The following is a 57,501-nucleotide window of genomic DNA, read 5'->3' as shown; positions in this document are numbered from 1 at the left end:
TCGCGGCGACTTCGCGGGCGAACGGCTCGCCCTGGGTGCGCGCCTGGCTGTGCAGCACCGCCCAGCCGTCCGGGTGCTCGGCGGTGTGCGTGAAGAACGCGCGTAGCCCGGCCCAGAGTTGCTGGTCCGCGGGCCCGTCGGGGATCACACCGTCCCGCACCGCCGCGACGAGCGCGGCGGCCTCGCGCCGGATGCACGCCGTGAAGAGGTCTTCCTTGGAGTTCAGGTACAGATAGACCAGCGGCTTGGACACCCCCGCGAGCTCCGCTATCTCGTCCATCGACGCGGCCCGGTAGCCGCGCTGCCCGAACGTCCGCACCGCCGCGTCCAGCATCTGCTGCTCCCGCACAGCACGCGGCATCCGCTTGCCCTTCGCAGCACCCACGCCAGGCCGCCCTCCCCGAAATCACGTCTTACCCAGCGGTAAGCCTACGGCCCCCGACAACCCCGCGCCCGGCCCCGGCCCCGGCACCGGGACCCGGACCCCGGCAACCGGCAACCGGCAACCGGCAACCGGCAACCGGCAACCGGCACGACAGACGGTTAACACGTTCGTATGCTCGTCGGTGACTCCGTGATGATGCCGCGTGTTGGACCGGGCGAGCACGTGGGAACGGTGCGTTCCCTCCGCCTCAGCCCTCAAGGAGCATGCTGTGAACGGACGTTGGGCACGCAGGCTGTGTCGCGAGACCCTGGTCACGACCACGGCGGCCGTGGCCGTCGCCCTGACGGCCCCCGGCACGGCACAGGCCGATGAAACCCACCGTGACTCGCACAATGGTCCCGTGGTCGCGTTGATCAACACGGGCCAGATCGACGACCCGATGGAGGACGTGCTCGAGCACACCCTCAACTTCGGAGACGGCTACACGTGGGACTGACGCCGCCCCCGAACTGACCCCGGCCTGACCGAGCCGGGGAAAACACGGACGTGCCCCGCACCGAAGGGCGGTGCGGGGCACGTCCGGCGTACGAGACGACCGAGGCGTCAGGCAGCCACGGGCACTGCCTCGGGCTCCCGCTCCGCGTCCGCGTCCGCGTCCGGCTCGTCGATCGGGGACGCGGAGGCCGAGTCGTACGCCTCCTTGTCCAGGATGTTCTCGCGGGCCGCGACGATCACCGGGATCAGCGCCTGACCGGCCACGTTGGTGGCGGTCCGCATCATGTCCAGGATCGGGTCGATGGCGAGGAGCAGGCCGACGCCCTCCATCGGCAGGCCGAGGGTGGAGAGGGTCAGGGTCAGCATGACCGTGGCCCCGGTCAGACCGGCCGTGGCCGCCGAGCCGATCACCGAGACGAAGGCGATCAGGACGTACTCACGGATGCCCATCGGCACGTCGAAGATCTGCGCGACGAAGATCGCGGCGATCGCCGGGTAGATCGCGGCGCAGCCGTCCATCTTGGTCGTGGCGCCGAACGGCACCGCGAAGGACGTGTACTCCTTCGGCACACCGAGGCGCTCGGTGACCTTCTGGGTCAGCGGCATGGTGCCGACCGAGGAGCGGGAGACGAAGGCCAGCTGGATCGCGGGCCAGGCGCCCTTGAAGAACTGCACCGGGTTGACCTTGGCGACGAGCGCGAGCAGCAGCGGGTAGACGCCGAACATCACCAGGGCGCAGCCGATGTAGATGTCCGCGGTGAACGTGGCGTACTTGCTGATCAGGTTCCAGCCGTAGTCGGCGATGGCGAAGCCGATGAGGCCGACGGTGCCGATCGGGGAGAGCTTGATGACCCACCACAGGGCCTTCTGGAGCAGCTTCAGGACCGACTCACTGAGCGTGAGGATCGGCTTGGCGGCGTCCCCGATCTTCAGGACGGCGATACCGGCGACGGCGGCCATGAAGACGATCTGCAGGACGTTGAGCTGCGTGAACGGCGTGATGACATCGGTCGGGATGATGCCGGTCAGGAAGTCGATCCAGGAGCCCGCCTCGTCCGGCTTCGCGCCGTCCTTGGGGGTCAGGCCGGTGCCCGCGCCGGGGTTCGTGAGCAGGCCGATGGCGAGGCCGATGACCACCGCGATCAGCGAGGTGATCATGAACCAGAGCAGGGTGCGGGTCGCCAGGCGCGCGGCGTTGTTGACCTTACGCAGATTGGTGATCGACACCAGGATGGCGAAGAAGACGAGCGGCGCGACCGCCAGCTTCAGGAGCTGGACGAAGGTCTGGCCGACCTTGTCGAGGGTGGTGACCAGCCAGGACACGTCCTGGCTGCGGGCCAGCCAGCCGAGCAGGACACCGAGCACCAGACCGGCGAGGATCTGGGCCCAGAAGGGGATCTTGGGGATTCGGGATATCGGAGAACCAGCTGGCTTTCCGGTGGTGGTGGACGCGGTATTCGCGGACACGGACACACTCCAGTGAAGACGCGCGGGGTTGGACTTACGCGGATGGCGCACAGGACTTGCGTGGAGCGGCGGCCGCGGGAAACGGCGCGGCACCGCTGCATTGTGATGTCGCTCTTCAGAGGCGGCAACAGGCCGCGGACATGCAGCGGCAGAGATCGACGTGCAGGCGCGCGACGAGCGGGACGCTCGTGGCGTGTGAGGGCGCGGCTGCTGTCTTCATGCGAAGTACGTTAACACTACAACTTTGAGGACATCAAAGGGCTTCTTTGGGTTCGAAATCCGGCCCCACCCGGGCTCGCTGCCTTCAATTGCCAGGCGCCCCGGGGCCTTTGAGCGATTGCTCCGGCCCCGGGGCGCCCGGGAGGTGTGATGAGGCTTACACGTGTCTTACGTGTGCGCCGTTCGTATGCGTCTTACGGGTTACGGATGTCGTACGCGGTCTACGCGCCGTCCTCCATGCCGCGGTTGGCCGCCAGCTTGTCCTTGGCGTTGCCCTTGACGCGGTCGATCTTGGGCGCGATCTGCGCGGACATCTCGTCCCGCTGCTTGCGCAGGAGCACGAAGCTGAGCGGCGCGGAGACGACGATGGCGAGGACGAGCACCCACAGAAGGTTGGACTCCCCGAGGCCACGGGGCAGCACGCCCACGTAGACCAGGCCCCAGATCGCGAGGAAGCAGCCGACGAAGATGCCCAGGCGCATCAGGGTGTAGCGGATGGTGGCGCTCGGCTTCGGTGCCACGCGGCTCGCCTCTTCTCTCAGCTCGTACGTCCGGACTCCGTCCGGTCCAGCCCGACCAGTGAAACACGTCCGGATATGGGGGCGGCCCGCAGGGCCTCATTGAGGGGTGGTGGCCGGGCGACGGGTGGGCCAGTTCAGGGGGAGCCACATCGTGACGTCGTCACGGAAGTCATCGGCTCCCGCGCGGATCGCGCCGGGGACCCGGCCGACCTCCTTGTAGCCGCAGGCGGCGTAGAACCGGTCGGCGCCGGTGCCGCCGCGGCAGGTGAGCCGTATGCCCTCGATGCCGTCGAAGCCGCGGGCCGCGTCGGCGGCGGCCGCCATCAGGTCACGGCCGTAGCCCTTGCCCTGGTGACGGGGGTGCACCATCACCGTGTAGATCCAGATCCAGTGCCCCATCAGGCGGTGCGTGTTGTACGTGAGGAAGGCGGTCGCGGCGACGGCACCCTGATCGTCGTACCCGACCAGGAGCCGCGTCCGGCCCTCGGCCATCGCCACCAGGTGCCGGACCAGTTCGGGGCGTATGTCCTCGGGCGCCACGGGCGGTACGAAGCCCACGGCGCCGCCCGCATTGGAGACATCGGCCCACAGCGCGAGCACGCCGTCGCGCAGGGAGGCATCGACCGGCGGGTCGAGCCGGAAGTCGAGAGTCATGGAACGGCCGCCTCAGAACCGCATCGGCTGCGGGGCCTCCCGGCGCTCCGGGTCCGGGCCCTCGTACTCGCGGATGATCTCGTAGCGGGTGTTCCGCTCGACCGGGCGGAAGCCGGCGTCCCGGATGAGGTCGAGGAGGTCCTCGCGGGTGAGCTTGTTCGGCGTGCCGTAGTTGTCGGCGTCGTGCGTGATCTTGTACTCGACGACCGAGCCGTCCATGTCGTCCGCCCCGTGCTGCAGGGCGAGTTGGGCGGTCTGCACGCCGTGCATCACCCAGAAGACCTTGACGTGCGGCACGTTGTCGAAGAGCAGCCGCGAGACGGCGAAGGTCTTCAGGGCCTCGGCGCCGGTGGCCATCTGGGTGCGGGCCTGGAGCGTGTTCCGGACCTTGCCGTCCTTCATGTCCACGAAGTCGTGCTGGTAGCGCAGCGGGATGAAGACCTGGAAACCGCCGGTCTCGTCCTGGAGTTCACGCAGCCGGAGCACATGGTCGACGCGGTGCCGGGGCTCCTCGATGTGGCCGTACAGCATCGTGCACGGGGTCTTGAGGCCCTTCTCGTGCGCGAGGCGGTGGATCCGCGACCAGTCCTCCCAGTGGGTGCGGTGGTCGACGATGTGCTGCCGGACCTCCCAGTCGAAGATCTCGGCGCCGCCGCCGGTCAGGGACTCGAGCCCCGCGTCGATCAGCTCGTCGAGGATCTCGGAGGCGGGCAGGCCGGAGATCGTCTCGAAGTGGTGGATCTCGGTGGCCGTGAACGCCTTCAGTGAGACGTCCGGCAGCGCCTTCTTCAGCTCGCTGAGCGAGCGCGGGTAGTACCGCCAGGGCAGGTTGGGGTGCAGGCCGTTGACGATGTGCAGCTCGGTGAGGTTCTCGCCGCGCATCTCCTCGGCAAGGCGCACGGCCTCCTCGATGCGCATCGTGTACGCGTCCTTCTCGCCCGGCTTGCGCTGGAACGAGCAGTACGCGCACGACGCGGTGCACACATTCGTCATGTTGAGGTGCCGGTTGACGTTGAAGTGCACCACGTCGCCGTTCTTGCGGGTACGCACCTCGTGGGCGAGGCCGCCGAGCCAGGCGAGGTCGTCCGAGGCGTAGAGGGCGATCCCGTCCTCGCGGGTCAGCCGCTCACCGGCCAGAACCTTCTGCTCAAGGTCACGCTTGAGTCCCGCGTCCATCCTCAACCTCTCCCGGCAGCCCTGCAGACAACTCCGGCCAACGGTACGCCTAGACCTCTTCCGGCAGTTCGCCGACCCGGTTCTCCCACTTCGTGGAGAGCACGATGGTGGTACGCGTACGCGAGACGCCCTTCGTACCGCTGAGCCGGCGGATGATCTTCTCCAGGCCGTCCACGTCACCGACGCGGACCTTGAGCATGTACGAGTCGTCGCCCGCGATGAACCAGCAGTCCTCGATCTCGGTGAGCTCCTTGAGTCGCTGCGCCACATCCTCGTGGTCCGTGGCGTCGGAGAGCGAGATGCCGACCAGGGCGGTGACGCCGAGGCCGAGCGAGGCGGCGTCAACCGTCGCGCGGTAGCCGGTGATGACCCCGGCCGCCTCCAGGCGGTTGATGCGATCGGTGACGGAGGGCCCGGAGAGTCCGACGAGCCTGCCGAGTTCGGCGTACGAGGCCCTGCCGTTCTCTCTCAGGGCCTGAATGAGCTGCCTGTCCACCGCGTCCATAGGTCTGGCGCCTTCCATTATTCAGCGATGTCGTGAGTTTACGTGTGAAAACTAAGGCACACAGGTCGTCCCTCCTGTGATGCCATTAACGGATCAACGAAAATCTTCAGGCAGCTCCGTCGCGAGAGGCGCCCCCGAGCTCTCCCTCCCACCGGCGGTAGAGCCGGTGCGGCACCGACGCCGCGTCGAGCACCCGCCCGGCGACGAAGTCCACCAGATCCTGGATGTGCGTCGCCCCCGCGTAGAACGCGGGCGAGGCGGGCAGTACGGTCGCGCCCGCCTCGTCGAGCGTCACGAGGTGCTTCAGCGTCTGGCCGTTCAGCGGGGTCTCACGCACCGCGACCACGAGCCGCCGCCCCTCCTTGAGCGTCACGCTCGCCGCCCGCTGGAGCAGATCCTTCGAGAGCCCGAGCGCCACTCCGGCCACACAGGCCGTCGACGCCGGGACGATCAGCATCCCCTTCGTGGCGTACGAGCCGGACGACGGCCCCGCCGCGAGGTCACCCGCGCCCCAGTGACGTACCCCCGAAAGATCCGGTACGGCGAAGGTGTCCGGCTTGCCGTCGGCGCCGCGGGCCAGCCACTGGGCGAGGTCGTCCTGCCAGTGCGCGTCCCGGAACGCGATGCCCGTCTCGTCGAGCAGGGTGAGCCGCGAGGCCCGGCTGACCACGAGGTCGACGCTCTCGCCCGCGGCGAGCAGGGCGCGCAGCAGGGCGGCGGCGTACGGCGTCCCGGACGCGCCGGACACCCCGACGACCCAGGGTCGGCGCACTGTGTGTTCGGGTACTGGCTGCACGCGTACGAGCCTAGCCGCAGGCCGCCTCCCGGACCGCGCGGGGCTTTTTCCCCGGTTCCGCCCCTTCCCGGCTGATCTCTCAGCCCGTCCGGCGTTTGAGGACGCGGGGGTCCGGGGGCAAGGCCCCCGGTTACGGGAAGGGGCGGGACCGGGGACTAAACCGACAGCCCCCGCACCAGCAGATCGAGCAGCGCGCACACGAAGAGCGAGATGCCGATGAAACCGTTCGTCTGGAAGAAGGCGCGGTTGAGGCGCGTCAGGTCATGCGGGCGGACGATCGTGTGCTCGTAGAGGAACGCCGCTGCCACGACCACCAGGCCGAACCAGAAGAACGCCCCCGCGCCCGTCGCCACCGCGTACCAGACCAGCAGTCCCGTCGTCACCGCGTGACAGCCCCGCGCCCCCCGGATCGCCGCCGGAATCCCGAACCGGGCCGGTACCGACATCACCCCGACCTCGCGGTCCGTCTCCACGTCCTGGCACGCGTAGATCAGATCGAAGCCACCGATCCAGATGCCGACCGCGAGCCCCAGGATCACCGCGTCCCAGTGCCAAGAACCCGTGATCGCGAGCCACGCCCCCACCGGCCCCATCGCCTGCGCGAGCCCGAGAATCGCCTGCGGAAAGTTCGTGAACCGCTTGCCGTACGGATAGACCACCATCGGGATCACCGCGATGGGCGCGAGCGCCAGGCACAGCGGGTTGAGCAGGGCCGCGGCACCGAGGAAGACCACGAGCGCGATCAGCGCACCGGTCCACGCCGACCGCACCGACACCGCACCCGTGACCAGCTCGCGCTGCGCGGTGCGCGGATTACGGGCGTCGATCTCGCGGTCGATGATCCGGTTCGCGGCCATCGCGAAGGTGCGCAGGCCCACCATGGCGATAGTGACGAGGAGCAGCCGCCCCCAGTGGATGTTCTTGTCCCACTGGTACATCGCGGTCAGCGCGGCGATGTACGCGAAGGGCAGCGCGAACACCGAGTGCTCGATCATGACCAGGCGCAGGAACGCCTTCGTACGGCCGGGCTGCGGCTGCTGCGGCAGTGCCGCGGATGCGCTGGTCACGAGAGCCCGTACTCCTTCCAGCGGCGGTCGACGAGCGCCGCCGTCGCCGGGTCGGACTCGACCATGTGCGGCCAGCCGCCGTCCCGGGTGTAGCCCTCCTCGGGCCACTTCGCGGTGGCGTCGATGCCCGCCTTGCCACCCCAGAACTGCTGGTACGAGGCGTGGTCGAGGTGGTCGACCGGACCTTCGGCCACGGTCAGATCGCGGGCGTAGTCGACATTGCCGAGGGCGCGCCAGGAGACCTCGTGCAGGTTGTGCACGTCGCAGTCCGCGTCCACAACGACGATCAGCTTGGTCAGCGACATCATGTGCGCGCCCCAGATCGCGTGCATCACCTTCTGCGCGTGCTTGGGGTACTTCTTCTCGATGGAGACGATCGCGCAGTTGTGGAAGCCGCCGGACTCGGGCAGGTGGTAGTCCACGATGTCCGGGACGATGACCTTGAGGAGGGGGAGGAAGAAGCGTTCCGTGGCGCGGCCGAGCGGCCCGTCCTCGGTCGGCGGGCGGCCCACCACGATCGACTGGAGCAGCGGCCGCTTCCGCATCGTCACGCAGTCGATCCGCAGGGCGGGGAAAGGCTCCTGCGGCGTGTAGAAGCCGGTGTGGTCGCCGAACGGGCCCTCCGGCAGCATCTCGCCGGGCTCCAGCCAGCCTTCCAGGACCACCTCGGCGTGCGCGGGGACCTGGAGCGGCACCGTCTTGCAGTCGACCATCTCGACGCGCTTGCCCTGGATGAACCCGGCCAGCATGTACTCGTCCATGTCGCCGGGGAGCGGCGCGGTCGAGGCGTACGTGACGGCCGGGGGGCAGCCGAAGGCGATCGCGATGGGCAGCTTCTCGCCGCGGCGGGCGGCCACCTGGTAGTGGTTGCGGCTGTCCTTGTGGATCTGCCAGTGCACGCCGATGGTGCGCCGGTCGTGGCGCTGGAGCCGGTAGAGGCCCAGGTTCCGGATGCCGGTCTCGGGGTGCTTGGTGTGGGTGAGGCCCAGGTTGAAGAAGGAGCCGCCGTCCTCGGGCCAGGTGAACAGCGCGGGCAGCGCGTGCAGGTCGACGTCCTCGCCGGCGAGGACGACCTCCTGCACGGGCGCGTTGTCGGACTTCACCTTCTTCGGCGGTACGTGGGTCATCGCGCCGAGCTTCCCGAACGCCTCGCGGATGCCGACGAACCCCTGCGGCAGCTCGGGCTTGAGCAGCCCGCCGATCTTCTCGCTGATCTCGCCGTACGACTTGAGACCGAGCGCCTTCAGCAGGCGGCGGTCGGTGCCGTACACGTTCATCGCGAGGGGCAGGTCCGAGCCGCGTACGTTCTCGAAGAGGAGAGCCGGGCCGCCCGACTTCTGTACCCGGTCGACGATCTCACCGACCTCCAGGTGTGGGTCGACCTCGGCCTTGATGCGCTTGAGATCGCCCTCGCGCTCCAGCGCCCGGAGCAGGGAGCGAAGATCGTCGTAAGCCATGCGGTCCAGTATCGGCTACTCGCTACGCTGGATACGTCACGGGGGCCGCTGACGCGGCCCCGCTTTCCACACTCAGGGGGACCGTTTCATGCGGGTGCTGCTGATCCTGGTGCCACTGGCACTCAGCATTTACGCGTTCATCGACTGCATCACCACGGACGAGCAGGATGTGCGGTACATCCCCAAGCCGCTCTGGGCGATCCTCGTGCTGCTCTTCCCGCTCGTCGGCTCGATCTCGTGGCTGATCGTGGGCAAGGAGCGCGCGGTGCGGGGCCCGGCGGGGGCGGCCCGTCGCGGCGGCTGGGTGGCGCCGGACGACAACCCCGAGTTCCTCAACTCCCTTCGGGAGAACGAGAAGCAGGGCAAGCAGGACGACCCGGACGACGAGGCGTTGCTCAAGCAGTGGGAAGAGGACCTCAAGCGCCGCGAGGAGGAACTGAAGCGGCGCGACGGCGAGGGCGGTTCCGGTTCAGGCGGTCCGGAGGACAAGGCCTAAGGCGCGTACAACTCCCGTAGCTCCCGCCAGCGTTCACGCGTCCAGGTCGACCAGTCCTTGGGGCTGCCGTCCAACGCGTCCGCCAAGAGCTCGAAGTGGTCGTGCCAGCCCGCCAGGCAGTCGAGACGGAGCGTTTCGTCTCCTTCGAGTGTGTTGGTGAAGCGGAGCGTCGTGAACGTGAAGCCGTCGTGCTCCAGGTGGAAGCGCATCCGGCCGAGCACCGGGCGCACGGTGTACTCGACGACCCGCTCCACATCCCAGGCCGTCACCCGGCCCTCGTGCACCTCCGCCGCGTCCTGCTGGTTCAGCCAGCGCAGCGTCACGGCCCCGCCAAGCCGGGGCTCCAGGACGTCGGCGGCCGCGAGCCAGCCGACGAGCCCGTCCCGCGTGGCCACCGCGTGCCAGACCTGGTCCACGGGGTGCGGCAGGTGCAGCACGAAGTGCAGATGCAGGACGCCGTCCTCGGTGCGGCTCGCCCCCCGCTCGATCGTCGCACTCATAACACCAGCGTGGCCCGGTGCCGAGGGATATGCACCCCTGACGGCACCGGGCCACCGCTACGAACCGCCCGTGATCAGACCCCGGCGTACGAGTGCTTGCCGGTGATGAAGATGTTGACGCCGTAGTAGTTCCACAGCCAGGTCGCGAAGGCGAAAAGCGCCAGGTAGGCGGCCTTGCGGCCCTTCCAGCCGGCGGTCGCGCGGGCGTGCAGGTAGCAGGCGTACACGATCCACGTGATGAACGACCAGACCTCCTTGGGGTCCCAGCCCCAGTAGCGGCCCCAGGCGTCGCCCGCCCAGATCGCGCCCGCGATGATCGTGAACGTCCACAGCGGGAAGACCGCGGCGTTGACGCGGTACGAGAACTTGTCCAGGGAGGCGGCGGAGGGCAGCCGGGACAGGACGGAGGAGGCGAAGGTGCCGGGCTTGAGGCCGCGGTCGAGCTTCGACTCGTACGCGTCCCGGAACAGGTAGAGCACCGTGCCGACCGCGCCCATGTAGAAGACCGCGCCGCAGAAGATCGCGGTGGAGACGTGGATCCACAGCCAGTACGAGTCGAGGGCCGGGACCAGCTGATCGCTGTCGGTGTAGAGCCACTTCGTGGCGATGCCCAGGTCGAGCAGGACCGTGGTGACCAGGACGAGGCCGAGCCAGCGGACGTTCTTCTTCAGCGCGAGGAGCAGCAGGTACGCGCCGACCGCCACCGTGGAGAAGGTGATCGAGAACTCGTACATATTGCCCCAGGGGGCGCGCATCACCGACAGCGCGCGGGCCACCACACCGCCCGCCTCGACCAGGAAGCCGAGGACCGTGAGCGATACGGCGATCCGGCCGTAGAGGTCGCCCTTCTCGGTGCCGCCGTGCGCCCCGGGCCCGTCCGGGACGTCACGGCTTCCGGCGACGGAGCGCGTGACGACCTTGGGGCGGTCGAGGACGGCGGTGCCGCCGCCCGCCTGCTTCACGGTGACGGCGGGGGCGGTCTTGGTGGCGCCGGACTTGGCGGACGCCCCGGTGAGCTGGGCGGCGGTGCGGCCGACCTTGGAGCGGCTGCCGAAGACCCATTCGGCGATGTGCGCGAGGAACGCCAGCGTGTAGACGGCCATCGACGAATAGATCAGCACGTTGCTGATGTTCGCCAGGTTCTCGTTGGTGGCGGCGGCGGCGAGATTCACTTCTCAGCCCCTTCGGCAGGTACTGCTTCGGATGATGCGGCGGAACCCTGGGGTTCCCGGGATTCCTGAGCTTCGTGGGTGTCGGCGTCCGGCTCGGGTTCCGGGGCCGTGGGCGCCTGGTCGTGCAGCGTGCCCGCCAGGTCGGCCAGTTCCTCCGGGAGCCGGGCGGACTCGCTGCGGCCGAGGCCCGCGAGTTCGACGACGGTCACGCCGTCCGGGCCCGCGGCGGCCCGGACCCAGACGCGGCGCCGCTGAACGAAGAGCGAGCCCACGAGCCCGACGAGGGCGGCGACCGCACCGGCGAGCGCCCAGCCGTTGCCGGGCTGCTGGGAGATCTGGAAGGTGGCCCACTCCTTGAGGTCCTTCTCGAAGGTGATGGACCCGGCGCCGCCCGGGAGCTTCATGGTCTCGCCCGGAAGCAGCCGCTGCTTGAACAGCTCGCCGTTCTTGTCCTTGAACTCCTTCAGCGCCTTGGTGTTCAGCTGGTACACGTTCTGCGGCAGGCCGGAGTCCACGCCGAGGCTGCCGTGGTACGCGGAGAGCGCGAGCACCGGGAAGTCGGGCGCGGGGAACTGGGAGAACATCTGGCCCTTGCCGGCGCCCGCGAACGTCGGCACGAAGAAGGCGTTGAAGCCGAGCTGCTCCTTCTTGCCGTCCTTGTTGCGGTAGCCGTCGGCGACCTTGATCGCGCCGGTCGAGGTGATGTTGGAGTCGATCGGCAGCATCGGCACGGCGCCGTGGTAGACGACCTCGCCCTTGGGGCCCTTGACGGTGACGACCGGGGCGTAGCCGTGGCCGATCAGATAGACCTTGGAGCCATCGACCTCGAGGGGCTTGTTGACCTCGATGACGGTCTTCTTCTCCGTGCCGTCGGCGCCCTCGGAGTACGTGACGTGTGCCTTGTACGTGCGCGGCGTGCCCTTCTGCGGGCCGCTCTCCTCGTACGTGTCCTCGAACTTGTCGAGCTCGAAGCTGAACGGCACCAGGCTCTCGGTGTCGAAGAGATTGCCGGACTTGAAGTCGTCGTACTGCGTGAGGGTGTTGGCGAAACCGTCGCCCTCGGTGATCAGCTTGCCGCCCTCGGACTTGAGGAGCGTCCCGGCGGCGAAGGCCACCAGCATCACGATCAGGGCGACATGGAAGAGCAGGTTCCCGGCCTCGCGCAGATAGCCCTTCTCGGCGGCGACCGCGTCCCCGGTGGCCTCCACCCGGAACCGTCGCTTCTTCAGTAGCGCCTGGGCGGCCTCGCGTACGTCCTCGGGGGCGGCCTCGGTGCGCCAGGTCGCGTACGCGGGAAGGCGGGTCAGGCGGCGCGGGGCGCCCGGCGGGCGGCCGCGCAGCTGGCCGACGAACTGCCAGGTGCGCGGCACGATGCAGCCGATGAGCGAGATGAAAAGCAGGATGTAGATCGCCGAGAACCACACCGAGCTGTAGACGTCGAACAGCTGGAGCTTCTCGTAGATCGGCGTGAGCCCGGTGTGCGCCTTCTTGAAGTCCTGCACCTTCAGCTCGTCCACGCTGTTCTGCGGGATCAGCGAGCCGGGGATGGCGGCGAGCGAGAGCAGGAAGAGCAGGAGCAGGGCGATCCGCATCGAGGTCAGCTGGCGCCAGAACCAGCGCGCCCAGCCGATCACGCCGAGCGCCGGAAGCTGCGGCCCGGCCGACGCGTCGGACCGGTCGGCGGCGGCCTCCTCCTGCGGGGCGGTGGAGAGCTGGGACGTGGCCGCGCCCAGGTCCCGGTCGTTGTCGATCTCTGCCTTGCTCACGATCAGATCCCCACGGTGAAGCCGGAAGTCCAAACCTGCATCTGGGAGACGATGTGGTCCCAGACACCGGTGACGAGCAGCAGACCGGTGACGACGAGCATCGCACCGCCGATCCGCATGACCCAGACGTAGTGCCGCTTGACCCAGGCGAAAGCGCCGAGGGCCCGGCGGAACGCGACGGCCGCCAGAATGAACGGCAGCCCGAGACCGATGCAGTAAGCGACGGTCAGTATCGCGCCGCGGCCCGCGCTGGCCTCGCTGACGGAGAGAGCGGTAACAGCGCCCAAGGTCGGGCCGATGCACGGCGTCCAGCCGATGCCGAAGAGCACGCCCAGCATGGGCGCGCCGAGCAGCCCGGTCGTCGGGCGCTTATGGAAGCGGAATTCGCGCTGGCTCAGGAACGGCAGGGCGCCCATGAAGAAGAGCCCGAGCACGATGGTCAGCGCGCCGAGCACCTTCGAGATGATCTCCCGGTGCTCCTGCAGCGTCGAACCGAAGCCGCCGAACAGCGCCCCGCCGGACACGAAGACCGCGGTGAAGCCGAGCACGAAGAGCCCGGCCCCGGCGGCCATCCGGCCCCGCTTGGCCTCGGCGAGGTCGCTGCCGCTGACTCCGGTGACGTACGACAGATAGCCGGGCACGAGCGGCAGGACGCAAGGTGAGAAGAAGGACACGAGACCGGCGAACAGCGCGATCGGCAGGGCGAGTACGAGGGCGCCGCTGATCACCGTCTCGGTGGGATCCCCGAGGGCCAGGACGAGAGGGGGCACGCGAATCACTTCTCCGCGATCAGCGGGTCGATCATCTTGTGCAGTTGCTTGTCGTTGACGGCCTGCAGGGCGCGGGCGGCGATCTTGCCGTCACGGTCGATGACCACAGTAGAAGGGATGGCCTGCGGACTCAGGCTCCCCTTCGGGAAGCGCAGGATCAGCTTGCCCGACGGGTCGTAGAGGCTCGGATACGTAATGCCGTGGTCCTCTTCGAACTTGATCGCCGGGCCCTTGCTGGTGTCCCGGGTGTTGATCCCGAGGAACTCCACGCCCTTGGATCTGGTCTCCTCGTAGACCTTCTGCAGATACGGCGCCTCGACCCGGCAGGGCCCGCACCAGGAGCCCCACACGTTGACGACGACGACCTTGCCCTTGTAGTCGGCGAGGGAGATCTTCTTGCCGTGCAGGGTCTCGCCCTCCAGCTTCGGGGCGTCCTGCCGTTCGCCCTTCGCTGCGGTGGCGACGCCTTCCTTGCCGGCGACGAAGTTGGTGTTACCGCCCCCGCCCTGGGTGCCGCCGTTGCCGCACGCGCTCAGGACGAGCGCGGCGACGGCGGCTCCCGCGGCGATCCGGGCACGTCGGAGGGCAGGACGGCGAAGACTCATGTGAAAAGTTTCGCATGACCGATTCGAGGATCTTGCGCGCCCCCCGGGGCATACGGAACTGCCTGTTCAGGCGGCATCTTTCGGGCCGTTCAGGCGGCGCTCCGCAGGTTCTTCCAGCCGCCCACGGGCTGCTGCCCGACCTCCAGCCCCTGAAGCGCGGCCAGCACCTCGGGCTTCTGCACATCGAGCCAGTCGACGAACTGCCGGAAGGAGACGAGCCGCACGTCGCGCTTGCCCGCGACCTGCTTGAGGGTCGCCTCGACGGCATCCATATAGATCCCGCCGTTCCACTCCTCGAAGTGGTTCCCGATGAAGAACGGCGCCCGGTTCGTCTCGTACGCCCGCTGGAACCCGGCGAGGTAGGACTCCGTGGCCTGCTTGCGCCAGCCCGGATAGTTGTGGGCGGGAGCCTTGGTGCTGTTCTTCGACTGGTTGGCCAGGATGTTGTAGTCCATCGACAGGACCTCGAAGCGGTGGCCGGGGAACGGCATGGCCTGCAACGGCAGATCCCAGATGCCCCGCTTCTTCACCGGCCAGCGCTGGCGGCCGCCGGGCGAGGAGGCGTCGTAGCGCCAGCCGAGCTCGCGGGCGGTGGGCAGCAGGTTCTCCTGGCCGAGCAGGCAGGGGGTGCGGCCGCCGACGAGTTCCTTGTCGTAGTCGAACGGCAGCGGCGGCAGATCCTTGAAGCCGGTGTGGGTGCGCCACTTGGTGACGAACGTCTTGGCCTGATCGATCTCGCTGCGCCACTGCTGCGGGGTCCAGTTGGCGACGGAGCCCGAACCGGCGCAGAAGTGGCCGTTGAAGTGGGTGCCTATCTCGTGGCCGTCGAGCCAGGCCTGGCGGACGTACTTGAGGGTCTCCTTGATGTGGCCATCGGTGAGATAGCCGATATCGGAGGCGCCGACGGTGTTGTTCGGCGGCCGGTAGAGGCGCTTCTTCGACTCGGGCAGCAGATAGAGGCCGGAGAGGAAGAACGTCATGTGCGCGTCGTGCTCGCGGGCGAGCTTCAGAAAGCGCGGGAAGAGCCCATTGCCGACCTCACCGGCGCCGTCCCAGGAGAACACCACGAACTGCGGCGGCGTTTCGCCCGGCTCCAGCGGTACCGGGCGCCCCGGCTGCCGCGGCTGCTTTCCCGTGTACGCAGTGGAACCGTCACCTATGGGACGCCCCTCTTCCGGGGTGTCCTTGCCCTTGGCGCTGCCGGGCGAGTCGGCATCGGCGTGCCCGGCGCACCCGGCAAGCCCCGCGGCGGCGGCGCCAAGTCCCAGGCCCAGCAGGCCCCTTCGGCTGAATTCGCGCATTGTGTCCCCATTCCTCGCACTTGCCCCCGTACAGGCAGAGGCGTCCCGACCGCCCCGAAAGAGGGCGGGGCGAATGGGGAGGTTCCGGAAACCAGCCATTTTTCTTCGGGTGTGACAAGGCTGAGACATGCACTACGGAGAAGGGCCGGACACCCTGCTGGGTGCCCGGCCCTTCTCCGTAGTGCGGGATTTCGCAGTCGGTCTGCGCGGTTACGGGGGTTACGCCCCGAACGCCTTGTCCTTGCCCTTGACCGCCTTGGCCCCGGCAAGGAGATGCGCGGGAACCAGGTCGCGGGCGGGCTCGGTGTACCCCACCGAGACGATCTTGTCGCCGCGGTAGGTGAAGGTCGTCAGGGACGCGAGCGTGCACTGCCGCTTGCGCGGGTCGTGCCAGAGGCGGCGCTTCTCCACGAAGCTGCGCACGATCCAGATGGGCAACTGGTGCGAGACGAGCACCGCTTCGTGCCCGCGCGCCGCGTCCTTCGCGGCGTCGATCGCGCTCATCATCCGTACGACCTGCTCGACGTACGGCTCGCCCCAGGACGGCTTGAACGGGTTGACGAGGTGCTTCCAGTTCTGCGGGTGCTTCAGGGCGCCGTCGCCGACGCCGAAGGTCTTGCCCTGGAAGACATTGCCCGCCTCGATGAGGCGTTCGTCACTGGCCACGTCCAGGCCGTGCGCCTTCGCGATCGGGGTCGCGGTCTCCTGCGCCCGCTCCAGGGGCGAGGCGCCGACATGCGTGACGTCCCGGTCCGCGAGGTGCTCGGCGACCCGGTCGGCCATCTGCCGCCCGAGCTCGGAGAGGTGATAACCGGCCAGCCGGCCGTACAGAATCCCCTCCGGGTTGTGCACCTCGCCGTGGCGCATCAGGTGGACGACGGTCAGCTCGGCGCTCATGCGGTGGCCTCCGTGGCCTGAGCGGCGGCGCGGGCGGCGGCGGGCAGGGCGGCGGCGATGCGGTCGAGGGCGCGCTCGTCATGCGTGGTCGACAGGAACCAGGACTCGAAGGCGGACGGCGGCAGATACACGCCGTCGGCCAGCATCGAGTGGAAGAACGCATTGAAGCGGAACGCCTCCTGCGCCTTGGCGTCGTCGTAGTTCCGCACCTCGTCGGCGGTGAAGAAGACGGAGAACATATTGCTCGCCGCCTGCACCTGATGCGCCACGCCCTCCTTGCTCAGGGCCTCGGTGACGAGCTCGCGAAGCCGCGCCGAGGTCCGGTCCAGCGTCGCGTACGCCGCGTCGTCGAGCAGCCGCAGCTGGGCGAGGCCCGCGGCGGTCGCGACCGGGTTCCCGGAGAGCGTGCCCGCCTGGTAGACCGGCCCGGCGGGCGCAAGGTGCGCCATCACATCGGCACGGCCACCGAAGGCGGCGGCCGGGAAGCCGCCGCCCATGACCTTGCCGAAGGTCAGCAGGTCCGGCTCGACGCCGTCGACGCCGTACCAGCCCGCCTTGCTCGTACGGAAGCCGGTCATGACCTCGTCCGAGATGTACAGCGCGCCGTTCTCCCGGCAGAGCTCCTTCAGTCCGGCGTTGAAGCCGTCCCTGGGCGGTACGACGCCCATGTTCCCCGGCGACGCCTCGGTGATGACGCAGGCGATCTCGCCCGGGTGCGCGGCGAAGGCGGCCCGGACCGCCTCGAGGTCGTTGTACGGAAGGACGACCGTGTCCCCGGCCTGGGCGCCGGTGACACCCGGGGTGTCCGGCAGCGCGAACGTGGCGACGCCGGAGCCCGCGGCGGCGAGCAGCGCGTCCACGTGCCCGTGGTAGCACCCGGCGAACTTGATGACCTTCGCGCGACCGGTGAAGCCGCGGGCGAGCCGGATCGCGGACATCGTCGCCTCGGTGCCGGAGGACACCAGGCGCACCTGCTCGACCGGCGCCACGCGCGCGACGATCTCCTCGCCGAGCGCGACCTCACCCTCCCCCGGCGTGCCGAACGACATCCCGCGCCCGACCGCCTCCTGCACGGCGGCGACGACCTCGGGGTGCGCGTGCCCGAGGATCATCGGTCCCCAGGAGCACACGAGGTCGACGTACTCGCGACCGTCGGCATCGGTCAGGTACGGACCCGTACCGGACACCATGAAGCGGGGCGTACCGCCCACGGCGCGGAAGGCGCGCACCGGGGAGTTCACACCGCCGGGCGTCACGCGGGCGGCGCGGTCGAAAAGCGTCTGCGAAACGGGGGCTTCGTATGAGTACGGCACTTTGGTCCTGATCTGGATTCGAGGTACGGCAGGGCGACAGGTCCGACGCGAAGGGTTCCGCCCGCCGCACTGGCCGAACGAAGGGTCTCCGCATCATCACAACTGGGCGTCAGCCCCCTCGCGTCTGCGAAACTGGGGCGTCATAGGGAAAGCTCACACAAGCCATGGTGTCAGAGCCCTCGGACATCCTGTGGACAGGTGTTTCGGCGCACGCCCTGCGCGCGTGTGTTCTGCGCACGTGTTCCGGCGTACGTTTCGGCGTGCGGCCATGGGGGAGGTCACAGACACGATGATCGGGTTGCGCGGCGGGGGCCGTGTTGCCTAAAAAGCAGTCGGGTGGAGATATGCATCGCGGTGGCGGACTGGGCGAGGGGACCGGCGGCCCCGGTCCACGGCGTGCCCGTCGGGGGAAGCACCGACGCGAAGCGGACGAGACGGCCCATGCCGCGGAGGCGGAGCAGGCCACGGACCGGACGGCACAGCCGGAACAGCCGGACAGCCCGGAGAACATGACGGGGAGCAGGAGTGGCCGGGTGGGGGTGACCTACAAATACTTCGGCGCTCCGGACGGGGCCACCGCTGCCCGCGTGCCCATCTCGATGCGGCCGGAGGAGCTGGGCGGCGATGAGCTCGGCATGGGCGGCATGTTCACGAAGATCAAGCCGGAGACCATGGCCGCGATGGTCCTCACCGGCATCGAAGGCATACCTCTGCACAAGGTGCCCCCGCTGGAACTCGTCGTCCTCCACCCCGACTACGCCGTAGTCAGACTCCCGATGACCGTCGTCGACCCCCTCCGCGGCATCGGCGAGGAAGCCGTCGGCGCGGCCGCGTTCATCTGGTCCACGGTCCCGGACCGCGGCGGCCCCCGCGACGCGTTCAACGTGTACCAACTCCTGCACGAATGGCAGGACTTCTCCCATCGACTGCATGAGGCCGGACATCAGGCTTATTGCCTGGTTTGGCCCTGAACGGGCTTTACAGGCGGCGGAGTTCCCTTTTGCGCGCGCTGATGCGGGCGCGCACCGAGTGGGGCGTCAGGGCGAGTTGGCGGCAGCCCTCGCACCATGCTTCGGGGTGGTGGGCGGCGCGGGACGCTTCGGCTGCGTCACTGTAGGAGCGCGGGTCGGTCTGGTGGGTGAGGCACTCCACCTCGTAGCGCTTCGACTGGTCGGCGTGCGCGGCCTCTTCGGGTTCCAGGGTCGCCAGGGTGTCCCGCATACGGACCCGTACATGGGGGTCGTGGCGCGTGAACACCCGCCCCATAGCGTCCAGTTCGCGCATCGCGCGCTCCGCTTCGGCCTGCGCCGCGCGGTGCGCCGCCAGGGTGTCCGGGTTGGGTTCGAGGGCGTGCGCGGCCCTGGCGCGGGCCCGGTCGAGGGCCGCCTCCACATGAAGGGCGCGCACCTTGGCCGAGACGCGCAGCCGCCGACGACGGGCGCGCTTCTGGTCCACCGTTGTGCCGCTACTCATGAGGTGCACGCTCCTTCGGCTCCCGAGCGAAGTCCCCAGGTCCCGCGAGACGACTGTAAGCCGGATGGCGGATGGGTGCCTGTTCGGCGCGAGACGGGACGGTTCGGTTCGGTGGCGGGTGCGGGTACGGGCGCCGCGCTGGGGCGCGCGAGACGGGACGTTTCGTTCGCACGAGACGGGACGTTTCGTTCGCAAGACAAGGCAAGACGAGACGGACCGTCCGCCCGTCCGTCCGATACAGATAGGTTCGCGCGCAATCACCCCTCCAATTTGTGCTACTTTCTTGGAGCCGCACGTAAGACCCCCTCTGGGAGGCGTGCGCCTTCATGACCGCGCGACGCGAGGAGGTGTTCGGGATGAGTCCCGAAGGAAGTCCTCGCCGCACGCTGCGCGTTGGCTGACCGACCCGGCTCACTGACCCGGTTCGCCGACTGAACCCGGTTCTCGGTCACGTCGCACCTTTCGCGGCCTTCCCACGCCGGTCCCAACCGCGCTGTTCCAGCGGCACTTCCCGGTAATTCACCGCGGTCCGCCGCGTCTTTCCCGGCGGCTTTCCCGCACTCCGCCTCACGGCACCGCCATGCCCGGAGCCGGTCGGCGGAGTCGTACCCCCGTACCCGTACGCAGGGTGCCCGCGCGCGATCAAGCATGCCCGGAAACGCCCGCGTACTCCCGAAAAGGGACATCCAGAAGGAGAACTTTGCCATGAGCATGCTCAGCCCTCCGACCCACGAGACCCACGAGAAGCTCGCACCGCCGGGCCGCACCCCGCACCCGCGCCGCCGCGAGCTCAAGGCCGCCGAGCTGGAGGCGCGTACCCGGCTGGTCGGCGAGCGTCTGGCCGCGCTCAGCGCCAGGCCCGTCGAGGACCTGCTGTGGGAGTTCGAGGCCAACCGGCACGGCCTCGGCCACGCCGATGTGCTGGACCGCCAGGGCCGCTACGGGCTCAACGTCGTCGCCCAGGAGCGCGCCCCGCGCTGGTACGCGCAGCTCGCCCGGGCCTTCTGGAACCCGTTCATCGGGGTCCTGGTCTTCCTCGCCGCGATCATGTTCTGGCAGGACCCGGCCGACCCGGGCGTGCTCATCCTGTCCACGATGGTGGTCATCGGCGGCCTGCTCCGGTTCTGGCAGGAGTACCGCTCCGGCCGGGCGGCGGATGCCCTGAAGCAGCTGGTCACCACCACCTGCGCGGTGCAGCGGCGGGCCGGGCGGCATGCCGAGCCGACCGTCTTCGAGGTGCCGATGGACCAGGTGGTCCCCGGCGACGTGGTGAAGCTGGCCGCCGGTGACCTGGTCCCCGCCGACCTGCGGCTGCTCACCGCCAAGGACCTCATGGTCGGTCAGGCCGCCCTGTCCGGCGAGTCGCTGCCGGTGGCCAAGGCCGACACCCGTACCGACGACCGCGGCCAGTCCGCGACCACCGACCCGGTCGAGGCCGACAACCTCTGCCTGATGGGGACTTCGGTCACCTCGGGCACCGCGACCGGCGTCGTGGTCGCCACCGGCGCCGACACCTACTTCGGATCCATGGCGGGCTCGCTCGTCGGCGAGCGGCCGCAGACCAACTTCGACAACGGGGTACGGAAGGTCAGCTTCCTGCTCATCCGCTTCATGCTCGTGATGGTGCCGGTCGTGTTCGCGATCAACGGCCTCACCAAAGGCGACTGGAGCGAGGCGTTCCTCTTCGCCGTCGCGGTGGCCGTCGGTCTGACCCCCGAGATGCTGCCGATGGTCGTCTCGGCGAACCTGGCGCGCGGCGCGGTCGCCATGTCCCGGCAGAAGGTGGTCGTCAAGCGGCTGAACGCGATCCAGAACCTGGGCGCGATGGACGTCCTGTGCACCGACAAGACCGGCACCCTGACCGAGGACCGGATCGTCCTCGACCGCCATCTGGACGTGCACGGCCACGAGAACGGCGAGGTACTGGAGTACGGCTACCTCAACGCCCACTTCCAGACCGGTCTGAAGAACCTGATGGACCAGGCGGTCATCGACCGGATGCACGAGGCCGAGGAGTTTGTCGTCGACGCACGGTTCTCGATGGTCGACGAGATCCCCTTCGACTTCGCGCGACGACGGATGTCCGTGGTGCTCGACCGCATCGGCCTGGCGAGCGCGGACGGCCGCCGCGAGCACGTGATGATCACCAAGGGCGCCGTCGAGGAAGTGCTCGCCCTGTGCACGCATCTGGTGGACGGCGGCGAACGCGTCGAGCTCACCGAGCGGTTGAAGGGGTACGTCGCGCGCGTGGCGGAGGAGAACAACCGGCAGGGCCTCCGGGTCCTCGCCGTCGCCACTCGCACGATGCCGGAGCCGCGCGACACGTACACCGTCGCCGACGAGGCCGAGCTGACCCTGATCGGCTTCCTCGCCTTCCTCGACCCGCCGAAGGCCGACGCGACCGCCGCGCTGCGCGGCCTCGCCGACAACGGCATCGACGTCAAGGTGATCACCGGCGACAACGAACTCGTCGCCGAGCGGGTCTGCGCGGATGTCGGCCTTCCGACACAGGCCCCAGCGGTCGGGCGGGTCGTCACCGGGCCCGAGATCGACCTGCTCGGCGACCGCGAGCTGCGCGAACTCGCCGTCCGCAGCACGGTGTTCGCCAAGGTCAACCCGGTGCAGAAGGCGCGTATCGTGCGCGCCCTGCAGGCCGACGGGCACACGGTCGGCTTCCTCGGGGACGGCATCAACGACGCCGCCGCGCTGCACGACGCCGATGTGGGCATCTCCGTGGACACGGCCGTCGACATCGCCAAGGAGTCCGCCGACATCATCCTGCTCGAGAAGGACCTGACGGTCCTCGAGCGGGGTGTGATCCAGGGCCGTACGACCTTCGGCAACACCATCAAGTACATCAAGATGACGGCCTCTTCGAACTTCGGGAACGTCTTCTCGGTCCTCGTGGCCTCGGCGTTCCTGCCGTTCCAGCCGATGTTGGCGATCATGCTCCTGGTGCAGAACCTGGTGTACGACATCGCGCAGCTGGCCACGCCGTGGGACCGGATGGACCCGGAGTACCTGCGCAAGCCCCGTAACTGGGACGCCAAGGGGATCGGCCGGTTCATGGTGACGATCGGTCCGATCAGCTCGATCTTCGACATCACCACGTTCCTTCTTCTGTGGTACGTGTTCGGGGCCGACTCCGAGGCGCACGCGGCGCTGTTCCAGTCCGGCTGGTTCGTAGAAGGGCTGCTGTCCCAGACCCTGATCGTCCACATGATCCGGACCCGGAAGATCCCGTTCATCCAGTCGCGGGCGGCCTGGCCGGTGATGGTGATGACGGTCGCGGCGGTGCTCACCGGCCTGGCGCTGCCGTTCTCGCCGCTGGCGTCGAGCCTGGGCTTCGTGCCGCTGCCGCTGGGCTACTTCCCGTGGCTGGTGGCGACGCTGCTCGCGTACTGCGCGCTCACGCAGCTGGTGAAGACCTGGTACATCCGCAGGTTCCACACCTGGCTGTGAGGTCCCGGTGACCACGGCTCCCTCCTGGGTCCGATGCCTGGTCGGCCCTCGGCACGCGCGCGTGGCGATGGCAGACTGGCAGGTCGACGCCCGGGAGGGAGCCCGTACGTGCCGAAGATCCGCCGACTCGACCGTTTCCAGCGGCTGCGCCGCATGGTCGGCACCGCCCGGCCCCAGCGCACCGTGGACCTGAGCCACCCGGCCCGCTCCCCGCTCGGCACGGCGGTCGTGAACTGCGTCGTCTACCAGGACGGCAAGCGGCGCTCCGACGGCGGGCCGGGGGCGGGCGACGCGCGGGCGCCGCACATATCGCCGGGGGCCGCGGCGGCCACGGCGCTCCGGCAGGTGCGCGAGGACGGCGCGGGCTTCGTCTGGATCGGCCTGCACGAGCCGAGCTCGGACGAACTCGCCGAGCTGGCCGAGCCGTTCGGGCTGCACCCGCTGGCCGTCGAGGACGCCGTACAGGCGCACCAGCGGCCCAAGGTGGAGCCGTACGACGGCACGCTCTTCGCCGTCTTCAAGACCGTCTGCTACGTGGAGCACGACGAGCTGACGGCCACCAGTGAGGTGGTGGACACCGGCGAGATCATGGTGTTCACCGGCCGGGACTTCGTCATCACGGTCCGGCACGGCCGGCACGGCTCCCTCGGCCCGGTCCGCGAGGCCCTGGAGGCCGACCCGGAGCAGCTCGCCAAGGGGCCGTCGGCGGTGCTGCACGCGATCGCGGACCACGTCGTGGACGAGTATCTCTCAGTCACCGACGCGCTCCAGGATGACGTCGACGACGTCGAGTCGGACGTCTTCATGCCGGAGGCCGGGAGCCGGGCCGACGCCGGACGCATCTATCAACTGAAACGCGAACTACTGGAGTTGAAGCGGGCGACGACCCCGCTCAACCGGCCCCTACAGAACCTGGCACATCGCCGCACCGACCTGATCGACCCCGCGATACAGCACTACTTCCGTGATGTCGCCGACCATCTGGCCACCACCAGCGAGCAGATCGCGTCGTTCGACAGCCTGCTCGACTCGATACTTCAGGCCCATCTGGCGCAGGTGTCGGTGGTCCAGAACGAGGACATGCGGAAGATCACGGCGTGGGCGGCGGTGATCGCCGTACCGACCATGGTGTGCGGCATCTACGGCATGAACTTCGACTTCATGCCCGAGACGAAGTGGCGGTTCGGCTACTTCCTGGTCCTGGGGCTCACGGCGGTGGCGTGCTTCCTCGTGCACCGGACGTTCCGGCGCCGGGGCTGGCTCTAGGCCTGTCGGCCAGGGCGGTCGGCCAGGGCGGTCGGAGCCGGGTCCAGAACCACTCCCCCACTCCCTCCGCTACGGCTCCGGTGCCGTGAGGTAGCGCTGCACCGTGGGCGCCAGCCAGGCGATCAGTTCCTCTCGGGTCAGTTCGACGGCGGGCGGCAACCGGAGAATGTACCGGACCATGGCCATCCCCAGGATCTGTGAGGCGGCGAGCGCGGCGCGGCGCCGGGCGTCGGCGCCCTCCGGGGCGAACCGGGCGGCGAGCGGGCCGAGTTGCTGCCGGAAGATCTCCTGCATGCGCTCGGCGCCCGCGGCGTTGGTGACTCCCACACGCAGCAGTGCCGTCAGGGTCTCGTCCTGTTCCCAGCGGTCGACGAAGTGGGTGACCAGCGCGGCGCCCACGTGCTGGTCGGACACGAACTCCACCTGGATCTCGGGCAGCCGCAGGTCGATCTCGGCCGCGGCCGCGAACAGCCCCTCCTTGTTGCCGTAGTAACGCATCACCATCGACGGGTCGATGCCCGCGTCCCGGGCGATCGCCCGGATCGTGGCGCGCTCGTACCCGTCCGCCGCGAAGCGCTCGCGGGCGGCGCCGAGGATCGCGGCGCGGGTGGCGTCGGAGCGACGCGGCGCGGCCGACTCCCTGGCGGCGCTTTCGGTGCTGCCGCCCCTGGCCTCGGCCTCGCTCTTTCCCGACCTCTGCGACGTATCAGCCATGGCCCGAGCGTATGCCAACACTCGTGGGCCAACAACTGTTGACATGCTGCGCGGCCTCACTCTAATCTTGCCAACAAGCGTTGACCAACAAGCGTTGGCATCGAGGGATGCTTCGAGGAGGCCGCCGTGACCGGCAAGCCGAGCACCACCGCCAAGACGACCGAGGCCAGGACGACCGAGGGCGCGGCCGCCGACGCGCGCCGCCGGGTGATCGTGGTCGGCGCGGGCCCCACCGGGCTGCTGCTCGCAGGGGACCTCGCCGCCGCCGGGATCCCGGTCACGCTCCTCGAGAAGCGCCCGGCGGGCCTCAGCAACCTGACTCGCGCCTTCGGCGTGCACGCCCGCACGCTCGAACAACTCGACGCCCGCGGTCTGGCCGACGAACTCGTCAAGACCGGTCGGCAGGTCACCACCCTCGGCCTGTTCGGCCGGCTCCGCGTCGACCTCAGCGACCTGCGCTCCCGCTTCCCCTTCGTCCTCATCACCCCGCAGTACGAGGTGGAGAAGCTGCTGCACCGCCGCGCCACGGAGCACGGCGTCACCTTCATGCACGGCGCGCGGGTCACGGGCCTGGACCAGGACGACACCGGGGTGGAGGTCCGGGTGGAGTACGAGGACGGCGCCGAGGAGACGCACCGCGCGGCCTATGTGGTGGGCGCCGACGGCGTGCACAGCACGGTCCGCGAGGCGATCGGTCAGCCCTTCCCCGGTCGCCCGGTGATCAACTCCATCGTGCTCGCCGACGTCAGGTTGGCCGACGAGCCGGACACGATCGTGGCGCTCACCGGCACGGACCGGGCGTTCGGCTTCTTCATCCCCTTCGGGGACGGTTACTGGCGGGTGGGCGGCTGGGACCGCACCCGCGCCGACGTCCCGGATTCAGCCCCCGTCACCCTCGACGAGCTGCGCACCATCGCCCGGCAGGCCTTCGGCTCCGACTACGGGATGCACGACGAACGCTGGATCTCCCGCTTCCACAGCGACGAACGCCAGGTCCGCTCCTACCGCGTGGGTCGGGTCCTGCTCGCCGGGGACGCCGCGCACACCCACAGCCCGGCCGGTGGCCAGGGCATGAACACCGGCCTGCAGGACGCGGCCAACCTCGGCTGGAAGCTGGCCGCCGTCCTCAACGACCGCTCGCCCGCAGCCCTGTTGGACACCTACCAGGACGAGCGGCACCCGGTAGGGCGGGCCGTGGTGCGCAGCAGCGGCGCCATCATCCGGCTCGCCCAGGTACGCAACGGCCCGCAGCACGCCCTGCGTTCACTAGTCACCTCCGTCCTGAATCACTTCCGCCCACTGCGGAACAAGGTCATCGGCCAGATCACCGGCATCGGGTACGCATACGGCGCACCGCGCGGCGCCCACCGGCTCGTGGGGCGGCGCGTTCCCGACGTGGCCCTGACGCAGAGCCCACACGGCAGCCGCCTCTACGAGGCCCTGCGCGCGGGCAAGTTCGTCCTGATCACACCCCGGGACCTGGACCTGGACCGGCACCTGACCCAGACCCAGCGCAATGCCCCCGCCGACAGCTTCATCACCACCCACTGGTCCAGCGACCGCCGCACCTCCCTCCTGATCCGCCCCGACGGCTACGCGGCCTGGGCCGCGGAGAACGCCGACACTGCGGCGATACGGCGAGCACTGGCGGAGTGGACGGGGACGAAGGGCTGACGCGGCCGCGGCGGTCTGGGGTGGCCGCGGAGGGCTGACGTGGCCGCAGCGGGCTGGGGTGGTTCGGCAGGCTGGGGTGGCCCGGAGGGCTCGGGCGACGCGGCGGGCTGGGGCGGCGCGGAAGAATCGGGCCACACGGCCAACTGAGGCGACCCGGATAGCTCGGGCCACGCGAGGACCTCGGGCAGCGCGGCAGGCTGGGGTGACCTGGATGGCTCGCGCAACGCGGCAGGCTGGGACCACGCGGCGAGCTCGGGCGGCCCGGAGGACTCGGGCCACACGGCCAGCTGAGACGCCCCGGATAGCTCGGGCCACGCTAAGACCTCGACCTCGGGCAACGCGCCGAGCTGAGGCGGCGCGGCAGGCTCGGGCGGCCCGGATGGCTCGGGCACGCGGCGAACTGGGGCGGCGCGGCGAGCCGAGGCGGCGCTGAGGACTCGAGCCACACGGCCAAATCGAGGTGGCCCGGAAGGCCAGGGAAGCGGAAGGCCGGGCAGCGGAAGGTCTGGGGCGGGACAGCGGGGACTGGCGCCGCCGCCCCGTTCCCCGTGTTTCGGGGCACTCGTGCCAAGCTCTTGGCCATGTTCGTGACCCGGTCCGCCGCACTGTTCGTCCTCGCCGCGCTCCTGGAGATCGGCGGTGCCTGGCTGGTCTGGCAGGGCGTGCGGGAGCAGCGCGGGTACCTCTGGATGGGCGCGGGGGTGCTGGCCCTCGGGGCATACGGCTTTGTCGCGACGCTTCAGCCTGACCCTCACTTCGGCCGCATCCTGGCGGCGTACGGCGGGGTCTTCGTGGCGGGCTCGCTCGCCTGGGGCATGGTCGCGGACGGCTACCGGCCGGACCGCTGGGATGTCATCGGCGCGCTGATCTGCCTGGTCGGCATGGCGGTGATCATGTACGCCCCACGCAGCCGCTGACGGCCTGTCCCGCCTGCTCTCCTACTCCGCCTGCTCTCCTGCTCTCCTCCGCCGCCTAGCCCTTACTCCGCCTGCTCCCTACTCCCCTACCGGCTCCGCCGCTGACGCCCCGCCTGCCCGCCTCCCCGGTACGGCAGCACCCCCCGGGCCCTGCGTCCCCGCTCCCCGCTGCCCAACCCGTCCCACCCCGCCCCGCCTATCCTTGGCGAGGCAGGACCGTCGCACAGTCGTACGTACGCACGCACCAGGAGCCCGCATGACCGCTACGCCCGCTGCCGCCTCCCGTATTGCCGTCGTGACCGGCGCGAGCAGCGGTATCGGCGCCGCCACCGCTCGGCAGCTGGCGGCCGCGGGGTACCGGGTGGTGCTGACCGCACGTCGCAAGGACCGCATCGAGGCCGTCGCCGAGGAGATCAACGCCGCGGGGCACCAGGCCACGGCGTACGCCTTGGATGTGACGGACCGCGCGGCGGTCGACGAGTTCGCCACCGCCTTCCCCACGCTCGGCGTCCTGGTGAACAACGCGGGCGGCGCACTCGGGGCCGACCCCGTGGCCACCGGCGACCCGGCCGACTGGCGCCAGATGTACGAGACCAACGTCATCGGCACCCTGAACCTCACCCAGGCCCTGCTCCCCGCCCTGACCGCGAGCGGGGACGGCACGGTCGTCGTGGTCTCCTCCACCGCGGCCCACGCCACCTACGAGGGCGGCGCCGGTTATGTCGCCGCCAAGAACGGGGCCCGGGTCCTCAGCGAGACGCTCCGTCTGGAGATCGTCGGGCAGCCGGTGCGAGTCATCGAGATCGCGCCCGGCATGGTGAAGACGGAGGAGTTCGCCACCACCCGCTTCCGCGGGGACGCGGAGAAGGCAGCCAAGGTCTACGAGGGCGTCGCGGAGCCGCTGAACGCCGACGATGTCGCGGACACCGTCACCTGGGCGGTCACCCGCCCCAGCCATGTCAACATCGACCTGCTCGTCGTGCGACCGCGCGCACAGGCGTCCAACACCAAGGTCCACCGGGAGCGGTCATGACACCCCCGGGCCCCGAGAGCGGCGGCACCGAAGTGGCGGAGGACCACGCCTCCGCCAACAGCCCCTCGCCCAGCGAGCCCTCCCCCAGCCAGGCCTCCCCCAGCACGCCCTCCGCCAGCCAGGCTTCGCCCAGCCAGGCCTCCGCCGAGCAGCGGCATCTCGCGCAGGAAACGAAGAACGAGCGGATGGTCTGGTGGTACCTGGCCTACTTCCTCTTCGGCATCCACATCGTCGCGTTCGTCATGATCTACGCGGTCACCCACGCGAAGTGACCGCACAGGAAGTGACCGCACGGCGAAGGGAGTTCAGCCCTTCACGCACACCACCTGCTTGAGCTTCGCCACGATCTCGACCAGGTCGCGCTGCTGATCCATGACCTGCTCGATCGGCTTGTACGCCCCGGGGATCTCGTCCACGACACCGGAGTCCTTGCGGCACTCCACGCCCCGGGTCTGCTCCTCCAGGTCCCGCGCCGAGTAGCGCCGCTTCGCGGCGTTCCGGCTCATGCGGCGGCCCGCGCCGTGCGAGGCCGAGTTGAAGGACGCCTCGTTGCCCAGTCCCCGCACGATGTACGAGCCGGTGCCCATCGAACCCGGGATGATCCCGTAGTCCCCGCCTCCGGCCCGGATCGCGCCCTTCCGCGTGACGAGCAGGTCCATGCCCTCGTACCGCTCCTCCGCCACGTAGTTGTGGTGGCAGGAGACGACCTGTTCGAAGGTGGGCTTCGCCTTCTTGAACTCCTTGCGGATCACGTCCTGGAGCAGCCCCATCATGATCGCGCGGTTGTACTTCGCGTACTCCTGCGCCCAGAAGAGGTCGTGCCGGTACGCCGCCATCTGCGGGGTGTCCGCGACGAAGACCGCCAGGTCGCGGTCGATCAGGCCCTGGTTGTGCGGCAGCTTCTGGGCCTCGCCGATGTGGTACTCGGCGAGCTCCTTGCCGATGTTCCGGGACCCGGAGTGCAGCATCAGCCAGACCGAACCCTCCTCGTCGAGACAGACCTCGATGAAGTGGTTACCGCCGCCGAGCGAACCCATCTGCTTGACGGCCCGTTCCTCACGGAATTTGACCGCGTCCGCGACCCCGTCGAAGCGCGCCCAGAAGTCGTTCCAACGCGCCGTCGGGAAGCCGTGCAGGCGGCCCGGAGAGGTCGGGTCGACCGCGTGGTCGTGCATGGCACGGCCCACCGGAATCGCCTGCTCGATCTTCGACCGCAGCCGCGACAGGTCCCCCGGCAGGTCCCCCGCCTTGAGCGAGGTCTTGACCGCGGACATGCCACAGCCGATGTCCACACCGACCGCCGCGGGGCAGACCGCCCCGCGCATGGCGATCACGGAGCCGACCGTGGCGCCCTTGCCGTAGTGCACATCGGGCATCACGGCCAGGCCCTTGATCCAGGGCAGCGTGGCGACATTCTGCAGCTGACGGAGGGCGACATCCTCGACCGAGGCCGGATCCGCCCACATCCGGATCGGTACCTTCGCGCCCGGCACTTCTACGTACGACATGACAACCCCGTTCCCCCGATGACTGAGTGTCCCTATATCGACCATAGGCTCCGGAAGGCTCCGGACAAGAACGGCCGTAACGGACTAAATACCAAAGGCGCAAAAACGGAGCGAAAGCCCGCAAAAGGGAGAGCGGACCAGCATGCACGTCTGCGCTTGCGATACACATTGTGTTCACCGGTAGCCCGGACGCGGCAACCGCATTTCGACCCGAAGGCCCACCGAAGGGAGCCGCGACCGTGCAGCGCAAGGGGTACATCGTGGGCACCGCCGCGCTCCTCGGAGCCCTGCTCACCGGCCTCACCGGCTGCACCAGCAGCCCCGGGCTCGGCGAGGCGCCCGAGGACTCCAAGCCCGGCGACATCGCCGGCGGCGAAGAGGCACCCGGCAGGTACCGCACGCTCCCCGACGCCTGCCGCGCCGTCGACCACAGCACCCTCGACAGCATGCTGCCCGGCCTCCGGGACCTCGGCCCGGATCAGCGGGACGAGGCGTACGCGGGCACGGCCGAGGTCACGTACGACACGGACCGGCGCGTGGGCTGCAACTGGAAGGTCGTGTCGGGCTCGGCCACCCACCATCTGCGGGTCGACTTCGAGCGCGTGGTGTCGTACGACGGCGACGTGAGCGACGACGCACGCGCCCAGGAGGTCTACGACCGCACGCTCACCAAGGCGGACCTCCCGGACCCGGACGAGAACGAGAACGAGGGTACGGAGACGCCCTCGCCCGAGGAGTCCGAGAGCTCGGGCGCCGACGGGAAGCAGGACAAGGACGCGACCGAGGGCAGCGGCAAGGCCACGAACAAGGCCACCGACAAGGGCGAATCCGACGAAAAGCCCCAAAGCGGCGGCCAGCGCCCCGCGAACGGCGACGCCCTCAAGAACAACGGCGACGCCACCGCCGAGCCCGGCGCCGACGCCGACGCCTCCGCCTCCGAGCTCAGCTCCGGAGCCCCCGGCAACCCCAACGCCCTCGACATCCCGGCCGCCCTCCAGCCCCGCGTCCTCGCCGAACTCGGCGACGAGGCGTTCCTCAACGACGAGCTGGCCGCGGCCGGATCGGCCTCCCGACACCGCACCGTGACTGTGGTGTTCCGCACGTCGAACGTCATCGTGACCATCGAGTACGACGAGCAGCCGGACCGCCGCGCCGAGGTGCCCGACAGCAAGGAATTGCAGGACAAGGCCCGTGCGCTGGCGGCTGCGCTCGCCGAGCGGTTCACCGAGTAACACCCCTGCGGCCCCGCTCCCGGGGCCGGTTGCGCCTTTACGTATTCCCCACAGCTCGCGCACGTTCGTCGTACGGTGGCCCCGACCGCACGACCGATGAGCGAAGGAACCATGCACCGAAAAGGACCGCGACTCACCCGCATACTCGCCGCCTGTGCGGCCGTACCCGTGATCCTCACGGCAGCGGCCTGCTCGTCCGACTCGGGTTCGGGCGATGGCGCCGACGCCGGCAAGAGCGACTCCGGCTCGAAGTCCTCCGCCTCGCCGAGCGGCAAGAGCAGCGCGGCGGCCGTGCAGCCCGCGGCGTTCAAGACGCTGCCGGAGCCGTGCAAGGCGCTGTCCGGCAAGACCGTCGAGGACCTGGTGTCCGATGTCGACGACAAGAACGGCACCTCGCAGAAGTCCGACGACATCGCGTCCCGCGGCTCCTGCTACTGGAAGGGCCTGGACAGCAACGGCACCAAGGGCTCGCAGTTCCGCTGGCTGAACATCTCGCTGCTGCGCTACGACTCCAACGCGACGCTGGGCAGCGGCGAGAAGCTCGCCAAGGAGCAGATGGCGAAGCGGGTCGCCGAGGCCAAGGCCATGGACGGCGCGAAGAACGTCAAGACGGAGCCCCTGAAGGGCGTGGGCGACGAGGCGACGCTCGTCCGCTACGACCAGAAGAAGAAGGAAGGCGACTTCAAGAACCAGCGCGTGGTCGCCCGGGTCGAGAACGCGGTCGTCGTGCTCGACTACAACGGCGCGGGCCTGGCCGGTGCCGGGGACCCGGACGCCAAGGACATGGCGAAGGACGCGGAGAAGGCCGCCAAGGAGGCGGTGACCGCGGTCACCGAGGCGAACGAGTCCAAGGCGTCGAGCGGCGCGACGCAGGGCAAGGACGAGGAGAAGTCCACGGACTCGGACAAGGCGTCCGGCTCGGACTCGGACTCGACCTCGGACAAGTCCGACAGCAAGAAGAAGCAGTGACGTACTGAAGTACTGACGGACGTACGGACGTACGGACGTACTGAAGTAAGGACGTCAACTGCCGTCGTAGGCAGCGCACTTCACCGGACCCGGCCGCTCCGTCGCGGCCGGGTCCTGCCGTATCTCCCCCTACCGGTCTCCCCCTACCGGCCGCAGCTCGGCGCACCCTGATGCCAGGGGCGTCGTTAGGCTGGCCATGAAGATCATTACGCGCGCCGCGCTTGCCGCCGCCACTCTCGTCCTGACCGCTGCTGTCCCAGCCTCGGCAGACGGGGACCATGACGGGACTCACCAGGCTGGACAGAAGGACTCGCCCGGCCCTCTGGCCGACTCCGAAAGGAACAGCAACCCCTCGACGTTCATGGAAGAGGGTCCGGCCAGCGAGCTCCCGCAAGGGATCCTTCCGCGCCTTATGGGCCGGGTGCTCTAGCGGCACCTGAGTGAAGCCGAGCCGGGTAAAGGCGGGGACTGCCGCGTCCCCGTCTCCGTCTCCGTCTCCGTCTCCGTCTCCGTCTCCGTCTCCGTCTCCGTCTCCGACCAGGGTCTGGACGTACCGCCCCCCGTGCCCCCGCACGCATGTGCCAGGCTGTCGCTCGCAATTACCGAGCAGGGAGGGGTTCGCGGTGGCCGCGATGCAGCTGACACGCACACACCGGATACTCATCGGGGTGGTCGTCGCCGGTGCCGTCGTCATCGCCGCAATCGGCTTCGCCGGTTCGTACACGGCCGTGCGCGAACTCGCCGAGAAGAAGGGCTTCGGGGAGTTCTCCTACTTCTTCCCGATCGGCATCGACGCGGGTATCTGCGTCCTCCTCGCTCTCGACCTGCTCCTGACCTGGATCCGGATCCCCTTCCCGCTGCTGCGCCAGACCGCGTGGCTACTCACCGCCGCCACCATCGCCTTCAACGGCGCCGCGGCCTGGCCCGATCCGCTCGGCGTCGGCATGCACGCGGTCATCCCGGTCCTTTTCGTCGTCGCCGTCGAGGCCGCCCGGCACGCCATCGGCCGAATCGCGGACATCACGGCCGACAAGCACATGGAGGGCGTACGCCTCACGCGCTGGATGCTCTCGCCCGTCCCCACCTTCCTGCTCTGGCGCCGCATGAAGCTGTGGGAACTCCGCTCGTACGAGCAGGTCATCAAGCTCGAGCAGGAACGCCTCGTCTACCAGGCCCGCCTACGCTCCCGCTTCGGCCGCGGCTGGCGCCGCAAGGCCCCGGTCGAGTCCCTGATGCCGCTGCGCCTGGCCCGCTACGGCGTCCCCCTCGCCCAGACCGCACCGGAGGGCCTGGCCGCCGCGGGCATCGAACCGGCTCTGCTACCCCCGGCCCCGGCCCCGAAGCCGAACCCGGACCACGCCGAGCAGATACAACGCCAGGAGCACCCGCAACTGGCCCTGGCCGCCGAGCCACAACCCGAACACGATCACCCCGATCAGCATGCGGACCCCGAGGGCAACCCCTGGTTCGCGGCAGAGCCCGACCCACAGACGTACGAAGGCGACTACGACCCCACATACCAGCCGCCCTCCGACGACTCCGGCCAGGCAGACCGCGCCTTCCCCATACCAGCAGGCCCCGGCCGCACCCGCCCGCTGGCCTTCCCAGGACCGCGGTCGCCCGAGACACCCGAGGAAGCGCCCCAAGCGCCCCAAGCGCCCCAAGCGCCCATCGCCAACGAGATCCCTGAAGTGCCCACCGAAGACACAGCCACGCTCCCCGACGACGTCTCCCGCGAGGAGGCGTACTTCTCGGCGTTCCACAAGTACGTCAGCGAACACGGCGACTTCCCCAACGCCCGCCAATTCAGCCTCTACCTGATGGACCTCTACGGCGTCACCGGCCAGTCCGGCGGCCCCCTCACCGAGGGCACCCTCCGCCCCTACCTCCGCAACTTCCGCGACCGCTACCAGCAGGACCTGGACGCCGACGCGGAACACATCGCGTAGCGCAACGACAGCTCAGACCGTCACCGCACATCACCGCGCGTCACCACGTACGAGCTTGAGCAGCAAGCCGGTATCGGCAAGATCCGACAGAACGTGTGCGGCGCCCGCGTTCCTCAGCCGGTTTCCAGGCTGTGTAGCTTCGCTTTCTCGCGGAAGATCACTGGCTCTGTGATTCCGTCCGGTACAGCAGCCCTCGCCGGGGTGCCGCGCGCGCTGCTCGTCAGAACCGTGCGGCGAAAGCGGACCGGGGATTTTCAATGATCTGACCGGAGCTTCGTGAAGGATTGTGCCTCGCACCGGTATGCCCCTGGCTGCCTCGTCCGTGGGGTCCTGGCTTCGTCGGGTGTTGTCCTGGGCGGGCCCGTACCAGGAAGATCGTCGGTCATGCGTATCGACGAACTCAATGCTCCTGAACGTCAGTTGTGGAACTCCTTCGCCCAGGGCGTTGCCGTCGATGTCCGCGACGATTCGTCAGCGGCGGAACCCGCAGTACGGGCCGAGGTCATTGCGGCGCTGCTGCTGGGTGCCGACACCGATGCCGCCCCGGCCGACCTCCCGGCACTGCGCCTGACCGGTGCCCGCATCACCGGCATGCTGGATCTGCGATTCGCCGAGATTGCCGTGCCGGTCGTCCTGGACGAGTGCCGCTTCGACGAAATGCCCTTGCTCGGGGGCACCAGGATCCGTGAGCTGGTCCTCACCGGATGCGCCCTGCCAGGTCTCGCCGCCGACACGGCCCAGATCGACGGCCGGCTCGTCCTGTCCCGCTGCCACCTGGCCGGACCCCTCGTACTCACCCGCGCTCAGATCCACAGCGACCTGGACCTCCGCGACACCGTGATCACCGCGCCCGGGGCCAAGGCGATATCGGCAGTCCGCCTCATCGCGGGCGGCGACGTGCTGTGCACCAACCTGGCCGTCCAGGGAGCATTCCGCCTCTCCGGCGCCACCATCTCCGGCGAGTTCGACTTGGAGAGCGCCTCCTTGAGCAACCCGGGCGGCCACGCCCTGGACGCCTACCACGTCCAGATCACCGAGGATTTCACCTTCCACCCGGGTTTCAGCGCCGAGGGGCGGATCATCCTCTCCGGTGCCACGGTCGCGGCGGCGATCGGCTTCTGCGGCGCCCGGTTGAGCAACGCCGGCGACGTCGCGCTGGAGGCCATCGACGTCAGCGTCGCCCGCAACTTCGACCTCGGCCAGGGCCTCACCGTCGACGGCGGCATCAAACTCGACGGCAGCCGCATCGGTACGCAGCTCAGCTTCCGCCACGCCACGCTGACGAACCCCGGAGGCATTGCCCTGTCCCTGCGGCTGGCCCAAGCGCGCGAGACCGATCTGCGCGCCCGGCAGCCGATCGACGGCACCGTCGATGCAAGTAACGCCCAGCTGGGCACCCTGTACGACACCCCGGACACCTGGCCCGCCGACCTCCGGCTGGCCGAGACCACCTACGACGCCCTCGCTTTCCCGCTGCCAGCCGCCGAACGGCTCGACTGGCTCCGGCGCAGCACCGCGGGCTACCTCCCGCAGCCGTACGAGCAGCTCGCAACCGCCTACCGACGGCTTGGACACGAGGACGAAGCACGCACGGTGCTCCTCGCCAAGCAACGCCATCGCCGTGCCATGCTCCCCCTGCATACCCGCGTCTGGGGCTACGTCCAGGACGCAACCGTCGGCTACGGCTACCGGCCACTCCGCGCCGGCCTCTGGCTCATGGCTCTACTCGCCTGCGGCGCACTCTTCTTCGGAGCGCATCCCCCCGCGCCCCTCGAAGCGGAGAAGGCACCACCATTCAACGCCGTCTTCTACACGCTCGACCTGCTCGTCCCGATCACCGCCTTCGGACAGGACTCCGCCTTCGCACCACAAGGCACTGGGCAATGGCTCGCCTACGGGCTGACCGCTGCCGGGTGGATCCTGGCCACGACCGTCGCCGCCGGCATCTCACGGGCGATCAGCCGCCAATAGCGAACCAATGAGCCCGGCCCGCCCCTGGGCGCCGTACGTACGCGAGTTCCGCGTCCGCTACCAGACGGCCCCGGACGCGGAAGCCGAAGCGGAAGCCGAAGCGGAACCCATCACGTAATCAGTAGCAGCGAGCGACCCTCAGGCTCAGGCCCCAAGCAGCTTCCGCACCCGCTCCGCCCCCACGGCAAGCAGCAGCGTGGGCAGACGCGGCCCGGTGTCCCGCCCCACCAGGAGCTGGTAGAGCAGCGCGAAGAACGAGCGCTGGGCCTTCTTGATCTCCGGCGGGAGTTCCTTCGGGCCCGCGTCGGCGGAGAAGCCCGCCTGGACCTTCGGGACGCCGTAGACCAGGTGCGTCAGGCCGTCCAGGGACCAGTGCTCGTCGAGCCCGTCGAGCAGCAGCCGGATCGACTCGCGGGCGGCGTCGTCGAGCGAGCCGAGCAGCTCGGTGTCCGGCTCCGCGCGCACGATGGTGCGCTGGTCGGCCGGGACCTGGGTGTTGATCCAGGCCTCGGCGCGGTCGAGCCGCGGCCGGACCGCGTCGAGGTCGGACAGCGGGTCGGCCGGGTCGAGCTCGGAGAGGATCCGCAGTGTCTGGTCCTCGGCACCGGCCGTGATGTCCGCGACCGAGGCGAGCGTGCGGTACGGCAGCGGGCGCGGGGTGCGCGGCAGCTCACCGGCGGCGGTGCGCACGGCCCGGGTGTGGGCCGCGGCGTCCGCCGGAAGCACGGAACCGTCGGCGACCTTGGCCTCCAGCTTGTCCCACTCGTCGTAGAGCCGCTGGATCTCCTGGTCGAAGGCGATCTTGAAGGCCTGGTTGGGCTTGCGCCGGGCGTAGAGCCAGCGCAGCAGCTGCGGCTCCATGATCTGCAGCGCGTCGGCCGGGGTCGGCACGCCGCCCTTCGAGGACGACATCTTGGCCATGCCGGAGATGCCCACGAAGGCGTACATCGGGCCGATCGGCTGCTTGCCGCCGAAGATCCCCACGATCTGGCCGCCGACCTGGAACGACGAGCCCGGGGATGAATGGTCCACGCCGGACGGCTCGAAGATCACGCCCTCGTACGCCCAGCGCATCGGCCAGTCGACCTTCCAGACCAGCTTGCCGCGGTCGTACTCGGTCAGCTTCACCGTCTCGCTGTGCCCGCACTGGCAGACGTACGCCAGCTCGGTGGTCTCGTCGTCGTACGCCGTGACCGTCGTCAGGTCCTTCTCGCAGGCGGCGCAGTACGGCTTGTACGGGAAGTACTCCCTGCCCGAGCCGGAGCCGTCGTCCTCGCTCGCGGCGCCCGAGCCCTCGGCGGCCTCCAGCTCGGCCTCATCGACCGGCTTCTGCGACTGCTTCTTCTGCGGCTTCGGCTTGGTGCGGTACTGCGCGAGCACGGCGTCGATCTCGCCGCGGTGCTTCATCGCGAACAGGATCTGCTCGCGGTACGCGCCCGAGGTGTACTGCTCGGTCTGGCTGATCCCGTCGTACTCGACGCCGAGCTGCGCCAGGGACTCCGCCATGGCGGCCTTGAAGTGCTCGGCCCAGCTCGCGTACGGAGAGCCGCTCGGCGCGGGCACCGAGGTCAGCGGCTTGCCGATGTGCTGCTCCCAGGACTCGTCGACGCCGTCGACGCCCTTGGGGACCTTGCGGTACCGGTCGTAGTCGTCCCAGGACAGGACGTGGCGCACGGTGTATCCACGGCGGCGGATCTCGTCGGCGACCAGGTGCGGGGTCATGACCTCGCGCAGGTTGCCCAGGTGGATCGGGCCGGAGGGAGAGAGCCCGGACGCGACGACGACAGGTTTGCCCGGGGCACGGCGCTCCGACTCGGCAATCACGTCGTCCGCGTAACGGGAGACCCAGTCGGTGGTCTCGGTGCTCTGAGCCACGATCGGCACGTCCTCTTTGATTCCTAGGCTTGGTCACAGGGCTTGCATCAGCCATTGTCCCAGACGGAACCACCCCGTCCGCCGTTCCATCGCCCCCGTCGCGGGGCACCGCTTTATCGGGCGGAAGCCGGGCCCACCCGCATGGGAGAATCGCAGCGTCACTTCCTCCCTACCAAGACAGGAACGGCACCTCATGGCCCCGGTCACCTCGATCGCCTCGAACGTCCACCAGCGCTTGGCTGAAGCCCTTTCGGCAGCCCTGCCGGAGGCCGGTGCCGCCGACCCGCTGCTGCGACGTAGCGACCGGGCCGACTTCCAGGCCAACGGGGTCCTGGCGCTCGCCAAGAAGCTGAAGGGCAACCCGCGGGAGCTGGCGACGCAGGTCGTCGACCAGGTGGTGCGGGGGGACGTATTCCAGGAGATCGAGGTCTCCGGCCCCGGCTTCCTGAACATCACGATCACCGACAAGGCGATCACCGAGACGCTCGCGGCCCGCGCCACCGACGACTCCGGCCGCCTCGGCGTACCCCTGAAGGAGAACCCGGGCGTCACGGTCATCGACTACGCCCAGCCGAACGTGGCGAAGGAGATGCACGTCGGCCACCTGCGCTCGGCGGTCATCGGTGACGCCCTGCGCGGCATGCTCGACTTCACCGGCGAGAAGACGATCGGGCGGCACCACATCGGCGACTGGGGCACCCAGTTCGGCATGCTGATCCAGCACCTGATCGAGAACCCCGGCGAGCTGGCCCCGCCGGACGAGGTCGACGGCGAGCAGGCCATGTCGAACCTGAACCGGGTCTACAAGGCGGCGCGCGCCGTCTTCGACGCCGACGACGCGTTCAAGGAACGGGCCCGCAAGCGGGTCGTCGCCCTCCAGTCCGGCGACAAGGAGACCCTTGAGCTGTGGCAGCAGTTCGTGGACGAGTCGAAGGTCTACTTCTACTCGGTCTTCGGGAAGCTGGACATGGAGGTCCGGGACGACGAAATCGTCGGCGAGTCCGCGTACAACGACATGATGGCGGAGACGGCCCGGCTCCTTGAGGAGTCCGGCGTCGCCGTGCGCTCCGAGGGCGCCCTCGTCGTGTTCTTCGACGACATCAAGGGCCAGGACGGCCAGCCGGTGCCGCTGATCGTGCAGAAGGCGGACGGCGGCTTCGGCTACGCGGCGAGCGACCTCTCCGCGATCCGCAACCGCGTCTTCGACCTGGACGCCACGACCCTGCTCTACGTCGTGGACGTACGCCAGTCCCTGCACTTCAAGATGGTCTTCGAGACGGCCCGCCGGGCGGGCTGGCTCGGCGACGAGGTCACCGCGCACAACATGGGCTACGGCACCGTGCTCGGCGCGGACGGCAAGCCGTTCAAGACCCGTGAAGGCGAGACCGTACGCCTGGAGGACCTGCTCGACGAAGCCGTGGAGCGGGCCACGGCGGTCGTGCGCGAGAAGGCCGAGAAGGTGGGCCTGAGCGAGGCGGAGATCGTCGAGAACGGGCGGTACGTCGGGATCGGCGCCGTGAAGTACGCGGACCTGTCGACCTCGCCGAGCCGGGACTACAAGTTCGACCTGGACCAGATGGTCTCGCTGCACGGCGACACGAGCGTGTACCTGCAGTACGCGTACGCCCGGATCAGGTCGATCCTGCGCAAGGCGGAGGGCGCGGCCCCGGCCGCCCACCCGGAGCTCGAACTCGCCCCCGCGGAGCGGGCGTTGGGCCTGCACCTGGACGCGTTCGGCGAACTCCTGGCGGAGGCCACGGCGGAGTACGCGCCGCACAAGCTGGCCGCGTACCTCTACCAGCTGGCGTCGCTGTACACGACGTTCTACGACAAGTGCCCGGTCCTGAAGGCCGAGACGCCGCAGCAGGTCGAGAACCGTCTCTTCCTCTGCGACCTCACGGCCCGCACCCTGCACCAGGGCATGGCCCTGCTCGGCATCCGCACCCCCGAGCGCCTCTGACCACTCAGGCGAGCGCCCGCCCGAGGCGCCGCAGCCCCTCCCCGATCTCGTCCGGGGTCTGGGTCACGAAGCAGAGCCGCAGCGTGGCCGGGTCCGGGGCGCCGACGTAGAACGGCGCCCCGGGCACGTACGCCACGTTCTCGGCGACGGCCCGCCGGGCCAGGGCGGAGGCATCGCGCCCCTCGGGCAGCCGGACCCACAGGAACATGCCGCCCTCGGGCCGGTTCCACGTGGAACCATCGGGCAGCGCGTCGGGCAGCCCCGCGAGCATGGCGTCCCGGCGCTCCCCGTACGCGGCGGCCACCCGGGCCACATGCGCGTCGAGGTCGTAGTCGGCCAAGTACCGTGCCGCGGCAAGCTGGTTGACGGTCGGGGCGTGCAGATCGGCGGCCTGCTTGGCGACCGCACAGGCACGGCGCAGCGCGGCGGGCGCGCGCAGCCAGCCGAGCCGCATCCCCGGCGCCATGATCTTCGAGAAGCTGCCCAACAGCACGGCCCGGTCGGCGACTTCCTCGTACGAGGCGATCCACGGCACCCGCTCCCCCTCGAACCGCAGCTCCCCATACGGGTCGTCCTCGACGATCCACAACCCACGCCGAGCGGCGATCCCGGCGATGGCCCGACGGCGCTCGACGGGCAGCGTCCGCCCGGTGGGGTTCTGGAAGGTGGGCACGGTGTAGAGAAACTTCGACCGGCCAGCAGCGTGCGCGGCCACAGCGGCGTCGAGCGCCTCGGGATCGATCCCGTCCCCGTCCCCCGCCACGGGCACGACCCGCGCCCCCGCGAAGGCGAAGACCTGAAGTGCCGCGAGATAACAGGGGTCTTCGACGAGCACGGTGTCGCCGGGCTCGATCAGCGCGGTCGCGAGCAGCGAGAGCGCCTGCTGCGAGCCGCTGGTGATGAGCAGGTCGTCGGCCCCGGTGGCGAGCCCGCGCGCGGTGGTGCGCGCGGCGATGGCGGTACGGAGGTCCGGCTCGCCCTCGGTCGTGGAGTACTGCAACGCCCGCTCGGCACTGCCGGGCGCGTCGAGCACGGCCTGATAGGCGGCGGCGACGGCCCGGGTGTCGAACAGCTCGGGCGCGGGCAACCCACCCGCAAAGTTGATCACCTCGGGCCGCGCGGTGACCGCGAGAATGTCCCGCACGGGAGAACCACCGACGGCGGTGGCACGGGCGGCGAGTGGGGGCACGAGGGCGGCGGTGGCGACGGGCGCGTCAACGGTCATGCACGGCAGCGTAAGCATGTACGTGCCGCCTACAAGCACCATTTCGAGATACGGACACGGAGCCCCCGCATCCGCGTGGTTCAGCGCAGCCGCTTCGCGGCCTCCACCGCCCAGTACGTCAGGATGGTGCCGGCACCCGCCCGCTTGATCCCCGTGAGGGTCTCAAGGATCGCCTTGTCCCGGTCGATCCAGCCCTTCTCGGCGGCGGCCTCGACCATCGCGTACTCGCCGGAGATCTGGTACGCGGACACCGGCACGTCGACCGCCTCGGCGACCCTGGCGAGGATGTCGAGGTAGGGACCGGCGGGCTTGACCATCACCATGTCGGCGCCCTCTTCGAGGTCGAGCGCCAACTCCCGCATGGACTCCCGTGCGTTGGCGGGGTCCTGCTGGTAGGTCTTGCGGTCGCCCGTGAGGGAGGAGCCGACGGCCTCGCGGAAGGGACCGTAGAAGGCCGAGGAGTACTTGGCGGTGTACGCGAGGATCGCGACGTCCTCGTGGCCGGTCTGGTCGAGGGCGTCCCGGACGACGCCGACCTGGCCGTCCATCATGCCGCTGGGGCCCACCACATGGGCGCCCGCGTCCGCCTGGACCTGCGCCATCTCGGCGTACCGCTCGAGCGTGGCGTCGTTGTCGACGCGCCCCTGGCTGTCGAGCACGCCGCAGTGCCCGTGATCGGTGTACTCGTCCAGGCACAGGTCGGACATGACGACCAGCTCGTCACCGACCTCGGCCCGCACATCGCGGAGCGCGACCTGCAGAATCCCGTCCGGGTCGGTACCGGCCGTGCCCGCCCCGTCCTTCTTGGCGTCCTCGGGCACGCCGAACAGCATGATCCCGGACACCCCGGCCTCGACCGCCTCGACGGCCGCCTTCCGCAGGGTGTCCCGAGTGTGCTGCACCACGCCCGGCATGGCCTGAATCGGCACCGGCTCACTGACGCCCTCCCGCACAAAGGCGGGCAGGATCAGATCGGCCGGATGCACCCGCGTCTCGGCCACCATCCGCCGCATGGCGGGGGTCGTGCGCAGCCGTCGCGGCCGCGAACCCGGAAAACCTCCGTACTTCGTCATGCCGCCTACGCTACGCCCGCCCACGCCATGCCTTTGCCGACGGAGAGTCGGCCTTGGGCGCTGCCGGACGCGCTACGTCGCCGCCCGGGACGCGTTACGTCGCCGCCCGTCTCCGCCGGGCCCCCGGCCGACGCTCACTCGGCCGCGTCACGGCCTCCCCGGCCTCGAGCGCCGCGGCCCGACGCGCCGCACCGAACTCCGCGAGGGCCTCGGCCAACTTGTGCACCGACGGCTCCGGAGCCATCACGTCGACCCGCAGCCCATGCTCCTCCGCGGTCTTGGCCGTCGCGGGCCCGATACAGGCGATCACGGTCACGTTGTGCGGCTTACCGGCGATACCCACCAGATTCCGCACCGTCGACGAAGAGGTGAAGAGCACGGCGTCGAAGCCACCGCCCTTGATCGCCTCCCGCGTCTCGGCCGGCGGCGGCGAGGCCCGCACGGTCCGGTAGGCCGTGACGTCGTCGACCTCCCAGCCCAGCTCGATCAGCCCGGCGACCAGCGTCTCGGTGGCGATGTCGGCGCGCGGCAGGAAGACCCGGTCGATCGGGTCGAAGACGGGGTCGTACGGCGGCCAGTCCTCGAGCAGCCCGGCGGCGGACTGCTCACCGCTCGGCACCAGATCCGGCTTCACGCCGAACGCGATCAGCGCCTTCGCGGTCTGCTCGCCGACCGCCGCGACCTTGATCCCGGCGAAGGCCCGCGCGTCGAGCCCGTACTCCTCGAACTTCTCGCGTACGGCCTTCACGGCGTTGACCGACGTAAAGGCGATCCACTCGTAGCGGCCGGTGACCAGACCCTTGACCGCCCGCTCCATCTGCTGCGGCGTACGGGGCGGCTCGACCGCGATGGTCGGGACCTCGTGCGGCACGGCGCCGTACGAGAGGAGCTGGTCGGAGAGCGAGGCCGCCTGCTCCTTGGTGCGTGGCACGAGCACCTGCCAGCCGAACAGCGGCTTGGACTCGAACCACGAGAGCTGGTCACGGCGGGCGGGGGCGGAGCGCTCACCGACCACGGCTATGACCGGCCGGTGCCCCTGCGGCGAGGGCAGCACCTTGGCCTGCTTGAGCACCTGCGCGATGGTGCCGAGCGTGGCGTTCCAGGTGCGCTGCCGGGTCGTCGTACCGGCGACGGTGACGCTCATCGGGGTGTCCGGCTTGCGGCCCCCGGAGACCAGCTCACCGGCCGCGGCGGCCACGGTCTCCAGGGTCGCCGAGACCACCACCGTGCCGTCGGAGGCGCCCACCTCGCCCCAGCAGCGCTCCGAGGCCGTCCGCGCGTCGACGAACCGCACATCGGCGCCCTCCGGGTCGCGCAGCGGCACACCCGCGTACGCGGGCACGCCCACGGCGGCCGCGATGCCCGGCACCACCTCGAAGGGGATGCCCTCGGCGGCGCAGGCGAGCATCTCGTCCCCGGCGTCCGTGTCGAGGCCGGGGTCACCGCTCACCGCACGGACGACCCGCTTGCCGCCCCGTGCGGCCGCCATGACAAGATTGGCGACACTTGCGGGCGTTGATGACTCGTCAGCCGCCGGCTGCTCCGGGGTGCCCTCAGGGCCGCCCGGGATCTCGGCGCCGGGCCGCGCGTGTGCGCGCACCACGTCGAGCACTTCGGGCTCGGCGATCACTACGTCCGCGCCGGCCAGCGCCTCGACGGCGCGCAGCGTGAGGAGTCCGGGGTCACCGGGTCCGGCGCCGAGGAAGGTGACGTGCCCGCCGGAGTGGGACGCCGCAGGGACAGAGGTGGTGGGGCTCAATGTGCTCGCTCCCCCATCAGACCGGCCGCACCCTTGGCCAGCATCTCGGCCGCGAGTTCGCGACCAAGGGCTTCGGCCTGGTCCTGGGTGGTGGGTACGGGACCGGTGGTGGACAGCTGCACCAGCGTCGAGCCGTCGGTCGCCCCGACGACGCCGCGCAGGCGCATTTCCTTGACAACCTGTCCGTCGGCCAGCAGGTCGGCCAGCGCCCCTACGGGTGCGCTGCAGCCGGCCTCCAGGGCGGCGAGCAGGGAACGCTCGGCGGTCACGGCGACCCGCGTGTACGGGTCGTCGAGCTCGGCGAGCGTGGCGGCGAGCGTCGCGTTGTCCGCGAGGCACTCCACCGCCAGTGCCCCCTGGCCGGGGGCGGGCAGGACGTGGTCGGGAGCGAGGAACTCGGTCACCTCGTCCGTCCTGCCGATGCGGGCGAGCCCGGCCGCGGCAAGCACCACGGCGTCCAGCTCCCCGCTGCGTACAAATCCGATGCGGGTGTCGATGTTCCCCCGGATCGGCACGGTCTCGATACGGAGCCCCTGGGCCCGCGCGCAGGCGTTCAGCTGCGCCATGCGCCGGGGCGAGCCGGTACCGATGCGCACGGCCCCCTCGGTGGCGGCGGTGAGCTCGGCGAGGCTCAGCCCGTCCCGGGCGATCAGCACGTCACGCGGGTCCTCGCGCCGCGGAATGGCCGCGAGCACCAGTTCGTCCGGCTGTGTCGTCGGCAGGTCCTTGAGCGAGTGCACGGCGAAGTCCACGTCACCGCGGAGCAGCGCGTCGCGCAGCGCGGTCACGAACACGCCGGTCCCGCCGATCTGCGCCAGTTGCTCCTTGGACGTGTCCCCGTACGTCGTGATCTCGACGAGCTCGACGTCCCGCCCCGTCAACTGGCGTACGGCCTCGGCCACATGCCCGGACTGGGCCATGGCGAGCTTGCTGCGCCGGGTGCCGAGGCGCAGCGCCTTCTGGGCCTTGTCGGTCATGACCGCCCTCGCTTCGGTTCATCGGTGGTGCTCGAATCCGCCTGGGAGACAGCGGCCACCGTCTGCGGGTCGAGGTCGAAGAGGGTACGCAGGGCATCTGCGTACCCGGCGCCGCCGGGCTCGCCGGCCAGCTGCTTGACGCGCACGGTCGGGGCGTGCAGCAGCTTGTCGACGACGCGGCGCACGGTCTGCGCCATCTCAGCCCGCTGGCGTTCGTCCAGGTCGGGGAGGCGCCCGTGCAGCCGCGCGATCTCGTTCTCGACGACATCGGCGGCCATGGTGCGCAGCGCCACCACGGTCGGCGTGATGTGCGCGGCCCGCTGGGCGGCCCCGAACGCGGCCACCTCGTCGGCGACCAGGCTCCGCACCTGATCGACATCGGCGGCCATCGGAGCGTCGGCGGACGCCTCGGCCAACGACTCAATATCAACAAGCCGCACGCCGTCAATCCGGTGCACCGCGCCGTCGATGTCGCGGGGCATGGCGAGATCGAGCAGCGCGAGCTTCACGTCGCCGCCGTCCCGCTGCTGCGGGACGGAACGGACGGGGGTGCCGGGGGTGGCGGCGCCACCGCTCCGCTGCGGGGACCGCTGGCCCAGCTGCTGCGCCTGCGGTACCGGGCAACTGGCCGCCGACTCCGACCCCGTCGCGGAGTCATCGAGCAGCACACCGTTTCCGGCCCAAGTCCCGTGCAGGGCAAGGTCATCCGAATTCGCGGAGCCCCGATCGGCGATCCGCCCGTCCCGCGCAGCGGCCGCGGCGAGCCGAGCCACCAGGCTCCCGTCGGGAGCCCGCAGGCTGGGAGCCTCGGGGCTGCCGGGGTCGGCCCCGGCAGCGACCGCCATGGCCACAACCTCCCCGGACAGCACGAGCCCCGTGGCCCCCGTGCAGGACACCACGACATCGACTCGTGTCAGTTCTTCCGCAAGGGAATCCAACGAGCCGACCCGCGCCGCTACCCCCGTACCGCCCTCGGAGAGGATCTCCACGAGCCGCTCCGCCCGCTCCGGCGTACGGTTCGCGACCGCGATCTCCGCGACCCCGACGCGCGCGAGCGTCGCCGCCGCGAGCGACGACATCGACCCGGCGCCGATCACAAGGGCCCGCTTCCCGGCGGCCCACTCCTCCACGGCCGCACCGGCGGCGAGCTGCTCGAGGCCGAAGGTGACGAGCGACTGCCCGGCCCGGTCGATCCCGGTCTCGGAGTGCGCCCGCTTGCCGACCCGCAGCGCCTGCTGGAAGAGGTCGTTGAGCAGCCGTCCGGCGGTGTGCAGTTCCTGGGCGCGGGCGAGCGAGTCCTTGATCTGCCCGAGGATCTGGCCCTCGCCGACGACCATGGAGTCGAGCCCGCAGGCCACCGAGAACAGGTGGTGGACGGCCCGGTCCTCGTAGTGCACGTACAGATACGGCGTGAGCTCCTCGAGCCCGACCCCGCTGTGCTGCGCGAGCAGGGTGGACAGCTCGGCGATGCCCGCGTGGAACTTGTCCACGTCGGCGTAGAGCTCGATGCGGTTGCAGGTGGCGAGCACGGCCGCCTCGGTGGCGGGCTCGGCCGCCACCGTGTCCTGGAGCAGCTTGATCTGCGCGTCGGCGGTGAGGGCGGCCCGTTCGAGGACGCTCACCGGGGCGCTGCGGTGGCTGAGGCCGACGACGAGGACGCTCATGCCGGCATCACGGCGGGGACATCCCCGTCGGGTCCCTTGCGATCGGTCTGCTCCGCGGTGCCCGCGGCGCTGTCGGGGCGCGCGGCGGCGGGCGCGGGCGGTACGACGGCGCCGGGGATTCCGTCCGTGACGGCACCGGCGGCCGCGGCCTCGGAGACCGCGTCCTGGGCGGTCTCCTCGCCGGCCTTGCGCTGCTCGTGGAAGGCGAGGATCTGGAGCTCGATGGAGAGGTCCACCTTGCGTACGTCGACGCCTTCGGGCACCGAGAGCACGGTGGGCGCGAAGTTGAGGATGGAGGTCACACCGGCGGCCACGAGCCGCTCGCAGACCTGCTGGGCGGCGCCCGCCGGGGTGGAGATCACGCCGATCGAGACGCCATTGTCCGTGATGATCCGCTCCAGGTCGTCGGTGTGCTGCACCGCCATCCCGGCGACCGACTGCCCGGTCATCGCCGGGTCGGCGTCGATCAGCGCGGCGACCCGGAAGCCGCGGGACGCGAAGCCGCCGTAATTGGCAAGCGCGGCGCCGAGGTTACCGATACCGACGATCACTACCGGCCAGTCCTGGGTGAGCCCGAGTTCGCGCGAGATCTGGTACACGAGATACTCGACGTCGTAGCCCACGCCCCGCGTCCCGTAGGACCCGAGGTACGAGAAGTCCTTGCGGAGCTTCGCGGAGTTGACCCCCGCGGCCGCCGCGAGCTCCTCGGAGGAGACAGTGGGTACCGAGCGCTCCGACAGTGCCGTCAGGGCGCGGAGGTACAGCGGAAGCCGGGCGACGGTGGCCTCGGGAATCCCTCGGCTGCGGGTCGCCGGTCGGTGAGTTCGGCCAGTTGCCACGGTGCTCCTGCGGGTAGAGCGGGGCTGCGAGCGGCCAGACGTCCCCAGACCGCCCCGTCGAATGCAGGCTATGTCTTTGTGAACGCGTGCACAAAGATTGTGTCCGATTTGCCCGGCCAAAGTGACCGGGGTCACGCAGCACTTGTGCGCGATCGGGGAACCGCCACGCAGGTGACGCCGTCGCGCGCCCGAAGGGGGCAAAACCGTACACACTCCTCACGATCCTCACGCCCCCGAGACGAACCACCCCCGATCGTAATCGACTTTCTGGACCAGTTGGTCAGTTTGGATCGGATCGGATCGGGTTCGGCCGGGCTACGCGGTGAGCGCCTTGCGCAGCCGGTCCTCGTTCACGCGCCAGAAGTCGTGCTGCGCACCGTCCACGAGGACCACGGGGATCTGCTCCCAGTACTTGCGGTACAGCTCCTCGTCCTGCGTGATGTCCTTCTTCTCCCAGGCCGCTCCCGTCTCCTCGCAGACCTTCTCGATCACTTCCTGTGCGTCATCGCACAGATGGCATCCGGGTTTGCCGATCAAAGTGACCAGACGGTCCTCGGGCCTCTTCTTCTGTGGACGCCGGTCCGTACGCCGGAACATGGGACTCATGCCGCCATTCTCCCGCTGCCGCGGCACTGCCGGGGACCCGCAAGCGGAACCTCGTGGTGGGACGCGGTTCACACATCCCGAATCCGCCCGACATCTCCTCGACCCCTAAGGAGCCGAACAGAGTGGCTATGCTCACGACATGGCCGCTCTCGGATGGCTCACCCCTCGTAGGCGCTCCGCCACCGCGCGCAGCGTCCTGGCCGGCGAGGCCGCCGCGGAGGCGGCACGCAAGTCGTCACAAGAGCTCGAAGAGCTCGCCGAAACCACCGCGGAAGCGACTACAGAAGAAGAGGCGATCGAGCCCGAGTTCCCGGTCGTCGGGGACGACAAGGCGGCCGCCTTCTTCGACCTCGACAACACCGTGATGCAGGGCGCCGCGCTCTTCCACTTCGGCCGCGGCCTGTACAAGCGGAAGTTCTTCCAGCGCCGCGAACTCACCCGGTTCGCCTGGCAACAGACGTGGTTCCGGCTCGCCGGGGTCGAGGACCCGGAGCACATGCAGGACGCCCGCGAGAGCGCCCTGTCCATCGTCAAGGGCCACCGCGTCGCCGAACTCATGAGCATCGGCGAGGAGATCTACGACGAGTACATGGCCGAGCGCATCTGGCCGGGCACCCGGGCCCTCGCCCAAGCCCACCTGGACGCGGGCCAGAAGGTCTGGCTGGTGACCGCCGCGCCGGTCGAGACCGCCACGATCATCGCCCGCCGACTCGGCCTGACCGGCGCCCTGGGCACCGTCGCCGAGTCCGTCGACGGCGTCTACACCGGTCGGCTCGTCGGCGAACCGCTGCACGGCCCGGCCAAGGCGGAGGCGGTCCGCGCGCTCGCCGCGGCCGAGGGGCTCGACCTCAACCGCTGTGCCGCGTACAGCGATTCGCACAACGACATCCCGATGCTGTCCCTGGTCGGACACCCGTACGCGATCAACCCGGACAGCAAGCTGCGCAAGTACGCCCGCGAACGCGACTGGCGGCTGCGCGACTACCGCACCGGCCGCAAGGCGGCCAAGGTCGGCCTCCCGGCCGCCGCGGGCGTCGGCGCCGTCGCGGGCGGAACCGCGGCCGCCATCGCCCTGCACCGCCGACGCCGCTGATCAGCGGCCCACGCCGAAGACTTCGAACGCCACCACCGATGCCCGGGCCACACGCCCGGGCATTCTTTTGCGCATACCCACGGGACCCGTCCGTCAGTCCCCGTAAGGCAACTCGGGCACAACACGCCCGGCGCGTAAACAGATCACGGTCCAATCTGATCAATAAACGCTCACGCTCCGGCACTTGTTCGGCCGGAGATCCGTAACAGAAGCGACGGAATCGATGATTTGAGCAACTGGGTGTAGCGCCGCCTGTACGAAGCGTTATTCTCCTCAGACGCATACCGGACCCGCACGTCGCTACGACGAGTGAACGGTCCCGCACTGCACGAGATGGAAGCTCTGCCTCTGGGAGTCCCGTGTACCCACACGTCGGGGTTGACGCCTCGGGCTTGGCTACGCTCCGCGCGACGGTCGCCGACCGCCTGCGCGGCCTTGTCCCCACCGCGTACGCCGCACCCGCCCTAGCCGTCCCCGCAACCGCCGGCCCCTGCTACGCCCTGGCCGACGGCAGCGCCGCAGTCGGCAGACGCGCCCGCTCCGGCGCCGGTCCGGCCACGGCGGCCCGCCGCCCAGCGGCGGACAGCGACAGCGCCCGCATGATGGACCTGGTGGAACGCGCCCAGGCCGGCGAGGCCGACGCGTTCGGCCGCCTCTACGACCAGTACAGCGACACCGTCTACCGCTATATCTATTACCGGGTCGGCGCCAAGGCCACGGCTGAGGACCTGACCAGCGAGACGTTCCTGCGTGCCCTGCGCCGGATCGGCACCTTCACCTGGCAGGGCCGCGACTTCGGCGCCTGGCTCGTCACCATCGCCCGTAACCTCGTCGCCGACCACTTCAAGTCGAGCCGCTTCCGCCTCGAAGTGACCACCGGCGAAATGCTCGACGCCAACGAGGTCGAGCGCAGCCCGGAGGACTCCGTCCTCGAATCGCTCTCCAACGCCGCCCTGCTCGACGCCGTCCGGCGCCTCAACCCCCAGCAGCAGGAGTGCGTCACGCTGCGCTTCCTCCAGGGGCTCTCGGTCGCCGAGACGGCCCGCGTGATGGGCAAGAACGAAGGCGCCATCAAGACCCTCCAGTACCGCGCGGTCCGCACCCTGGCCCGGCTGCTCCCGGACGACGCCCGCTAGCGCGCCGCCCGGGCGGCCGCCGCCGCTCGGCGACGTACCGTGACACCCCTTTCACCTGCGGTGACAGGCGACGTGCGGGGGCGGTCGGATCATCCTTCGTCCGTAACCCAAGTGCCGAGACCGTCGTTGTGCGGGATGCAGGCTCCCTGTGGTCGCTGCCTACCCGTCACCGTTCACCCGATCGTGTGGCCGGGCCTACGGCGTGCAACCCTCGGGATCCCCCGGGGAGTCGGACGTCATGATGAGAGGAGGTGCCGCCAGTGATCGCGAACGTTTCGGCACACCGGCGGGCGAACGCCTTCGCCCAGGCCCTGGAGGAGCAGTCCGACCAGGCCGCGGCGGCCGAGCAGCCGGAGCACTCGGCGGAGGGCGTACCCGCTGCCGAACGGGCAGCGCAGAGCCGGATGTTGGCCCTCGCCGATGGCCTGCGCGAGCTACCCGAACCGGAGTTGGACCCCGAGGTCAAGGTGGTCCAGCGGGCCCAGCTCGTGGCCGCCATGGAGGCCATGCTGCAGGAAGGCGACGGCACGGTCCCTTCCGTGCCCGAGCAGCGCTCCCGCAAGGGCGCCCACCGGGCCGGACCACTAAGGAAGTTGCGCCCCCGCTCCCGCCTGTCGAAGGGCATCGCGGCCGGCGGACTCACCGTCGGCGTGGCGGCCGGTGCGTTCAGCGGAGTCGCCGCCGCCAGTTCCAACGCCCTGCCCGGTGACTCCCTCTACGGCCTCAAGCGCGGCATGGAGGACTTCAAGCTCGGGCTGGCCGAGGACGACTCGGCGCGCGGCGAGATCTATCTCAACCAGGCCTCGACCCGGCTCAACGAGGCCCGCCGCCTGATGGAGCGCGGCCGCTTCGTCGAACTCGACCACGAGTCGCTCAACGAGGTCCGGCGCACCCTCAGCGGCATGTGGCACGACGTCTCCGAGGGCCACCGCCTGCTGCGCCAGGCCTACCAGCGGGACGGCTCGATCGGCCCGATCCAGACCCTGTCGAGCTTCTCCACCACACACCGGGAGAGCTGGAGCGCACTCCGCGACCGGCTGCCGCTCCAACTCACGGACGTCGGCGAGGAGGTCAGCTCGGTCTTCGACGCCATAGACGAAGAGGTCGGCCCGCTCAAATCGCTCCTGCCGCGCACCCCGGAATCGGGCCAGCAGAGCCAGCCGTCCGGCGACAGCGGCACCTCGGACTCCCGTCGGGACAGCAGCTCCCCCGACGCCGACCGCTCCTCCGGCCCGTCCGACGGCCAGAGCCGCGAGACCGAGCCGTCCCCCTCGGCCACCGAGGAGGAGGGCCTGATCGGCGGCGACACGGGCGGCCTGCTCAACCCGCCGAAGGAGAACGACGAGCCGACCCCGTCCGAAGGCAAGGCCACCAAGGAACCGGCCATCACACTCCCGCCCGTCCTGCCGGGCCTGCTCCCGGAGCTGGGCATCGAGGACGAGGGCAGTACGAAGTAGCGCTGCCCACAAGGCCGCTCATACGTTGATGGGGCGCCCCCGCGGTCGGGGGGCGCCCCATCAACGTACCGCCGTCACAAGAGCCGTCAGAAGAACACCGACCGCCGCTGCACGAGCAGCTTGTACAACGTGTGCTGTATCTGCTCCCGCACCTGGTCGGTCAGGTTGAACATCAGCATCGGGTCCTCCGCCGCCTCCGGCGGATAGCCGTCCGTCGGGATCGGCTCCCCGAACTGGATCGTCCACTTCGTCGGCAGCGGCACCGCGCCGAGCGGTCCCAGCCACGGGAACGTAGGAGTGATCGGGAAGTACGGGAAGCCGAGCACCCGCGCCACCGTCTTGGCGTTGCCGATCATCGGGTAGATCTCCTCGGCACCCACGATCGAGCACGGCACGATCGGCGTACCGGCCCGCAGCGCGGTCGACACAAAACCGCCCCGGCCGAAGCGCTGCAGCTTGTACCGCTCGCTGAACGGCTTGCCGATGCCCTTGAAACCCTCCGGCATCACGCCGACCAGCTCGCCACCCTCGAGCAGCCGCTGGGCGTCCTCGGCACAGGCCAGGGTGTGCCCGGCCTTGCGGGCCAGCTCGTTCACCACCGGCAGCATGAACACCAAGTCGGCGGCGAGCAGCCGCAGGTGACGGCGCCCGGGGTGGTTGTCGTGCACGGCGACCTGAAGCATCAGGCCGTCGAGCGGCAGCGTCCCGGAGTGATTGGCGACGATCAGGGCGCCGCCGTCCGCGGGGATGTTCTCGATGCCCTTCACCTCGACCCGGAAGTACTTCTCGTACATCGGGCGCATCAGGGTCATGAGGACCTGCTCGGTGAGCTCCTCGTCGTAGCCGAACTCATCGACCGCGTACTCACCGGTGAGCCGCCGCCGCAGAAACGCCAGGCCACCCGCGATCTTCCGGTCGAGCCCGCCGCGGCCGCCCGCCGACGCGGCGCTCCCGGCCGCCGCCCCTGCTGCCGGGGCCGAGCCGGGCAGCTCGGGGCCGGGCCCGGCGGCCGCGGCGGGCTCCGGCTCCGGCAGCGCCGTGACCTCGCGCACCGCGCCGGGGTCGCCCTTGCGGCGCGGCGCGGAACGGCGCCGGGGCGGGCGCTGCGCACTCCCGCGCGACCGGTCCGCGGCCCCCTCGTCGAATGGAATGACCTTGGCGTCCGCCATCGTTGCTGCGCTCCTCAGTTGGCGCTCGGTGCGCTCGGTGCGTTCTGCTCGCGCTGTCCCTGCGTCTGCCGCTGCGTCCAGGGCGCGCCCGGGGCGCCGGTGCCGGCCGCGAAGGGCAGCTCGGCGATCCGGTCGACGGCCCGGCCGAGCACCTCGGGCGGCAGCAGTCCGGGGCTGCGGCCGCGCGCGAAGTCCGCGAAGGTCTCCGCGGTGGAGTACGTCGGCCGGAAGCCCAAGGTCTCGCGCATCTGGGTGGTGGCCACCACCCGGCCGTGGGTGAGCAGCCGCACCTGCTCCGGCGAGAAGTCCGTCAGGCCGACGGTGCGCAGCGCAGCGCCCGCCCAGGTGACCGCCGGAAGCAGCACCGGCACGGTCGGACGGCCCAGGCGCCGGGAGCACTGCGAGAGCAGCAGCACCCCGTCCCCGGCGATATTGAAGGTGCCGCTGTTCAGCGTCCCGCGCGCGGGCTCGTGCGCGGCGATCCGGAGCACCTCGACGACATCGTCCTCGTGCACGAACTGGAGCCGCGGGTCATAGCCGAACACGGTCGGCAGTACGGGCAGCGAAAAGTACTCGGCGAGCGGCGAGTCCGCGGTCGGCCCGAGGATGTTCGCGAACCGCAGCACGCAGACCGCCACATCGGGCCGTCGCCGCGCGAACCCGCGCACATACCCCTCGACCTCCACGGCGTCCTTGGCGAAGCCCCCGCTCGGCAGCGACTTCGGCGGCGTCGTCTCGGTGAACACGGCGGGGTCACGGGGCGCGGAGCCGTACACATTGGTACTGGACTTCACCACGAGCCGCTTGACCGTCTGCGCCTTCTGGCAGGCACCGAGCAGCTGCATGGTGCCGATGACATTGGTCTCCTTGACGGAGGCCCGACTGCCGCCGCCCAGCGGGCTGCCGGTGACGTCCAGGTGCACCACGGTGTCCACGGCGTCCTTGGCGAGCACCCGGCCGATCGTCGGTCTGCGGATGTCGACCCGCAGAAACTCGGCGTCGCCGAGGTCGTGCTCCGGCGGGACCGCGTCGACGGCGAGCACCCGCTCCACTTCCGGGTCCCGCTGGATGCGGCGTACTACCCGGGCCCCGAGCTGCCGGGCCACCCCGGTCACGAGCACGATCTTTCCCAAGATCAGCGCCTTCCTTCCGCCTGTGCCGCGTCTGCGGCCCGCTGCGCCCTGGGCGCCACGTTAGCGGGTGGATGTTGCGCTGTGATGACCCGCGTTGAAAGCAACGCCGTATCAGACGAACCATCGTGGCGAACGCACTACGCACGCTTGCGCGCGAACGACCGGAGCCCCCTACCAGATCGGCAGGGGGCTCCGGACGTATGCGTTGCGTTGTACAGCGCCTGTACGTGCGTTCAGCGTCGCTTACTTCTTGTTACGACGCTGCACGCGCGTGCGCTTCAGCAGCTTGCGGTGCTTCTTCTTAGCCATCCGCTTACGCCGCTTCTTGATAACAGAGCCCACGGCTACCCTCGCTCACTTCTCAATCACTCGGTGCGGGGCAGAATGGGCCCACACGACCTACGTCGGCCTAGCCTACCCGCCCTCGCGCTGAGGTCGTAATCGAGGTGACCGAATCAGATGGACTCCGCCCCCACATAGGAGTCTCGCAGGTATTCGTGGACGGAGTTCTCCGGGACGCGGAACGACCTTCCCACCCGGATCGCAGGCAGATGACCGCTGTGCACCAGGCGGTACACGGTCATCTTCGACACTCGCATCGCCGAGGCTACTTCCGCCACGGTCAAGAACTGCACCTCACTCAGAGGCCTCTGATCAGCCATGACACCCCACCTGAACCTTCCGCGCGCGACGGCCACCGGCTTCCCCTTCCGGTAACTCCTCGTCGCTGCGCGCTCACTCCCCAGAGTAGGGGCCTGTGGTGCGAGTGGGGAAGAGGTGCTGCGATCGGCCCTCTAACGTGACAGACATGCGCGATTGAGTACATAGCGAGTAAGTGGCTGGTAGTAATCAGACCGCACAGCATCATCAAGCGGAACGGCCACGGACACTCGCCCCTCGGCCTCCCCGACGAACAGCGCCGGATCGTCCGTATCGGCCAGGCCGATCGCCTCGATACCGAGCTGACCTGCACCGCAGACCCAGCCGTGATCGCCGATCACCAGCTCGGGCAGGGGCCCGGCGGCCTCGGCCGCGGCGGCGAGCGCGGTCCGGACCGGCAGCGGCGAGTGGGTGTGTGCGCCGGTCGCACCACCGGCTCCCCGCGCGCCGGGTTCCCGCACCAGCGCGACTCCTCGTACGTAGTCGAGGTTGTACGTGCGTAGGCCGAACCGGGTCGTTATGTCGACACTGCCACCCTTCGCAGGGGTGAGTACGGTGCACCCGGCCGCCGACAGAGCGTCTGCCAACTCGGCGTAGAACCCGAGCAGTCGGTGCGGATGCCCGGTCCCGAGCAGCACCGGCGCCCGCCGCTCCGCCGCGGCCCGTACCCGCTCCGCGAAGGCGTCGAGACCGGCGAGGGTCCGCTCCGGATCGATCACATCGGGCCCGTCGGTGTGCCGCGGATCCGGCGAGACCCCGCACTTATCGGCCATGAGGGCGATCAAGTCCCGGTCGTCCCAGGCCCATTCGGGATCGAGCCCGAGCAACAGCCGTGGATCCCGGGCGGCGAAGAGCCGGTAACTCCGCAGGCTCTCCTCCCGGGAGGTGGCGACGGGTCCCGCAAGCCGGGCCGCCAGCAAATGCGCGCGCAAGGCGCCGGTACTCAACACCCTGCGATGCTCCCGCACGCCCGCCCCAGGAATGCCCAAAACCCCGGCAATTCCCCACAGTTGGGCTAGCAGGATGTACGTCCACAGCCGCGGGGAGGCCTCATCGTTGCCCCACCCGCAAGCCCCTCCGGCGCATGCTGGGGAACAAATCCCCTACGCCAGCAACCCCCGCAGCGGAAACACCGCCCGCCGCGTGGCAAGAATCGCCTGGTCAAGCCGATCCGCAGGGTCGTACCCGGCATCCCACGGCTTCCACGAGGCGTCCCGCCCATCCGTCATCCGCCCAGGCCCCAACTGCCGCGTACGCGCGAATACTTCCTGCCGCCACTCCTCCGGCACGACAGAAGTCGGCTCGATCCCCCGCCCCGCGGCAATCGCCACAAGATGCGTCCACGACCGCGGCACCACATCGACCACCGCGTACCCGCCCCCACCGAGCGCGACCCACCGCCCCCCGGCATGCGCATGCGCCAGCTCATGGCAGGCGACCTGCACGGCCCGCTGCGCATCGAGCGAAACAGCAAGATGCGCCAACGGATCCTCGAAGTGCGTGTCCGCCCCGTGCTGCGTCACCACAACCTCCGGTCGGAACTCCTCGAGCAGCTCCGGCACCACCGCGTGAAAGGCCCGCAGCCACCCCTCGTCCCCGGTCCCGGCAGGCAGCGCCACATTGACCGCGCTGCCCTCCGCCTCCGGCCCGCCGGTCTCCTCGGGCCACCCGGTCTGCGGGAACAGTGTCCGCGGATGCTCGTGCAGCGAGATCGTCAGCACTCTCGGGTCGTCCCAGAACGCCGCCTGCACACCGTCCCCGTGGTGCACATCCACATCGACGTACGCGACCCGAGAGGCCCCCAGCTCAAGCAGTCGCGCAATGGCGAGGGCCGCGTCGTTGTAGATGCAGAACCCGGCCGCTCCCCCGGGCATCGCATGGTGCAGCCCACCCGCGAAGTTCACCGCGTGCGCCACATCGCCACGCCACACCGCCTCGGCCGCCCCCACGGACTGACCGGCGATCAGCGCGGACACCTCGTGCATCCCGGCGAAGGCCGGATCGTCCATCGTCCCCAGGCCGTACGCCCCCTGCGCCGCCCCCGGATCCGCCGACGCGGCCCGGACCGCCGCCACGTAGTCCTCGCGGTGCACGAGCCGCAGCGTCGACTCACCGGCCGGTTTGGCGGCGACCACCTCGAGGCCCTCACCCCGGTCGAGCCCGAACGCGGAAATGAGCCGTCTGGTCAGCGCGAGTCGCACCGGGTCCATCGGATGCTCGGGCCCGAAGTCATAGCCCGTTACTGCTTCGTCCCACATCAGCTGTGCGCGCCCGCTCATGCCTGTCACCGTATCGGGCGGCTACGGCGTCAGGCGTCCGGCCCGGATCACTCGAGCAACTGCATGAGCCGCTCCATGTCACCGAAGTAGGCGGCGGCCCCTTCGAGCCGGTCCGCGGGCGTCATGCCCGTGTACCCGAAGACGGTCATCCCCGCGGCCAGGGCGGCCCGCACTCCGAGCGGACTGTCCTCGACGACCACGCACTCTTCCGGCGGTACGCCCATACGTTCGGCCGCGTGCAGATAGAGGTCGGGCGCCGGCTTGCCCTGGCCCACGTCCTCCGAGCTGAAGATCCACTCGTCTTCGAACCACTCGTCGAGCCCGGTCCTGAGGTGTCCGGCCCTGATCCGCTCGTGGCTGCCCGAGGAGGCGACGCAGTACGGCACTCCTTGCGCGGTGAGCTGGGCGAGCACATCGGTCACCCCGGGTACGGGCTTCAGCTCCCGCTCGAAGGCCGCGACGGTACGACGCAGCAGCGTCGCGTCGAAGTCCTCGGGCAGCCGCTGTCCGGTGCGTGATTCGACGAGGTCGTGGACGCGATGGACGGCGGAGCCCATGTAGTCGCGCACGGATTCCTCGTACGTGGTGGGGTGCCCCAACTCGGTGAGGTAGTCGGCCAGGATCCGGTTCGCGATCGGCTCGCTGTCCACGAGGACGCCGTCGTTGTCGAAGATGACGAGGTCGTAGCGCATGGTCCGACCCTAAGTGACCGAGCCGGATCCGGCGCGAAATGCAGAAGGCCCCCGTACCGTGCCGGTACAGGGGCCTTCTTCAAAATTAGTTCGGCGGCGTCCTACTCTCCCACAGGGTCCCCCCTGCAGTACCATCGGCGCTGTAAGGCTTAGCTTCCGGGTTCGGAATGTAAC

The 57,501-nt window shown here is 69.8% G+C and carries 52 protein-coding genes and 1 rRNA gene (1 of these 53 only partly in view); 17 read left to right on the top strand and 36 right to left on the bottom strand.

Going from position 1 to position 57,501, the window contains the following annotated elements; all coding sequences use genetic code 11:
• On the bottom strand, window positions 1–385 hold the 5' portion of the coding sequence (locus ACWD10_RS25865; protein ID WP_451094944.1) for a TetR/AcrR family transcriptional regulator. 257 nt of this gene lie to the left of the window's left edge; only the first 385 of its 642 coding nucleotides appear in the window; the start codon lies at window positions 383–385; its stop codon lies off the left edge, out of view.
• A gap of 268 nt (window positions 386–653) precedes the next feature.
• On the opposite strand from ACWD10_RS25865, the gene ACWD10_RS25860 reads away from it, so the two are divergent.
• Window positions 654–881 (top strand): hypothetical protein, encoded by a 228-nt coding sequence (locus tag ACWD10_RS25860; protein ID WP_451094942.1) that lies wholly within the window; start codon window positions 654–656, stop codon window positions 879–881.
• Between the two features lie 107 nt (window positions 882–988).
• On the opposite strand, the gene ACWD10_RS25855 is transcribed toward ACWD10_RS25860, so the two are convergent.
• The 8 genes from ACWD10_RS25855 to ACWD10_RS25820 form a co-directional block, all read right to left on the bottom strand.
• Window positions 989–2,347 carry a dicarboxylate/amino acid:cation symporter gene (locus ACWD10_RS25855; protein WP_451094940.1) on the bottom strand — a complete coding sequence of 453 codons (1,359 nt, stop codon included), beginning with the start codon at window positions 2,345–2,347 and terminating at the stop codon, window positions 989–991.
• A gap of 440 nt (window positions 2,348–2,787) precedes the next feature.
• Window positions 2,788–3,048: a DUF4229 domain-containing protein gene (locus ACWD10_RS25850; RefSeq protein ID WP_451095042.1), complete on the bottom strand. Its 261-nt coding sequence runs from the start codon at window positions 3,046–3,048 to the stop codon at window positions 2,788–2,790.
• A 135-nt stretch (window positions 3,049–3,183) separates the two neighbouring features.
• Window positions 3,184–3,741, bottom strand: a complete 558-nt coding sequence (locus ACWD10_RS25845) for an N-acetyltransferase family protein (RefSeq protein WP_451094938.1) — start codon at window positions 3,739–3,741, stop codon at window positions 3,184–3,186.
• Between the two features lie 12 nt (window positions 3,742–3,753).
• Window positions 3,754–4,917 carry an aminofutalosine synthase MqnE gene (gene mqnE / locus ACWD10_RS25840; protein WP_451094936.1) on the bottom strand — a complete coding sequence of 388 codons (1,164 nt, stop codon included), beginning with the start codon at window positions 4,915–4,917 and terminating at the stop codon, window positions 3,754–3,756.
• 49 nt (window positions 4,918–4,966) lie between these two features.
• Complete coding sequence (locus ACWD10_RS25835; RefSeq protein WP_451094934.1) at window positions 4,967–5,422, bottom strand: Lrp/AsnC family transcriptional regulator; 456 nt, start codon at window positions 5,420–5,422, stop codon at window positions 4,967–4,969.
• 106 nt (window positions 5,423–5,528) lie between these two features.
• The gene (locus ACWD10_RS25830) at window positions 5,529–6,218 is read right to left on the bottom strand and encodes a UbiX family flavin prenyltransferase (protein ID WP_451094932.1); all 690 of its coding nucleotides are present in this window, start codon (window positions 6,216–6,218) and stop codon (window positions 5,529–5,531) included.
• A 155-nt stretch (window positions 6,219–6,373) separates the two neighbouring features.
• Window positions 6,374–7,285, bottom strand: coding sequence for a menaquinone biosynthesis prenyltransferase MqnP (gene mqnP, locus ACWD10_RS25825; RefSeq protein WP_451094930.1), 912 nt, complete (start codon window positions 7,283–7,285; stop codon window positions 6,374–6,376).
• Window positions 7,282–8,742 carry a menaquinone biosynthesis decarboxylase gene (locus tag ACWD10_RS25820; protein ID WP_451094928.1) on the bottom strand — a complete coding sequence of 487 codons (1,461 nt, stop codon included), beginning with the start codon at window positions 8,740–8,742 and terminating at the stop codon, window positions 7,282–7,284. Before ACWD10_RS25820 ends, mqnP begins: the two co-directional genes overlap by 4 nt.
• An 88-nt stretch (window positions 8,743–8,830) precedes the next feature.
• Here ACWD10_RS25820 and ACWD10_RS25815 point away from each other — a divergent pair, with 88 nt between their 5' ends.
• On the top strand, window positions 8,831–9,238 hold the full coding sequence (locus ACWD10_RS25815; RefSeq protein ID WP_451094926.1) for a PLD nuclease N-terminal domain-containing protein: 408 nt from the start codon (window positions 8,831–8,833) through the stop codon (window positions 9,236–9,238).
• Here the strand turns inward: ACWD10_RS25815 and ACWD10_RS25810 are convergent.
• The 8 genes from ACWD10_RS25810 to hemL all read right to left on the bottom strand — a co-directional run bounded on the left by ACWD10_RS25810 (window position 9,235) and on the right by hemL (window position 17,562).
• A complete protein-coding gene (locus ACWD10_RS25810) occupies window positions 9,235–9,738 on the bottom strand; it encodes an SRPBCC domain-containing protein (RefSeq protein ID WP_451094924.1) in 504 nt (167 codons plus the stop codon). The genes ACWD10_RS25815 and ACWD10_RS25810 overlap by 4 nt on opposite strands.
• A gap of 74 nt (window positions 9,739–9,812) precedes the next feature.
• Entirely contained in the window at window positions 9,813–10,910 is a 1,098-nt protein-coding gene (ccsB, locus tag ACWD10_RS25805; RefSeq protein ID WP_451094922.1) for a c-type cytochrome biogenesis protein CcsB, read from the bottom strand.
• Window positions 10,907–12,676 carry a cytochrome c biogenesis protein ResB gene (gene resB, locus ACWD10_RS25800; RefSeq protein WP_451094920.1) on the bottom strand — a complete coding sequence of 590 codons (1,770 nt, stop codon included), beginning with the start codon at window positions 12,674–12,676 and terminating at the stop codon, window positions 10,907–10,909. Before resB ends, ccsB begins: the two co-directional genes overlap by 4 nt.
• Before the next feature lie 2 nt (window positions 12,677–12,678).
• Window positions 12,679–13,446, bottom strand: coding sequence for a cytochrome c biogenesis CcdA family protein (locus ACWD10_RS25795; RefSeq protein WP_451094918.1), 768 nt, complete (start codon window positions 13,444–13,446; stop codon window positions 12,679–12,681).
• 5 nt (window positions 13,447–13,451) lie between these two features.
• Window positions 13,452–14,051: a TlpA family protein disulfide reductase gene (locus tag ACWD10_RS25790; RefSeq protein WP_451094916.1), complete on the bottom strand. Its 600-nt coding sequence runs from the start codon at window positions 14,049–14,051 to the stop codon at window positions 13,452–13,454.
• 89 nt (window positions 14,052–14,140) lie between these two features.
• Window positions 14,141–15,352: a hypothetical protein gene (locus ACWD10_RS25785; protein WP_451094914.1), complete on the bottom strand. Its 1,212-nt coding sequence runs from the start codon at window positions 15,350–15,352 to the stop codon at window positions 14,141–14,143.
• Between the two features lie 219 nt (window positions 15,353–15,571).
• Complete coding sequence (locus ACWD10_RS25780) at window positions 15,572–16,249, bottom strand: histidine phosphatase family protein (protein ID WP_451094912.1); 678 nt, start codon at window positions 16,247–16,249, stop codon at window positions 15,572–15,574.
• Window positions 16,246–17,562, bottom strand: coding sequence for a glutamate-1-semialdehyde 2,1-aminomutase (gene hemL, locus ACWD10_RS25775; RefSeq protein ID WP_451094910.1), 1,317 nt, complete (start codon window positions 17,560–17,562; stop codon window positions 16,246–16,248). The genes ACWD10_RS25780 and hemL overlap by 4 nt, the downstream gene beginning before the upstream one ends.
• 533 nt (window positions 17,563–18,095) lie before the next feature.
• On the opposite strand from hemL, the gene ACWD10_RS25770 reads away from it, so the two are divergent.
• Entirely contained in the window at window positions 18,096–18,533 is a 438-nt protein-coding gene (locus ACWD10_RS25770; protein WP_451094908.1) for a hypothetical protein, read from the top strand.
• 7 nt (window positions 18,534–18,540) lie between these two features.
• Here ACWD10_RS25770 and ACWD10_RS25765 read toward each other — a convergent pair whose 3' ends face one another.
• Window positions 18,541–19,035 (bottom strand): hypothetical protein, encoded by a 495-nt coding sequence (locus ACWD10_RS25765; RefSeq protein ID WP_451094906.1) that lies wholly within the window; start codon window positions 19,033–19,035, stop codon window positions 18,541–18,543.
• A gap of 705 nt (window positions 19,036–19,740) precedes the next feature.
• Here ACWD10_RS25765 and mgtA point away from each other — a divergent pair.
• Both mgtA and ACWD10_RS25755 read left to right on the top strand, forming a co-directional pair.
• Window positions 19,741–22,497, top strand: coding sequence for a magnesium-translocating P-type ATPase (gene mgtA, locus ACWD10_RS25760; protein ID WP_451094904.1), 2,757 nt, complete (start codon window positions 19,741–19,743; stop codon window positions 22,495–22,497).
• Between the two features lie 153 nt (window positions 22,498–22,650).
• A complete protein-coding gene (locus ACWD10_RS25755; RefSeq protein ID WP_451095040.1) occupies window positions 22,651–23,763 on the top strand; it encodes a magnesium and cobalt transport protein CorA in 1,113 nt (370 codons plus the stop codon).
• Between the two features lie 69 nt (window positions 23,764–23,832).
• Here ACWD10_RS25755 and ACWD10_RS25750 read toward each other — a convergent pair whose 3' ends face one another.
• Window positions 23,833–24,477: a TetR/AcrR family transcriptional regulator gene (locus tag ACWD10_RS25750; RefSeq protein WP_451094902.1), complete on the bottom strand. Its 645-nt coding sequence runs from the start codon at window positions 24,475–24,477 to the stop codon at window positions 23,833–23,835.
• 126 nt (window positions 24,478–24,603) lie between these two features.
• Between ACWD10_RS25750 and ACWD10_RS25745 the strand changes: the two genes are divergently transcribed.
• From ACWD10_RS25745 to ACWD10_RS25730, 4 genes are all read left to right on the top strand, one after another.
• Window positions 24,604–26,151: an FAD-dependent oxidoreductase gene (locus ACWD10_RS25745; protein ID WP_451094900.1), complete on the top strand. Its 1,548-nt coding sequence runs from the start codon at window positions 24,604–24,606 to the stop codon at window positions 26,149–26,151.
• Window positions 26,152–26,732: 581 nt separating this feature from the next.
• A complete protein-coding gene (locus tag ACWD10_RS25740) occupies window positions 26,733–27,068 on the top strand; it encodes a YnfA family protein (protein ID WP_451094898.1) in 336 nt (111 codons plus the stop codon).
• A gap of 256 nt (window positions 27,069–27,324) precedes the next feature.
• On the top strand, window positions 27,325–28,101 hold the full coding sequence (locus ACWD10_RS25735; protein ID WP_451094896.1) for an SDR family NAD(P)-dependent oxidoreductase: 777 nt from the start codon (window positions 27,325–27,327) through the stop codon (window positions 28,099–28,101).
• Window positions 28,098–28,373: a hypothetical protein gene (locus tag ACWD10_RS25730; protein ID WP_451094894.1), complete on the top strand. Its 276-nt coding sequence runs from the start codon at window positions 28,098–28,100 to the stop codon at window positions 28,371–28,373. Before ACWD10_RS25735 ends, ACWD10_RS25730 begins: the two co-directional genes overlap by 4 nt.
• A gap of 33 nt (window positions 28,374–28,406) precedes the next feature.
• Here the strand turns inward: ACWD10_RS25730 and ACWD10_RS25725 are convergent, their stop codons facing one another.
• Window positions 28,407–29,609 carry an RtcB family protein gene (locus tag ACWD10_RS25725; protein ID WP_451094892.1) on the bottom strand — a complete coding sequence of 401 codons (1,203 nt, stop codon included), beginning with the start codon at window positions 29,607–29,609 and terminating at the stop codon, window positions 28,407–28,409.
• A gap of 239 nt (window positions 29,610–29,848) precedes the next feature.
• On the opposite strand from ACWD10_RS25725, the gene ACWD10_RS25720 reads away from it, so the two are divergent.
• The 4 genes from ACWD10_RS25720 (at window position 29,849) to ACWD10_RS25705 (ending at window position 35,730) form a co-directional block, all read left to right on the top strand.
• On the top strand, window positions 29,849–30,841 hold the full coding sequence (locus ACWD10_RS25720) for a DUF3558 domain-containing protein (RefSeq protein ID WP_451094890.1): 993 nt from the start codon (window positions 29,849–29,851) through the stop codon (window positions 30,839–30,841).
• Window positions 30,842–30,952: 111 nt separating this feature from the next.
• Window positions 30,953–31,810 carry a DUF3558 domain-containing protein gene (locus tag ACWD10_RS25715; protein WP_451094888.1) on the top strand — a complete coding sequence of 286 codons (858 nt, stop codon included), beginning with the start codon at window positions 30,953–30,955 and terminating at the stop codon, window positions 31,808–31,810.
• A gap of 623 nt (window positions 31,811–32,433) precedes the next feature.
• On the top strand, window positions 32,434–33,759 hold the full coding sequence (locus ACWD10_RS25710) for a DUF2637 domain-containing protein (RefSeq protein WP_451094886.1): 1,326 nt from the start codon (window positions 32,434–32,436) through the stop codon (window positions 33,757–33,759).
• A gap of 384 nt (window positions 33,760–34,143) precedes the next feature.
• Window positions 34,144–35,730: an oxidoreductase gene (locus tag ACWD10_RS25705; protein ID WP_451094883.1), complete on the top strand. Its 1,587-nt coding sequence runs from the start codon at window positions 34,144–34,146 to the stop codon at window positions 35,728–35,730.
• 144 nt (window positions 35,731–35,874) lie between these two features.
• Here ACWD10_RS25705 and lysS read toward each other — a convergent pair whose 3' ends face one another.
• Window positions 35,875–37,614 (bottom strand): lysine--tRNA ligase, encoded by a 1,740-nt coding sequence (lysS, locus tag ACWD10_RS25700; protein ID WP_451094881.1) that lies wholly within the window; start codon window positions 37,612–37,614, stop codon window positions 35,875–35,877.
• 184 nt (window positions 37,615–37,798) lie between these two features.
• On the opposite strand from lysS, the gene argS reads away from it, so the two are divergent.
• Complete coding sequence (gene argS / locus ACWD10_RS25695; RefSeq protein WP_451094879.1) at window positions 37,799–39,565, top strand: arginine--tRNA ligase; 1,767 nt, start codon at window positions 37,799–37,801, stop codon at window positions 39,563–39,565.
• Between the two features lie 4 nt (window positions 39,566–39,569).
• Here argS and ACWD10_RS25690 read toward each other — a convergent pair whose 3' ends face one another.
• From ACWD10_RS25690 to ACWD10_RS25660, 7 genes are all read right to left on the bottom strand, one after another.
• The gene (locus ACWD10_RS25690) at window positions 39,570–40,790 is read right to left on the bottom strand and encodes an aminotransferase-like domain-containing protein (RefSeq protein ID WP_451094877.1); all 1,221 of its coding nucleotides are present in this window, start codon (window positions 40,788–40,790) and stop codon (window positions 39,570–39,572) included.
• Between the two features lie 80 nt (window positions 40,791–40,870).
• Complete coding sequence (gene hemB, locus ACWD10_RS25685; protein ID WP_451094875.1) at window positions 40,871–41,863, bottom strand: porphobilinogen synthase; 993 nt, start codon at window positions 41,861–41,863, stop codon at window positions 40,871–40,873.
• Window positions 41,864–41,957: 94 nt separating this feature from the next.
• Window positions 41,958–43,622 (bottom strand): uroporphyrinogen-III synthase, encoded by a 1,665-nt coding sequence (locus ACWD10_RS25680; protein WP_451094873.1) that lies wholly within the window; start codon window positions 43,620–43,622, stop codon window positions 41,958–41,960.
• Window positions 43,619–44,599, bottom strand: a complete 981-nt coding sequence (gene hemC / locus ACWD10_RS25675; protein WP_451094871.1) for a hydroxymethylbilane synthase — start codon at window positions 44,597–44,599, stop codon at window positions 43,619–43,621. The genes ACWD10_RS25680 and hemC overlap by 4 nt, the downstream gene beginning before the upstream one ends.
• Window positions 44,596–46,263 (bottom strand): glutamyl-tRNA reductase, encoded by a 1,668-nt coding sequence (locus ACWD10_RS25670; RefSeq protein ID WP_451094869.1) that lies wholly within the window; start codon window positions 46,261–46,263, stop codon window positions 44,596–44,598. The genes hemC and ACWD10_RS25670 overlap by 4 nt, the downstream gene beginning before the upstream one ends.
• Window positions 46,260–47,102 carry a redox-sensing transcriptional repressor Rex gene (locus tag ACWD10_RS25665; protein WP_451094867.1) on the bottom strand — a complete coding sequence of 281 codons (843 nt, stop codon included), beginning with the start codon at window positions 47,100–47,102 and terminating at the stop codon, window positions 46,260–46,262. Before ACWD10_RS25665 ends, ACWD10_RS25670 begins: the two co-directional genes overlap by 4 nt.
• Before the next feature lie 315 nt (window positions 47,103–47,417).
• The gene (locus ACWD10_RS25660) at window positions 47,418–47,708 is read right to left on the bottom strand and encodes a glutaredoxin family protein (protein ID WP_451094865.1); all 291 of its coding nucleotides are present in this window, start codon (window positions 47,706–47,708) and stop codon (window positions 47,418–47,420) included.
• Between the two features lie 139 nt (window positions 47,709–47,847).
• Between ACWD10_RS25660 and ACWD10_RS25655 the strand changes: the two genes are divergently transcribed.
• The 3 genes from ACWD10_RS25655 (at window position 47,848) to ACWD10_RS25645 (ending at window position 51,394) form a co-directional block, all read left to right on the top strand.
• Window positions 47,848–48,801, top strand: coding sequence for an HAD family hydrolase (locus ACWD10_RS25655; RefSeq protein WP_451094863.1), 954 nt, complete (start codon window positions 47,848–47,850; stop codon window positions 48,799–48,801).
• 359 nt (window positions 48,802–49,160) lie between these two features.
• Window positions 49,161–49,937, top strand: a complete 777-nt coding sequence (locus tag ACWD10_RS25650) for an ECF subfamily RNA polymerase sigma factor, BldN family (protein WP_451094861.1) — start codon at window positions 49,161–49,163, stop codon at window positions 49,935–49,937.
• Window positions 49,938–50,197: 260 nt separating this feature from the next.
• A complete protein-coding gene (locus tag ACWD10_RS25645; protein ID WP_451094859.1) occupies window positions 50,198–51,394 on the top strand; it encodes a DUF5667 domain-containing protein in 1,197 nt (398 codons plus the stop codon).
• Between the two features lie 86 nt (window positions 51,395–51,480).
• Here the strand turns inward: ACWD10_RS25645 and ACWD10_RS25640 are convergent, their stop codons facing one another.
• The 8 genes from ACWD10_RS25640 to rrf form a co-directional block, all read right to left on the bottom strand.
• A complete protein-coding gene (locus ACWD10_RS25640; protein WP_451094857.1) occupies window positions 51,481–52,563 on the bottom strand; it encodes a lysophospholipid acyltransferase family protein in 1,083 nt (360 codons plus the stop codon).
• A gap of 14 nt (window positions 52,564–52,577) precedes the next feature.
• Window positions 52,578–53,696 carry an NAD-dependent epimerase/dehydratase family protein gene (locus ACWD10_RS25635; protein WP_451094855.1) on the bottom strand — a complete coding sequence of 373 codons (1,119 nt, stop codon included), beginning with the start codon at window positions 53,694–53,696 and terminating at the stop codon, window positions 52,578–52,580.
• 243 nt (window positions 53,697–53,939) lie between these two features.
• Window positions 53,940–54,038 (bottom strand): 30S ribosomal protein bS22, encoded by a 99-nt coding sequence (locus ACWD10_RS25630; RefSeq protein WP_003948845.1) that lies wholly within the window; start codon window positions 54,036–54,038, stop codon window positions 53,940–53,942.
• Between the two features lie 113 nt (window positions 54,039–54,151).
• Window positions 54,152–54,358 (bottom strand): helix-turn-helix domain-containing protein, encoded by a 207-nt coding sequence (locus tag ACWD10_RS25625; protein ID WP_451094853.1) that lies wholly within the window; start codon window positions 54,356–54,358, stop codon window positions 54,152–54,154.
• Window positions 54,359–54,490: 132 nt separating this feature from the next.
• Window positions 54,491–55,306 carry a phosphatase gene (locus tag ACWD10_RS25620; protein ID WP_451094851.1) on the bottom strand — a complete coding sequence of 272 codons (816 nt, stop codon included), beginning with the start codon at window positions 55,304–55,306 and terminating at the stop codon, window positions 54,491–54,493.
• A gap of 153 nt (window positions 55,307–55,459) precedes the next feature.
• On the bottom strand, window positions 55,460–56,635 hold the full coding sequence (locus ACWD10_RS25615) for an acetoin utilization protein AcuC (RefSeq protein WP_451094849.1): 1,176 nt from the start codon (window positions 56,633–56,635) through the stop codon (window positions 55,460–55,462).
• A 47-nt stretch (window positions 56,636–56,682) separates the two neighbouring features.
• A complete protein-coding gene (locus ACWD10_RS25610) occupies window positions 56,683–57,327 on the bottom strand; it encodes an HAD family hydrolase (RefSeq protein WP_451094847.1) in 645 nt (214 codons plus the stop codon).
• Window positions 57,328–57,415: 88 nt separating this feature from the next.
• Window positions 57,416–57,501: ribosomal RNA gene (gene rrf, locus ACWD10_RS25605) — 5S ribosomal RNA — on the bottom strand; the annotation flags it as partial.

This window comes from Streptomyces sp. NPDC002851, from assembly GCF_053591935.1.
This window is presented reverse-complemented; position numbering and strand designations above follow the sequence as displayed.

Bases quoted from the DNA above. Each gene is read 5' to 3' on its own strand.
- ACWD10_RS25730 (WP_451094894.1), top strand. From the start codon at position 28,098: ATGACACCCCCGGGCCCCGAGAGCGGCGGCACCGAAGTGGCGGAGGAC.
- ACWD10_RS25670 (WP_451094869.1), bottom strand. From the start codon at position 46,263: ATGAGCGTCCTCGTCGTCGGCCTCAGCCACCGCAGCGCCCCGGTGAGC.
- ACWD10_RS25690 (WP_451094877.1), bottom strand. From the start codon at position 40,790: ATGACCGTTGACGCGCCCGTCGCCACCGCCGCCCTCGTGCCCCCACTC.
- ACWD10_RS25705 (WP_451094883.1), top strand. From the start codon at position 34,144: ATGCGTATCGACGAACTCAATGCTCCTGAACGTCAGTTGTGGAACTCC.
- ACWD10_RS25765 (WP_451094906.1), bottom strand. From the start codon at position 19,035: ATGAGTAGCGGCACAACGGTGGACCAGAAGCGCGCCCGTCGTCGGCGG.
- ACWD10_RS25610 (WP_451094847.1), bottom strand. From the start codon at position 57,327: ATGCGCTACGACCTCGTCATCTTCGACAACGACGGCGTCCTCGTGGAC.
- ACWD10_RS25815 (WP_451094926.1), top strand. From the start codon at position 8,831: ATGCGGGTGCTGCTGATCCTGGTGCCACTGGCACTCAGCATTTACGCG.
- ACWD10_RS25750 (WP_451094902.1), bottom strand. From the start codon at position 24,477: ATGGCTGATACGTCGCAGAGGTCGGGAAAGAGCGAGGCCGAGGCCAGG.
- ACWD10_RS25820 (WP_451094928.1), bottom strand. From the start codon at position 8,742: ATGGCTTACGACGATCTTCGCTCCCTGCTCCGGGCGCTGGAGCGCGAG.
- ACWD10_RS25810 (WP_451094924.1), bottom strand. From the start codon at position 9,738: ATGAGTGCGACGATCGAGCGGGGGGCGAGCCGCACCGAGGACGGCGTC.
- ACWD10_RS25755 (WP_451095040.1), top strand. From the start codon at position 22,651: ATGGTCGGCACCGCCCGGCCCCAGCGCACCGTGGACCTGAGCCACCCG.
- mgtA (WP_451094904.1), top strand. From the start codon at position 19,741: ATGAGCATGCTCAGCCCTCCGACCCACGAGACCCACGAGAAGCTCGCA.
- ACWD10_RS25625 (WP_451094853.1), bottom strand. From the start codon at position 54,358: ATGGCTGATCAGAGGCCTCTGAGTGAGGTGCAGTTCTTGACCGTGGCG.
- ACWD10_RS25655 (WP_451094863.1), top strand. From the start codon at position 47,848: ATGGCCGCTCTCGGATGGCTCACCCCTCGTAGGCGCTCCGCCACCGCG.
- ACWD10_RS25660 (WP_451094865.1), bottom strand. From the start codon at position 47,708: ATGAGTCCCATGTTCCGGCGTACGGACCGGCGTCCACAGAAGAAGAGG.
- hemC (WP_451094871.1), bottom strand. From the start codon at position 44,599: ATGACCGACAAGGCCCAGAAGGCGCTGCGCCTCGGCACCCGGCGCAGC.
- ACWD10_RS25640 (WP_451094857.1), bottom strand. From the start codon at position 52,563: ATGGCGGACGCCAAGGTCATTCCATTCGACGAGGGGGCCGCGGACCGG.
- ACWD10_RS25715 (WP_451094888.1), top strand. From the start codon at position 30,953: ATGCACCGAAAAGGACCGCGACTCACCCGCATACTCGCCGCCTGTGCG.
- ACWD10_RS25725 (WP_451094892.1), bottom strand. From the start codon at position 29,609: ATGTCGTACGTAGAAGTGCCGGGCGCGAAGGTACCGATCCGGATGTGG.
- ACWD10_RS25835 (WP_451094934.1), bottom strand. From the start codon at position 5,422: ATGGACGCGGTGGACAGGCAGCTCATTCAGGCCCTGAGAGAGAACGGC.
- mqnE (WP_451094936.1), bottom strand. From the start codon at position 4,917: ATGGACGCGGGACTCAAGCGTGACCTTGAGCAGAAGGTTCTGGCCGGT.
- ACWD10_RS25615 (WP_451094849.1), bottom strand. From the start codon at position 56,635: ATGAGCGGGCGCGCACAGCTGATGTGGGACGAAGCAGTAACGGGCTAT.
- ACWD10_RS25785 (WP_451094914.1), bottom strand. From the start codon at position 15,352: ATGCGCGAATTCAGCCGAAGGGGCCTGCTGGGCCTGGGACTTGGCGCC.
- ACWD10_RS25740 (WP_451094898.1), top strand. From the start codon at position 26,733: ATGTTCGTGACCCGGTCCGCCGCACTGTTCGTCCTCGCCGCGCTCCTG.
- ACWD10_RS25735 (WP_451094896.1), top strand. From the start codon at position 27,325: ATGACCGCTACGCCCGCTGCCGCCTCCCGTATTGCCGTCGTGACCGGC.
- hemB (WP_451094875.1), bottom strand. From the start codon at position 41,863: ATGACGAAGTACGGAGGTTTTCCGGGTTCGCGGCCGCGACGGCTGCGC.
- ACWD10_RS25845 (WP_451094938.1), bottom strand. From the start codon at position 3,741: ATGACTCTCGACTTCCGGCTCGACCCGCCGGTCGATGCCTCCCTGCGC.
- ACWD10_RS25780 (WP_451094912.1), bottom strand. From the start codon at position 16,249: ATGAGCGCCGAGCTGACCGTCGTCCACCTGATGCGCCACGGCGAGGTG.
- argS (WP_451094879.1), top strand. From the start codon at position 37,799: ATGGCCCCGGTCACCTCGATCGCCTCGAACGTCCACCAGCGCTTGGCT.
- ACWD10_RS25790 (WP_451094916.1), bottom strand. From the start codon at position 14,051: ATGAGTCTTCGCCGTCCTGCCCTCCGACGTGCCCGGATCGCCGCGGGA.
- ACWD10_RS25850 (WP_451095042.1), bottom strand. From the start codon at position 3,048: ATGCGCCTGGGCATCTTCGTCGGCTGCTTCCTCGCGATCTGGGGCCTG.